This is a genomic window from Kumtagia ephedrae (assembly GCF_003012745.1).
Lineage (GTDB): Bacteria > Pseudomonadota > Alphaproteobacteria > Rhizobiales > Rhizobiaceae > Kumtagia > Kumtagia ephedrae.
In genome coordinates, this window is the sequence record NZ_PXYK01000026.1 from 1 (window position 1) to 54,741 (window position 54,741).

Annotated in this window: 54 protein-coding genes, 1 tRNA gene and 2 pseudogenes (1 of these 57 only partly in view); 27 read left to right on the forward strand and 30 right to left on the reverse strand. The window is 67.1% G+C overall.

What is annotated here, in order from left to right; genetic code table 11:
• Positions 1-220 precede the first annotated feature (220 nt).
• From C7I84_RS22585 to typA, 15 genes are all read left to right on the forward strand, one after another.
• Complete coding sequence (locus C7I84_RS22585) at positions 221-1,648, forward strand: aldehyde dehydrogenase family protein (protein WP_106774486.1); 1,428 nt, start codon at positions 221-223, stop codon at positions 1,646-1,648.
• Positions 1,649-1,791: 143 nt separating this feature from the next.
• Positions 1,792-2,748 carry a signal peptide peptidase SppA gene (sppA, locus tag C7I84_RS22590; RefSeq protein ID WP_106774487.1) on the forward strand — a complete coding sequence of 319 codons (957 nt, stop codon included), beginning with the start codon at positions 1,792-1,794 and terminating at the stop codon, positions 2,746-2,748.
• A 78-nt stretch (positions 2,749-2,826) separates the two neighbouring features.
• Positions 2,827-3,111, forward strand: a complete 285-nt coding sequence (locus C7I84_RS22595) for an integration host factor subunit beta (protein WP_106774488.1) — start codon at positions 2,827-2,829, stop codon at positions 3,109-3,111.
• Positions 3,112-3,143: 32 nt separating this feature from the next.
• On the forward strand, positions 3,144-3,479 hold the full coding sequence (locus C7I84_RS22600) for a LapA family protein (protein ID WP_106774489.1): 336 nt from the start codon (positions 3,144-3,146) through the stop codon (positions 3,477-3,479).
• Between the two features lie 135 nt (positions 3,480-3,614).
• Positions 3,615-4,583 (forward strand): bifunctional Delta(1)-pyrroline-2-carboxylate/Delta(1)-piperideine-2-carboxylate reductase, encoded by a 969-nt coding sequence (lhpI, locus tag C7I84_RS22605; protein WP_106774490.1) that lies wholly within the window; start codon positions 3,615-3,617, stop codon positions 4,581-4,583.
• A gap of 79 nt (positions 4,584-4,662) precedes the next feature.
• Complete coding sequence (locus tag C7I84_RS22610) at positions 4,663-5,151, forward strand: hypothetical protein (protein ID WP_106774491.1); 489 nt, start codon at positions 4,663-4,665, stop codon at positions 5,149-5,151.
• 66 nt (positions 5,152-5,217) lie between these two features.
• Positions 5,218-6,225 (forward strand): RsmD family RNA methyltransferase, encoded by a 1,008-nt coding sequence (locus C7I84_RS22615; RefSeq protein ID WP_425351383.1) that lies wholly within the window; start codon positions 5,218-5,220, stop codon positions 6,223-6,225.
• Between the two features lie 148 nt (positions 6,226-6,373).
• Positions 6,374-7,219: a TrmH family RNA methyltransferase gene (locus C7I84_RS22620; protein WP_106774492.1), complete on the forward strand. Its 846-nt coding sequence runs from the start codon at positions 6,374-6,376 to the stop codon at positions 7,217-7,219.
• Positions 7,219-7,734 carry a signal peptidase II gene (lspA, locus tag C7I84_RS22625; RefSeq protein WP_106774493.1) on the forward strand — a complete coding sequence of 172 codons (516 nt, stop codon included), beginning with the start codon at positions 7,219-7,221 and terminating at the stop codon, positions 7,732-7,734. The genes C7I84_RS22620 and lspA overlap by 1 nt, the downstream gene beginning before the upstream one ends.
• A 103-nt stretch (positions 7,735-7,837) precedes the next feature.
• Complete coding sequence (locus tag C7I84_RS22630) at positions 7,838-10,111, forward strand: response regulator (RefSeq protein WP_106774494.1); 2,274 nt, start codon at positions 7,838-7,840, stop codon at positions 10,109-10,111.
• A gap of 185 nt (positions 10,112-10,296) precedes the next feature.
• Positions 10,297-11,148: a l-ornithine N(alpha)-acyltransferase gene (olsB, locus tag C7I84_RS22635; protein WP_106774495.1), complete on the forward strand. Its 852-nt coding sequence runs from the start codon at positions 10,297-10,299 to the stop codon at positions 11,146-11,148.
• A gap of 34 nt (positions 11,149-11,182) precedes the next feature.
• Entirely contained in the window at positions 11,183-11,497 is a 315-nt protein-coding gene (locus C7I84_RS22640) for an MmcQ/YjbR family DNA-binding protein (RefSeq protein WP_245428570.1), read from the forward strand.
• Between the two features lie 118 nt (positions 11,498-11,615).
• A complete protein-coding gene (locus C7I84_RS22645; protein ID WP_106774497.1) occupies positions 11,616-13,196 on the forward strand; it encodes an alkaline phosphatase D family protein in 1,581 nt (526 codons plus the stop codon).
• 410 nt (positions 13,197-13,606) lie between these two features.
• The gene (locus C7I84_RS22650; RefSeq protein ID WP_106774498.1) at positions 13,607-16,087 is read left to right on the forward strand and encodes a beta strand repeat-containing protein; all 2,481 of its coding nucleotides are present in this window, start codon (positions 13,607-13,609) and stop codon (positions 16,085-16,087) included.
• Positions 16,088-16,292: 205 nt separating this feature from the next.
• Positions 16,293-18,119, forward strand: coding sequence for a translational GTPase TypA (typA, locus tag C7I84_RS22655; RefSeq protein WP_106774499.1), 1,827 nt, complete (start codon positions 16,293-16,295; stop codon positions 18,117-18,119).
• Positions 18,120-18,171: 52 nt separating this feature from the next.
• Here the strand turns inward: typA and C7I84_RS31080 are convergent.
• The 4 genes and pseudogenes from C7I84_RS31080 to C7I84_RS22675 all read right to left on the reverse strand — a co-directional run bounded on the left by C7I84_RS31080 (position 18,172) and on the right by C7I84_RS22675 (position 21,413).
• Positions 18,172-18,457, reverse strand: a pseudogene (locus C7I84_RS31080) (type II toxin-antitoxin system RelE/ParE family toxin).
• Positions 18,454-18,708 carry a type II toxin-antitoxin system ParD family antitoxin gene (locus C7I84_RS22665; protein ID WP_106774501.1) on the reverse strand — a complete coding sequence of 85 codons (255 nt, stop codon included), beginning with the start codon at positions 18,706-18,708 and terminating at the stop codon, positions 18,454-18,456. Before C7I84_RS22665 ends, C7I84_RS31080 begins: the two are co-directional and overlap by 4 nt.
• Before the next feature lie 78 nt (positions 18,709-18,786).
• Complete coding sequence (locus tag C7I84_RS22670; protein WP_106774559.1) at positions 18,787-19,923, reverse strand: DegT/DnrJ/EryC1/StrS family aminotransferase; 1,137 nt, start codon at positions 19,921-19,923, stop codon at positions 18,787-18,789.
• A 155-nt stretch (positions 19,924-20,078) separates the two neighbouring features.
• Positions 20,079-21,413, reverse strand: a complete 1,335-nt coding sequence (locus tag C7I84_RS22675) for a nucleotide sugar dehydrogenase (RefSeq protein WP_106774502.1) — start codon at positions 21,411-21,413, stop codon at positions 20,079-20,081.
• A 247-nt stretch (positions 21,414-21,660) separates the two neighbouring features.
• Between C7I84_RS22675 and denD the strand changes: the two genes are divergently transcribed.
• Both denD and C7I84_RS22685 read left to right on the forward strand, forming a co-directional pair.
• Positions 21,661-22,644: a D-erythronate dehydrogenase gene (gene denD, locus C7I84_RS22680; RefSeq protein ID WP_106774503.1), complete on the forward strand. Its 984-nt coding sequence runs from the start codon at positions 21,661-21,663 to the stop codon at positions 22,642-22,644.
• Between the two features lie 35 nt (positions 22,645-22,679).
• Positions 22,680-23,897 carry a Tm-1-like ATP-binding domain-containing protein gene (locus tag C7I84_RS22685; protein WP_106774504.1) on the forward strand — a complete coding sequence of 406 codons (1,218 nt, stop codon included), beginning with the start codon at positions 22,680-22,682 and terminating at the stop codon, positions 23,895-23,897.
• A 25-nt stretch (positions 23,898-23,922) separates the two neighbouring features.
• Here the strand turns inward: C7I84_RS22685 and C7I84_RS22690 are convergent, their stop codons facing one another.
• The 9 genes from C7I84_RS22690 to cysG all read right to left on the reverse strand — a co-directional run bounded on the left by C7I84_RS22690 (position 23,923) and on the right by cysG (position 31,398).
• Entirely contained in the window at positions 23,923-24,555 is a 633-nt protein-coding gene (locus C7I84_RS22690; RefSeq protein WP_106774505.1) for a trimeric intracellular cation channel family protein, read from the reverse strand.
• A 125-nt stretch (positions 24,556-24,680) separates the two neighbouring features.
• Positions 24,681-25,316: a nucleotide exchange factor GrpE gene (gene grpE / locus C7I84_RS22695; protein ID WP_106774506.1), complete on the reverse strand. Its 636-nt coding sequence runs from the start codon at positions 25,314-25,316 to the stop codon at positions 24,681-24,683.
• A gap of 283 nt (positions 25,317-25,599) precedes the next feature.
• Complete coding sequence (locus tag C7I84_RS30160; protein WP_165816179.1) at positions 25,600-25,797, reverse strand: hypothetical protein; 198 nt, start codon at positions 25,795-25,797, stop codon at positions 25,600-25,602.
• Positions 25,798-25,821: 24 nt separating this feature from the next.
• Complete coding sequence (locus tag C7I84_RS22705) at positions 25,822-26,442, reverse strand: DJ-1/PfpI family protein (RefSeq protein ID WP_106774507.1); 621 nt, start codon at positions 26,440-26,442, stop codon at positions 25,822-25,824.
• A gap of 155 nt (positions 26,443-26,597) precedes the next feature.
• Entirely contained in the window at positions 26,598-27,146 is a 549-nt protein-coding gene (locus C7I84_RS22710; protein WP_106774561.1) for a DUF934 domain-containing protein, read from the reverse strand.
• Positions 27,147-27,231: 85 nt separating this feature from the next.
• On the reverse strand, positions 27,232-27,981 hold the full coding sequence (locus C7I84_RS22715; protein ID WP_106774508.1) for a phosphoadenylyl-sulfate reductase: 750 nt from the start codon (positions 27,979-27,981) through the stop codon (positions 27,232-27,234).
• Positions 27,956-29,626, reverse strand: a complete 1,671-nt coding sequence (locus C7I84_RS22720; RefSeq protein ID WP_106774509.1) for a nitrite/sulfite reductase — start codon at positions 29,624-29,626, stop codon at positions 27,956-27,958. Before C7I84_RS22720 ends, C7I84_RS22715 begins: the two co-directional genes overlap by 26 nt.
• Positions 29,627-29,656: 30 nt before the next feature.
• Complete coding sequence (locus C7I84_RS22725; protein ID WP_106774510.1) at positions 29,657-29,953, reverse strand: DUF2849 domain-containing protein; 297 nt, start codon at positions 29,951-29,953, stop codon at positions 29,657-29,659.
• On the reverse strand, positions 29,950-31,398 hold the full coding sequence (gene cysG / locus C7I84_RS22730) for a siroheme synthase CysG (RefSeq protein ID WP_106774511.1): 1,449 nt from the start codon (positions 31,396-31,398) through the stop codon (positions 29,950-29,952). The genes C7I84_RS22725 and cysG overlap by 4 nt, the downstream gene beginning before the upstream one ends.
• Before the next feature lie 244 nt (positions 31,399-31,642).
• On the opposite strand from cysG, the gene C7I84_RS22735 reads away from it, so the two are divergent.
• The 4 genes and pseudogenes from C7I84_RS22735 to C7I84_RS22750 all read left to right on the forward strand — a co-directional run.
• Positions 31,643-32,092, forward strand: a complete 450-nt coding sequence (locus tag C7I84_RS22735; RefSeq protein WP_106774512.1) for a baeRF12 domain-containing protein — start codon at positions 31,643-31,645, stop codon at positions 32,090-32,092.
• A 126-nt stretch (positions 32,093-32,218) separates the two neighbouring features.
• The gene (locus C7I84_RS22740; protein ID WP_245428572.1) at positions 32,219-32,560 is read left to right on the forward strand and encodes a hypothetical protein; all 342 of its coding nucleotides are present in this window, start codon (positions 32,219-32,221) and stop codon (positions 32,558-32,560) included.
• Positions 32,561-32,909: 349 nt separating this feature from the next.
• Positions 32,910-34,787, forward strand: a complete 1,878-nt coding sequence (locus tag C7I84_RS22745; RefSeq protein WP_106774514.1) for a cation:proton antiporter domain-containing protein — start codon at positions 32,910-32,912, stop codon at positions 34,785-34,787.
• 168 nt (positions 34,788-34,955) lie between these two features.
• Positions 34,956-35,237, forward strand: a pseudogene (locus C7I84_RS22750) (GFA family protein); the annotation flags it as partial.
• Between the two features lie 135 nt (positions 35,238-35,372).
• Here C7I84_RS22750 and coaBC read toward each other — a convergent pair.
• The 5 genes from coaBC to ubiE form a co-directional block, all read right to left on the reverse strand.
• Positions 35,373-36,590 (reverse strand): bifunctional phosphopantothenoylcysteine decarboxylase/phosphopantothenate--cysteine ligase CoaBC, encoded by a 1,218-nt coding sequence (gene coaBC / locus C7I84_RS22755; RefSeq protein WP_106774562.1) that lies wholly within the window; start codon positions 36,588-36,590, stop codon positions 35,373-35,375.
• Positions 36,587-37,012 carry a type II toxin-antitoxin system VapC family toxin gene (locus C7I84_RS22760; RefSeq protein ID WP_106774515.1) on the reverse strand — a complete coding sequence of 142 codons (426 nt, stop codon included), beginning with the start codon at positions 37,010-37,012 and terminating at the stop codon, positions 36,587-36,589. The genes coaBC and C7I84_RS22760 overlap by 4 nt, the downstream gene beginning before the upstream one ends.
• A gap of 3 nt (positions 37,013-37,015) precedes the next feature.
• Positions 37,016-37,303: a FitA-like ribbon-helix-helix domain-containing protein gene (locus C7I84_RS30400; RefSeq protein ID WP_106774516.1), complete on the reverse strand. Its 288-nt coding sequence runs from the start codon at positions 37,301-37,303 to the stop codon at positions 37,016-37,018.
• A gap of 67 nt (positions 37,304-37,370) precedes the next feature.
• Entirely contained in the window at positions 37,371-38,945 is a 1,575-nt protein-coding gene (gene ubiB, locus C7I84_RS22770; RefSeq protein WP_106774517.1) for a 2-polyprenylphenol 6-hydroxylase, read from the reverse strand.
• Positions 38,946-38,958: 13 nt separating this feature from the next.
• A complete protein-coding gene (ubiE, locus tag C7I84_RS22775) occupies positions 38,959-39,735 on the reverse strand; it encodes a bifunctional demethylmenaquinone methyltransferase/2-methoxy-6-polyprenyl-1,4-benzoquinol methylase UbiE (protein ID WP_106774518.1) in 777 nt (258 codons plus the stop codon).
• A gap of 104 nt (positions 39,736-39,839) precedes the next feature.
• Here ubiE and C7I84_RS22780 point away from each other — a divergent pair, with 104 nt between their 5' ends.
• The 3 genes from C7I84_RS22780 (at position 39,840) to C7I84_RS22790 (ending at position 42,218) form a co-directional block, all read left to right on the forward strand.
• A complete protein-coding gene (locus C7I84_RS22780) occupies positions 39,840-40,814 on the forward strand; it encodes an adenosine deaminase (protein WP_106774519.1) in 975 nt (324 codons plus the stop codon).
• 93 nt (positions 40,815-40,907) lie between these two features.
• Complete coding sequence (upp, locus tag C7I84_RS22785) at positions 40,908-41,534, forward strand: uracil phosphoribosyltransferase (protein WP_106774520.1); 627 nt, start codon at positions 40,908-40,910, stop codon at positions 41,532-41,534.
• Between the two features lie 120 nt (positions 41,535-41,654).
• Positions 41,655-42,218, forward strand: a complete 564-nt coding sequence (locus tag C7I84_RS22790; RefSeq protein ID WP_106774521.1) for a retropepsin-like aspartic protease family protein — start codon at positions 41,655-41,657, stop codon at positions 42,216-42,218.
• 3 nt (positions 42,219-42,221) lie between these two features.
• Here C7I84_RS22790 and deoA read toward each other — a convergent pair whose 3' ends face one another.
• From deoA to C7I84_RS22820, 6 genes are all read right to left on the reverse strand, one after another.
• A complete protein-coding gene (deoA, locus tag C7I84_RS22795) occupies positions 42,222-43,544 on the reverse strand; it encodes a thymidine phosphorylase (RefSeq protein WP_106774522.1) in 1,323 nt (440 codons plus the stop codon).
• 166 nt (positions 43,545-43,710) lie between these two features.
• Complete coding sequence (locus C7I84_RS22800) at positions 43,711-44,511, reverse strand: purine-nucleoside phosphorylase (RefSeq protein ID WP_106774523.1); 801 nt, start codon at positions 44,509-44,511, stop codon at positions 43,711-43,713.
• Positions 44,508-44,900: a cytidine deaminase gene (cdd, locus tag C7I84_RS22805; RefSeq protein ID WP_106774524.1), complete on the reverse strand. Its 393-nt coding sequence runs from the start codon at positions 44,898-44,900 to the stop codon at positions 44,508-44,510. The genes C7I84_RS22800 and cdd overlap by 4 nt, the downstream gene beginning before the upstream one ends.
• A 165-nt stretch (positions 44,901-45,065) precedes the next feature.
• Complete coding sequence (locus C7I84_RS22810) at positions 45,066-46,031, reverse strand: ABC transporter permease (RefSeq protein WP_106774525.1); 966 nt, start codon at positions 46,029-46,031, stop codon at positions 45,066-45,068.
• A gap of 1 nt (position 46,032) precedes the next feature.
• On the reverse strand, positions 46,033-47,172 hold the full coding sequence (locus tag C7I84_RS22815; RefSeq protein ID WP_106774526.1) for an ABC transporter permease: 1,140 nt from the start codon (positions 47,170-47,172) through the stop codon (positions 46,033-46,035).
• Complete coding sequence (locus C7I84_RS22820) at positions 47,172-48,704, reverse strand: ABC transporter ATP-binding protein (RefSeq protein ID WP_106774527.1); 1,533 nt, start codon at positions 48,702-48,704, stop codon at positions 47,172-47,174. The genes C7I84_RS22815 and C7I84_RS22820 overlap by 1 nt, the downstream gene beginning before the upstream one ends.
• Before the next feature lie 184 nt (positions 48,705-48,888).
• Between C7I84_RS22820 and C7I84_RS22825 the strand changes: the two genes are divergently transcribed.
• On the forward strand, positions 48,889-49,098 hold the full coding sequence (locus C7I84_RS22825) for a SlyX family protein (RefSeq protein WP_106774528.1): 210 nt from the start codon (positions 48,889-48,891) through the stop codon (positions 49,096-49,098).
• Between the two features lie 54 nt (positions 49,099-49,152).
• Here C7I84_RS22825 and C7I84_RS22830 read toward each other — a convergent pair whose 3' ends face one another.
• The gene (locus tag C7I84_RS22830; protein WP_106774563.1) at positions 49,153-49,509 is read right to left on the reverse strand and encodes a VOC family protein; all 357 of its coding nucleotides are present in this window, start codon (positions 49,507-49,509) and stop codon (positions 49,153-49,155) included.
• A 177-nt stretch (positions 49,510-49,686) separates the two neighbouring features.
• Here C7I84_RS22830 and C7I84_RS22835 point away from each other — a divergent pair, with 177 nt between their 5' ends.
• Complete coding sequence (locus C7I84_RS22835; protein WP_106774529.1) at positions 49,687-50,970, forward strand: aminotransferase class V-fold PLP-dependent enzyme; 1,284 nt, start codon at positions 49,687-49,689, stop codon at positions 50,968-50,970.
• A gap of 39 nt (positions 50,971-51,009) precedes the next feature.
• On the opposite strand, the gene C7I84_RS22840 is transcribed toward C7I84_RS22835, so the two are convergent.
• From C7I84_RS22840 to C7I84_RS22855, 4 genes are all read right to left on the reverse strand, one after another.
• Positions 51,010-51,492: a GNAT family N-acetyltransferase gene (locus tag C7I84_RS22840; RefSeq protein ID WP_106774530.1), complete on the reverse strand. Its 483-nt coding sequence runs from the start codon at positions 51,490-51,492 to the stop codon at positions 51,010-51,012.
• Between the two features lie 76 nt (positions 51,493-51,568).
• Complete coding sequence (locus C7I84_RS22845; protein ID WP_106774531.1) at positions 51,569-52,558, reverse strand: BMP family lipoprotein; 990 nt, start codon at positions 52,556-52,558, stop codon at positions 51,569-51,571.
• A 185-nt stretch (positions 52,559-52,743) separates the two neighbouring features.
• A complete protein-coding gene (msrA, locus tag C7I84_RS22850; RefSeq protein ID WP_106774532.1) occupies positions 52,744-53,406 on the reverse strand; it encodes a peptide-methionine (S)-S-oxide reductase MsrA in 663 nt (220 codons plus the stop codon).
• Between the two features lie 25 nt (positions 53,407-53,431).
• Complete coding sequence (locus tag C7I84_RS22855; protein ID WP_106774533.1) at positions 53,432-53,752, reverse strand: hypothetical protein; 321 nt, start codon at positions 53,750-53,752, stop codon at positions 53,432-53,434.
• A 286-nt stretch (positions 53,753-54,038) separates the two neighbouring features.
• On the opposite strand from C7I84_RS22855, the gene C7I84_RS22860 reads away from it, so the two are divergent.
• Positions 54,039-54,128: transfer RNA gene (locus C7I84_RS22860), tRNA-Ser, on the forward strand.
• 36 nt (positions 54,129-54,164) lie between these two features.
• Here the strand turns inward: C7I84_RS22860 and C7I84_RS22865 are convergent.
• Positions 54,165-54,741: the 3' portion of a helix-turn-helix transcriptional regulator gene (locus C7I84_RS22865; protein WP_106774564.1), read on the reverse strand. The gene runs 269 nt beyond the window's last position; the window shows 577 of its 846 coding nt (coding positions 270-846); its start codon lies off the right edge, out of view; its stop codon occupies positions 54,165-54,167.

Sequence of the window (54,741 nt, forward strand, 5' to 3'; positions counted from 1 at the left end):
CCAGGATGGCGCGCGACGAAACGGCGGGACGGGTCATAAACGGCTCCGATCTAGCGAAGCCGCCCATGAATCACACATCACACCTGATCCGCTACCCCAACCGCGTTAACCTGAAGCGATTGCCCTGAAATCGCCGCCCTGTCCGCTTGCGTCAAATCCGCGCCTGCCCGATGCTGCGCGCCAACGACAAGCGACAATCAGGACAACGGGAGCCCCCTTCATGACCAACCACCTGCGCTTCTTCATCAATGGTGAATGGGTCGATCCGGTCGTGCCGGCGACGCTCGAGGTGATCGATCCGTCGACCGAAGAGGCCTATACAAAAATCTCCGTCGGCTCGAAGCCCGATGTCGACCGCGCGGTGGCGGCGGCCAAGGCGGCGTTCCCGTCCTTCTCGCAGACCAGCAAGGCGGAGCGGCTCGACCTGCTGAAACGCATCCTCCAGGCCTACAACGACCGCTACGAGGAGATCGCCCAGGCGGCGAGCCAGGAGATGGGCGCGCCGATCACCTGGGCGCGCGAGGCGCAGGCCTGGGCCGGCCGCGCCCACATGGAAGCCACCATCAAGGCCTTCGAGGACTACGATTTCACGGAGAAGCGCGGCACCACCATGGTGGTGAAGGAGCCGATCGGCGTGTGCGCACTGATCACGCCGTGGAACTGGCCGCTCAACCAGATCGTCTGCAAGGTCGCGCCGGCGATCGCCGCCGGCTGCACGGTGGTGTTGAAACCCAGCGAGATCGCGCCGATCAGCGGCATCGTCTTCGCCGAGGCGGTTGCCGCCGCCGGCACGCCGAAGGGCGTGTTCAACCTCGTCAACGGCACCGGCCCGGATGTCGGCCAGGTCATGGCCGGCCATCCGGACGTCGACATGGTCTCCTTCACCGGCTCGACGCGCGCCGGCATCATCGTCGCCAAGACCGCGGCCGATACGGTCAAGCGCGTCGCCCAGGAGCTCGGCGGCAAGTCGGCCAACATCATCCTGCCCGACGCCGATTTCGCGGTCGCCGTGCAAAAGGGCGTCGAGGGCTGCTTCGGCAATTCCGGCCAGTCCTGCGACGCGCCGACGCGCATGCTGGTGCCGGCCGGCCGCCACGACGAGGCGCTGGCGATCGCCAAGAAGGCGGCGGAAGGCTTCAAGGTCGGCGACCCGCGCGCCGAGGACACGCAGCTCGGTCCCGTCGTCAGCCAGCTGCAATTCGACAAGGTGCAGCGGCTGATCGACAGCGGCATCGAGGAGGGCGCGACGCTGGTGACCGGCGGCCCCGGCCGGCCAGAGCATCTCAACCGCGGCTATTACGTGCGCCCGACCGTGTTCGGCCATGTCCGTCCGGGCATGAGCATCGAGCGCGAGGAGATTTTCGGACCGGTGCTGTCGGTGATCTCCTACGAGGACGAGGACGACGCGGTGCGGATCGCCAACGACACGGTCTACGGGCTCGCCGCCTATGTGCAGTCGCAGGACATCGGCCATGCGCGAAAAGTCGCGGCGCGGCTGCGGGCCGGCCAGGTGTCGATCAACTATCCCGACTGGGACGTCTTCGCTCCCTTCGGCGGCTACAAGCAGTCCGGCAACGGCCGCGAATATGCCGACTGGGCGATCCACGACTTCCTGGAGATCAAGGGAATCGTCGGCTACGGCGAATGAGGCAGAGGACTCGCGCATCGTAAGGGAACAGTCAGCCCGTGTTGCGTTCCAGCCCTCTCGTGTCCAGCGCCCTCGCGCATGGCGGGTAGCGGGGACCGGCGGCTTGCGCTAGATACGGCGCTTTCCGTCTCGCGAGGAAAGACATGGCCGCCACCGCAGAGGACCTGATCGACCGCCGCAGACTGCGACGCAAGCTGACCTTCTGGCGCGTCGTGGCGCTGGCGATCGCGGCCATCGCGATCGTCGCCGCGGCGTCCGCCTATTACGGCGACGGCTTCGCCGGCAAGTCGGCCAGCCACATCGCCAAGGTCAAGATCGAAGGCACGATCCTCGAGGACGAGGACCTGATGGAGCGGCTGGACGACATCCGCAAGTCGTCGGCCGTCAAGGGCGTCATCCTGTCGATCGATTCACCCGGCGGCACGACCGCGGGCGGCGAGGCGATCTTCGACGCGGTCAGGGCGCTTGCGGCGGAGAAGCCGGTGGTGGCGCAGGTCGGCACGCTGGCGGCGTCGGCCGGCTACATGATCGCCAGCGCCTCCGACCATATCGTGGCGCGGCAATCCTCGATCGTCGGATCGATCGGCGTGCTGGCGCAGTTCCCGAACTTCAGCGGCCTTATGGACAAGCTCGGCATCACCCTCGACGAGGTGAAGTCGTCGCCGCTGAAGGCCGAGCCGTCGCCCTTCAACCACACCACCGAGGAGGAGAAGGCGATGATCCGCTCAATGATCCTCGACAGCTACGACTGGTTCGTCGGCCTCGTCTCGGATCGCCGCGGCATGTCGCGGGCCGAGGTGCTGACGCTCGCCGACGGCTCGGTCTTCACCGGCCGGCAGGCCCTGGAGAAGCGGCTGATCGACGGCCTCGGCGGCGAGAAGGAGGCGATCGCCTGGCTCGCCGGCAAGGGCGTTTCGGAGAACCTTCAGGTGATCGAGTGGGAGCCGACCGACAGCGGCAGCGGGTTTCTGTTCGGCCGGGCCCTGACCGACGCGGCCGGCAGGGCGATGGGTTTCCCAGGCGCCGGTGCCGACCTGCTCAAGGAGACCGGAGCGGACCGCTTGTTCCTTGACGGCCTCGTATCGGTCTGGCACCCTTGACTGGTTTCCGGCCAGCCTAAAACATCAGCAAAATCATTCGCATGCTTTTGGATTCATCTGTTTGAAGGGGGACAGCTCATGATCAAATCCGAACTCGTGCAGATCATCCACGCCCGCAATTCGCACCTCTTCCTGCGCGACGTGGAGAACATCGTCAGCGCCATATTCGACGAGATCACCGAGACGCTGGCCGAGGGCAATCGCGTCGAGCTGCGCGGCTTCGGCGCGTTCTCGGTCAAGAACCGGCCGGCGCGCACCGGGCGCAACCCGCGCACCGGCGACACGGTCGAGGTGGAGGAGAAGTGGGTGCCGTTCTTCAAGACCGGCAAGGAACTTCGCGAAAGGCTGAACTCCCAGAAATAAGGACGGGACCAGCCGAACGGCAGCGGAAGATCATGGTCAATCGCCTCATCCTCGTCGTGGTCCTCGTGCCACTCGCCATCGTCCTGATCGCGCTCGCCGTCGCCAACCGGGGCCTGACGCCGTTCACGCTGGACCCGTTCAATCCCGGCAATCCGGCGCTGACCGTCCAACTGCCGCTGTTCTTCCTGATGTTCGCCGCGCTGGCCGTCGGCCTCGTCATCGGCAGCTTCGCCACCTGGTTCAGGCAGGGCCGCTACCGCAAGCTGGCGCGGCAGCGCGGGCTGGAAGCGCAGGCGGCGCACGGCGCCGCAAGCCGCCAGGCACAGGCCGCCAGGGCCTCGGCGGCACTGCCCGGGCCCAGCCGCTAGAGCGAAATGCGATCCAGATGAAACGGCATTCTGCTCTATCTCTTTGTTTTGCCGCATGATCTTTGTCCGAAAAGTCTGCAACTTTTCGGGATCATGCTCCAGGATGGTGCGGTCCCAGGCGCAAGGAGACCGCGCATGCGCATGATTTCGGCCGAAGAGGTCGACCGCTCGCTCACCTTCCCGGGGCTCGTCGAGACGCTTCGGGACGCCTTCCGCGCCGGCGCGGTGCAGCCGGTGCGCCACCATCACACGGTCGAGCGGCCGGACGGCGCGGCCTCGACCCTGCTCCTGATGCCGGCCTGGACCGACTTCAACGCCGCAGGCACCTCGGACGGCGGCCATGTCGGTGTGAAGATCGTCACCGTCTCGCCCGACAACAACGCCATCGGCAAGCCGGCGGTGATGGGGCTCTACCTGCTGCTCGACGGCAGGACCGGCGAACCGCAGGCGCTGATCGACGGCCAGAGGCTGACGCAGTGGCGCACCGCCTGCGCCTCGGCACTCGCCGCCACCTACCTGGCGCGCGACGACGCCTCGAAGCTGCTGGTGGTCGGGGCCGGAGCGCTCAGCGCCTTCCTCGCCCGGGCGCATTCGGCCGTGCGGCCGATCCGCGACATCCGCATCTGGAACCGCACCCCGGCCAATGCCGGGAAGGCCGCGGAGGCGCTGCGGCGGGACGGTTTTGCCGCCGCCGCCGCCGCCGATCTCGACGCGGCGCTGGGCTGGGCCGACATCGTCACCTGCGCCACCATCTCGACCCGGCCGCTGGTCAAGGGCGCGCTTCTCAAGCCCGGCACGCATGTCGACCTCGTCGGCGGCTTCACGCCCTCGATGCGCGAGGCCGACGACGACGCCATCTCCCGCGCCAAGGTCTATGTCGATACCCGCGCCGGAGCGACCAAGGAGGCCGGTGACATCGTGCAGCCGCTGCAGTCGGGCGTTCTGAAGCCGAACGCCATCGTCGCCGACCTGCACGAGCTCGCCCGCGGCGAAAAACCCGGACGCAGCGGCGCTGATGAGATCACGCTGTTCAAGTCGGTTGGGGCGGCACTGGAGGATCTTGCGGCGGGCGTGGCGGTGTTCAGGGCAGCAAGCGCAGAATAGGCGGCGCCTAAGGTCAAGCCACCCTTGACGCATCAAAGGGTCGCGCGGGAACCTTGGCGCCGCACTGCGGTTCGGCATCATGACCCTCGGCTGGCCCCTGTTTCTCTGGTCCCTGCTGACAGCCCTGGTCGCGGCGCTGAGCTTCGGCCCGTCCTTCGCGCATGTGCTGGAGTCCGTGCCCCGCATCCAGCTCTGGTCGCCGGAGCTGTGGCGCGAAACCACGGTCTTCAACCAGCAGTACCGCTTGTTCGCAGTGGTCGGCGCGCCGGTCGACCTCCTGGCGATCATCACGCCCGCCGTGCTCACCTTGATGCTGCGCGGCCAGAGCCCGGCCTTCGGGCTGGCGCTCGCCGCGACCGTCCTGTTCGCGGCAGCGCTCATTGCCTGGATCGCAATCGTCCTGCCCGCCAACAACATCCTCGCCACCTGGAAGCCCGGCCCGATGCCGGAGAATTTCGAGACGATCCGGCGGCAGTGGGAGACGGGGCACATGGTCGTGGCGGCGGCAAAGTCGGCAGGACTGGTCGCCCTGTTCTCCGCCCTGCTCACCATCCAGAGCAGCCCGTAGCCGCCTTTGTTGCGCCGTCCTGCCGGCTGTGGCAGAAGCGACGGCATCTTCCAGCGAGGCGATCGTTTGAAACCAGCGCGTCACAATCGCGGCGACGACCGGCGCCAGCAGGGGCAGGCAGTTCGCCCGCCCGAGCGGCAAGCAGAGGCACAGCCGCGCCCACGCCGCGAAGGCATGCTGCCGGCCGAGCGCCTGCCGGTGATCCTCGAAGTCCTACCCAATGACGACTACGCGCTGCTCGATTCCGGCGATGGCGAGAAACTGGAACAGTACGGCGCCTACCGTATCGTCCGCCCCGAAGGCCAGGCGATCTGGCGCAAGGCCTTGCCGGAGGGCGAATGGCGCAAGGCCGACGCGATTTTCACCGGCGACACCGACGAGGAAGGGCTGGGCCGCTGGCGCTTCCCGAAACAGCCGCTCGGCGAGACCTGGCCGATGCGTCACGACGGCATCGACTATCTCGGCCGTTTCACCTCGTTCCGCCATGTCGGCGTGTTCCCGGAGCAGGCTACGCATTGGGATCACATGGCCGGGTTGATCGCCGGCGCGAAGCGGCCAGTGAAGGTGCTCAACCTGTTCGGCTATACCGGGCTGGCCTCGCTGATGGCGGCGAGGGACGGCGCGGAAGTGACGCATGTCGACGCCTCGAAGAAGGCGATCGGCTGGGCGCGCGAGAACCAGGAGATGGCACGGCTCGGCGACAAGCCGATCCGCTGGATCTGCGAGGACGCCATGAAATTCGCCGAGCGCGAGGAGCGCCGCGGCAGCCGCTACGACATCATCCTGTTCGACCCGCCCGCCTATGGTCGCGGCCCGAAAGGCGAGGTCTGGCAGCTCTTCGACGACCTGCCGAGGCTGGCCGACATCTGCCGGTCGATCCTGACGCCGAAGCCGCTCGCCGTCGTGCTCACCGCCTATTCGATCCGCGCCTCCTTCTTCGCCATCCACGCGCTGATGCGCGACACCTTCGCCGGCATGGGCGGCCGCGTCGAATCGGGCGAGCTGGTGATCCGCGAGAAGGGCGCCGGGCGGGCGCTTTCCACGTCATTGTTTTCCAGATGGGTTGCGGGATGAGTCGTTCACCCCTGAGCAGCGCCCCCTCCACCACGCTTCGCGTGGTCCCCCTCCCCCGCTTCGCAGGGGAGGAACCAGCTGCGCCGTTCGATCCTCCCCCGTTTACGGGGGAGGGGGACCACGCGAAGCGTGGTGGAGGGGGCGCATCATGACCGGCCAACTGCGTGTCGGGCGCGTCAAGGAAGTCACCAGCCTGTCCAACCCGCTGGTGAAAGACCTGAAGGCGCTGGCGCTGAAGAAGTTCCGCGACCAGCAGAACGCCTTCATGGCCGAGGGCCTGAAGCTCGTCATCGACGCGCTCGACCTCGGCTGGCGGGTGAAGACGCTGGTGTTCGCGAAATCCGCCCTCGGCAACCCGGCAGTGGAAAAGGTCGCGGCACGCACGGTGGCGGCCGGCGGCGACGTGCTGGAGGTCTCGGAAAAGATTCTCGCGGCGATCACCAGGCGCGACAATCCGCAGACGGTGGTCGGCGTGTTCGAGCAGCGCTTCCTGAAGCTGACCGACATCCGTCCGGCACCGGGCGACGTCTGGGTGGGGCTCGACCGGGTGCGCGATCCCGGCAATCTCGGCACCGTGCTGCGCACCGTCGATGCCGTCGGCGCCAAGGGCATCATCCTGGTCGGCGACACCACCGATCCGTTCGGGCTGGAGACGGTGCGGGCGACCATGGGCTCGATCTTCGCCGTGCCCGTCGCGCGGGCGACGCAGGAGGCCTTTCTCGCCTGGCGCATGGGCTTTGCCGGGCTGGTGGCCGGCACGCATCTCAAGGGCGCCGTCGACTACCGCAGCGTCGACTATGCGAAAAAGCCGGTGCTGCTGCTGATGGGCAACGAGCAGCAGGGCCTGCCGGACGCGCTCGCCGAGACCTGCGACAAGCTGGTGCGCATCCCGCAGGCGGGCCGCGCCGATTCGCTCAACCTCGCGGTGGCGACCGGAGTGATGCTGTTCGAGATCCGGCGCGCCGCGCTGACGCTTGCAACGGACGAGGCCTGATGCGCGCACCTTCATGGCACATCTATGCGGGGATCGCCGCCGCCGGCATCGCCCTCGACCAGTGGATCAAATGGCTGGTGGAAACGCGGCTGGCCATGCACGACCCGGTCGAGTTGCTGCCGTTCCTGGCGCTCTACCGCACCTACAACACCGGCGTCGCCTTCTCGATGTTCTCCTGGGTCGGCGACCGCGGGCTGGTTGCTATCTCCATTGCCGTCATCGCCTTCGTGCTCTATCTCGCCCTGCGCTCCGACCCGCGGCAGGTGCTGGCGCGGCTGGGCTTCGCCCTGATCGTCAGCGGCGCCATCGGCAATGTGATCGACCGCGCCATCCACGGCCACGTCATCGACTACATCTTCTTCCATACCCCGGTCTGGTCGTTCGCGGTCTTCAACCTGGCCGACGCCTTCATCTCGGTCGGCGCCGCCGCGGTGGTGCTGCAGGAGCTGCTCTCCTGGCGGCAGGCGCGAAAGGAAGCTTCGTCGGACGATGGATCAGGCGGGCGCCAGACGTAACCGGCCGGCGGAATGCTCGCGCCGCACCCTTAAAATGGCGGAACGCTAAAATGCGAGCGAATTGCAGAAAGCTTCGGGAACGACGCCGGAGTAGAATAACCGGATGACGGCCCCCATCGTCCACAGCACCCTCGAAGGCAAGAGCATGGACGGCGGCGTCGAAGCGCCGGTCCTGCCGCAGGCCGCGCCTGTCGACCCGCTGGCCGGCTCGCTGCCGACCAAACCGCAGCTCGTCGTGCTGCAGACCGCCATCGTCATCGCCGCCCCCCTGCTCGCGGCAGCCGCCTATTTCCTGAATGCCCAGGCCGTCCTGGTCATGGGTTTTCTGGCGCTCGGCGCCGTCGGCCTGGCAGTGCTGGTGCGCGGCCTCGGCACCCGTCGGCGGCCGCAGGCGGAAGCGGCGGAGACGGCAACGCCCGCCCGCATCGAAAGCCTCGCCGACCGCATGTGGGAGATGCATGAGAGCGAGGAGCATTTTCTCGGCCTCATCGATGCGCTCGGGGACCTCGTCATCCATCGCGACCGCGACGGACGCATCGTCTATGCCAATCGCGTCTTCGCCGACCTGGTCAGGCGGCCGCAGGACGAGCTGGTCGGGATGCGGCTCGCCGATCTCGGCATCGAGGTCGGCATGGTCCCCGACGCCGCCTTCGCCGAGGGCGAATGCCTGAGCTCGACCGACGTGTCGATCCATACGCCCGCCGGAACGCGCTGGTTCTCCTGGATCGAGCTGTCGGTGCGCGATCTTGCCAGCGCGGCTGTGTCGCACCGGGCGATCGCCCGCGACATCACCGGGCGCAAGCGGGCCGAGGCCGCGCTGATCGGGGCGCGCGAGCGCGCCGAATATGCGAGCCTCGCCAAGTCGCGTTTCCTGGCGACGGTGAGCCACGAGATCCGCACACCCATGAACGGCATCATGGGCATGGCCAAGCTGCTCGCCGACACCAATCTCTCGGCCGAGCAGAAGACCTATGTGAGCGCGGTGTCGACCTCCGCCAGCGCCCTGCTGGCGCTGATCGAGGACCTGCTCGACTTCTCCAAGATCGAGGCCGGACGCTTCGTGCCGGAGCCGCAGCCGATCTCGCCGCGCGAGACGGTCGAGGGCGTGGTCGAGCTGCTGGCCTCGCGCGCCTTCGCCAAGGGCATCGGCCTCGGCTGCCATGTCGCGCCGGACGTGCCGCATACCATCACCGCCGATCCCGGACGGGTGCGCCAGGTGCTGCTCAACCTCGTCGGCAACGCCATCAAGTTCACCGAAACCGGCGGCGTGCTGGTGACCGTGTCGCTGAAGCCCGGCCCTGACGGCATGGAGATGGTGCGCTTCGCGGTGGCAGACACCGGACCGGGGCTGCGCAAGGAGGACATGGACCGCATCTTCGAGGAGTTCGAGCAGGCCGACACCAGCTCGACGCGCGTCCATGGCGGCGCCGGGCTCGGCCTCGCCATATCGCGCCGCATCGTCGAGGCGGTGGGCGGCACGATCACGGTTTCCAGCGACTACGGGCTCGGCTCCGAATTCGCCTTCGAGCTCCCGGCGCTGGAGGCGACCGCCGGCCTGGCCCGCGGCCTGGTGCTGGAGGGCCACCGCTCGGTGATCCTGTCGAAGAACGAGGTGGAGTGCGACGCGATCGCCCGCACCATCCGCGCCTATGGCGGCACCGTCGACGTCGCCTATTCGATCGACCAGGCGCTGGAGCTGGCCGGACCCTGCGACGCGCTGCTGGTCGACGCGGCGCTGGAATCGCCGGACGGGCGCGTGCTGAAGCGGCTGAAGCAGGCGGGCTTCTCCTCGAGCCAGGCGATCACCCTGATCGCGCCGACCGACCGAGGCGCGCTGGGTGACTTCCGCGCCAGCGGCTACGTGACCTTCCTCGCCCGGCCGGTGCGCGGCGAGACGCTGCTGCGCGTTCTGCTGTCGGGCGCCGCCGTCGCCTCCAGCATCGCTCCCGCGTCCGTCGTCCGCAGGCCGGCCAAGGGCCGCAGCGCCCGGTTCTCAGGCCTGTCCGTCCTGCTCGCCGAGGATAACGAGATCAACGCGCTGCTCGCCCGCACCACGCTGCAGAAGGCCGGCCACCGGGTCGAGGTCGTCGGCAACGGCAAGGCGGCGGTCGAAGCCGTCACCAGCCCGCGCAAGGATCGGCACGACGTCGTGCTGATGGACCTGCACATGCCGATCATGGACGGGCTGGAGGCGATAGCCCTGATCCGCCGCCACGAGGAGGAGAACGACCTGCCGCCGGTGCCGATCATGGTGCTGTCGGCGGACAGCCAGGAAAAGACCCGCCACGACGTGCTCGCCCACGGCGCCAGCGGCTTCGTGACCAAGCCGATCGATCCCGACGCGCTCGTCCATGCCGTCGAGCAGCGCCTGGTCTGAAGCCGTCTCAACGACGGCCGAAGCCGGCGAAGATAACCTAAATGTCAGCGGCCATGAGCTTGAGCGCGTGCAGCCGTCACGGTACTTTCATACATCTGTTGCACAGCGCCAGTATCTCGAAGCCGTGCCGGCTGTTCGAAGGAGAATCACCCGTGCAAACAGCTGTTCCGTCGGTCGATGTCGCCATGGACGTGAAGGGGCTGGTTCCCGGCGTGGAGCCCGGGCCCGGCATTGCCGGCCGCACGCTCGGCCGCATCGGCCCGCTGGAGGCGCGGCTCGCCCGCGACGATGCCGAGATCGCCGCCGCCCAGGAGGTGCGCTACAGCGTCTTCTACGAGGAGCTCGGCGCCGGGAGCAACCGGCTGCAGGTGCTCGACCGCCGCGATGCCGACCGTTTCGACGCCGTGTGCGATCACATCCTGGTCTTCGACCAGTCATTGCCCGGCCCGGAGCACAGGCGCATCGTCGGCACCTACCGGATGCTCAGGGAGGAGGGCGCAGCGCTGGCGGGCGGCTTCTACTCCGAGGACGAGTTCGATCTCGGCGGATTGATTAGCCGGCATCCGGGCAAGCGTTTCCTCGAGCTCGGCCGCTCATGCGTGCTGCCGGCCTACCGTTCCAAGCGCACGATCGAGACGCTGTGGCAGGCGATCTGGGCCTATGTGCTGCACCACGACATCGACGTGATGGCGGGCTGCGCCTCCTTCCATGGCAGCCTTCCGGCCACCCATGCCGAAGCGCTGTCCTTCCTGGCGCGGAACTGCCGCGCGACGCCGGAGTTCGACGTCAGCGCCCTGCCCGGCCGCTACGTCGGCATGGACCTGATGCCGGCCGAGGCGATCAACGCCAAATCGGCATTCTCGCGCATGCCGCCCCTGATCAAAGGCTATCTGCGGCTCGGCGCGCGCATCGGCGACGGCTGCGTCGTCGACCGGGATTTCGAAACGGTCGACGTCTTCGTCGTGCTGCCGGTCAAGGAAATCCAGCAGCGTTATATCAGCTACTATACCCAGGAGCCCGGCCGTCTCGCAGCGTGACCCGATCGAGGAGGATACGCTCGCACCCGCGTTCGTGCGGCTGCGCAAGGCGGCGGCCGCGTTTCCCGGCGTCGTCGAAAGCACCTCCTACGGTACGCCCTCGCTTAAGGTCGGCAAGAAGTCGATCTGCCGCGTGAAGGACCCGCGGACGGTCGTCGTCATGTGCCCGCTGGAGGAGAAGCCGGCGCTGATGGAAGCGGCGCCCGACATCTATTTCGAGACGGACCACTACAAGGGCTGGCCGGCCATCCTGGTACGCCTGGACGCCATATCCGATCGAGAACTCACGCATCGGCTGGAATGCGCGGTCAGGTTCCAGACACGGAAAAAGCGGCCCGGGCGGGGCTGATGCCAGCCGCGTTTCCTCCGCCATCGAAGCGTCATAGAAGTTTCATCGGGGCGACACCCGCCTGTCACCCGCAAGCCCGAGTTTCCGCGCGCCTGTTCAAAGCCATCCGGAGACAGCCATGAACCCCGTCAGCAAGAAAATCACCCGTCGCGCATTGTTGGCGACCACCGGAGCGGCCGGCCTGGTCGGCCTGTCGGGTCTGGCCATGCCCTATTACTCGCGCGCCAACCAGCGGCCGAGCTTCACGCACGGCGTGCAGTCCGGCGACGTCGACGTCAATTCGGCCATGATCTGGACCCGCGTCGACCGTCCCGCCAGCGTCGCGTTCGAGGTGTCCACCACCGAAAGCTTCGCCAACGCCGTAAAGCTGCCGTCACTCGGCGCCCTGCCGGAAAGCGATTTCGCGGTGAAGCGCCTGCTGACCGACCTCGCCTCCGACCAGGAGATATTCTACCGCATGGTCGCGGCCGACCTTTCCGACATCAATACCGTGTCCGAGCCGATCGTCGGCCGCTTCCGCACGGCGCCGGCCTCCAAGCGCAACGTCCGCTTCGCCTGGTCCGGCGACACGGTCGGCCAGGGCTGGGGCATCGACGACAAGGGCATGTACAGCTACGCCACCATCCTCAAGCACCAGCCCGACTTCTTCCTGCACTCCGGCGACACGATCTATGCCGACGGCCCGCTGAAGGAGGAGGTGGAGCTGAAGGACGGCACGAAGTGGGTGAACAAGGTCGTCACCGACGAGAAGCGCAAGGTCGCCGAGACGCTGGACGAGTTCCGCGGCCAGTGGAAATACAATCTCATGGACGAGCATGTGCGCGCCATGAACGCCGCGCTCCCCACCTTCTTCCAGTGGGACGACCACGAGGTGACCAACAACTGGTCGGCCTCCAAGGACCTTTCCGCCGACGACCGCTACACGGAAAAGTCGGTGCCGCTGCTCAACGCGCGCGCCGCGCGCGCCTTCCACGAGATGACGCCGATCCGCTTCGAGCCGGCCGAACCCGGCCGCGTCTACCGCAAGGTAGCCTACGGCCCGCTGCTCGACGTGTTCTTCGTCGACCTGCGCTCCTATCGCGGTCCCAACGGTCCTGCCATGGAAGACGAGATGACGCCGGCCTCGCGCATCTTCGGCGAGGAGCAGATGCGCTGGCTGAAGCGCGAGCTCGCCAATTCGAAGGCCACCTGGAAGGTTATCGCCTCCGACATGCCGATCGGCATCATCGTGTGGGACAACGCCAAGGACAAGAAGGGCGCGGAAGCGATCGCCAACGGCGACAGCGGCGATCCCAAGGGCCGCGAGCTGGAGGTGGCCGACCTGCTGCGCTACGTCAAGAACGCCAGCATCGACAACGTCGTGTGGTTCACCGCCGACGTGCACTACACCGCCGCGCATCACTACACGCCAGAAAAGGCGAAGTTCCAGGACTTCACGCCGTTCTGGGAGTTCGTGTCGGGGCCGATCCATGCCGGCACCTTCGGGCCGGGCGAGCTCGACATGACCTTCGGCCCCGAGCTGAAGTTCGTGAAGGCGCCGACCGCCGAGCAGGGCCAGAACCTGCCGCCCTCGGCCGGCCTGCAGTTCTTCGGCCTGGCCGACATAGACGGCGCCAGCGGGCAGATGACGGTGCGGCTGATGGATCGCGACGACAACGAGCTTTACAAGGTGACGCTCGATCCGATGCGGTCGGCGTAACGTCGCAGGCATAGCGGTTGGGGGGTAGACCCCACTCCGTTTAGCCTTTGGGTTCGCCGCGGTCCAACCGACGCGCAGGCCGGCCACAGCGTCCTGGAGAAGACGCCGCAGGAGATCGTGCGACATAATCGATGCCGCCGCCGCAGGCGGCGTCGAGCGCCTGGATCGGCGGAACCGCCGCGCCTCTCAGGGACGCACTCCAGCACGGGTAGTTATTTGCACTCCGATCCGGAGGGCCAATTCTCGGCGGGGGCATCCAACAACTGGATTATTGCCGAGGCATAAGCACACGTATATCGTGCACAACGACGAGGTCAGCGCGCGAGCAGGCTCCCCGTTCAATGTCGCTTTTCTTTTAGGTTTTCCGGCTCGCGTCGCCATCAGCTTCGGTTTCCGGGGAGATTCCTGTCATGTCCGTCAACGTAAGCTCGCTCATCCGGGTCTCGGTCGACGGCAGCGGCACGAGCGCCAACAACATCGCCACCGGCGGCGTGATGTCGGGCGACGGCCGCTTCGTCGTGTTCCAGAGCACCGCTACCAATCTGGTGGGCGGCGACGTCAACGGTTTCTTCGACGTCTTCCTGCGCGATACGCTGACCGGCACCACGACGCTGATCTCGTCCGCGACCGGCGGCACGCAGGGCAACAACGTCTCCAGCGTAGCGGCCATCTCCGATGTCGGCCGCTACGTGTTCTATAACAGCATGGCGACCAACCTTGTCGGCGGCGACACCAACGCCGCATTGGACATCTTCATGCGGGATATGTGGACGGGCGTGACAAGCCGCGTCTCGACCGCGTCGGACGGCAGTCAGGCAAACGGGGCCAGCCAGAATGTCAGCGTCACCGGCGACGGCGCCGTCATCGGCTTCCAGAGCACCGCCGACAACCTGGTGGCCGGCGACAGCAACGGCTTCAGCGACGCCTTCGTCAAGAACCTGTCGACCGGCCTCGTCACCCGCATCTCGGTGGCGAACGACGAGTCGCAGGCCAACGGCAACTCCCTGGTCGCCCGCCTGTCCGACGACGGCAACCGCGCCTCCTTCGTCAGTTCCGCCAGCAACCTGACGACCAACGATAGCAACGGCGCCGTCACCGACGTCTTCGTCCGCGATATCGCCGGCGGAACCACCACCCTGGTCTCGGCCTCCACCGGCGGCGGTTCGGGCGACGGTCAGTCTTTCGCCGCCTCGATCTCCGGCAATGGCCGCTACGTCGTGTTCGAGAGCAACGCGACCAACCTGGTCGCCGGCGACACCAATGGCGCCACCGACATCTTCGTGCGCGACCTGCAGACCAACACCACCACCCGGGTCTCCACCGCCACCGACGGCAGCCAGGGCGACGACTTGTCCATCCAGGCTGTGATCTCCGGGGACGGCCGCTTCGTCGTCTTCATGAGCGCCGCCGACAACCTAGTGCAGGGCGACACCAACGGACTGCGCGACATCTTCCTGAAGGACATGGTGACCGGCTCGGTGACGCGCCTGTCCGTCGCCGCCGACGGGAGCGAGCTCAACGACATTTCGAACACGCCCTCGATCTCGGCCGACGGCCGTTACGTCACCTTCCAGACGCAGGCGACCGACACCGGCGTGGGCGTCGACGGCAACGGCACCGGTTTCGACGTGTTCCGGGTTTCGCTGGTCGCGTCGGCGGGCGCCGACCGCATGATCGGCTCCGACGGCAACGACAGCATCGACGGCCTGGCGGGCAACGACATAATCACCGGAGGGTTCGGCAACGACGTTCTCATCGGCGGCGCCGGCGCCGACGCCCTCACCGGCGGCGGCGGCACCGACACGGTCGACTACTCCAGTTCGTCCGCGGCCGTGAGCGCCGACCTTGCCGCCGGCACCGGCAGCGGCGGCGACGCCCAGGGCGACACGCTGTCGGGCATCGAGAACGCCATCGGCTCGGCGTTCGCCGACCGGTTGACCGGAACGGGGGCCGGCACGCTCGACGGCGGGGCCGGCAACGATGTCCTCAACGGCGCGGCGATCCTGAACGGCGGGGCCGGCAACGACACCTTGCTCGGCGGCGCCGCGGTCGAGACGCTGAACGGCGGGGCCGACGACGACACCGTCAGTTATGCCGCTTCCTCGGCGGGCGTGACGGTCGATCTCGGCCTGCCAGGGCCGCAGGTGTCGTCCGGCGATGCCAGCGGCGACACGCTCTCCGGCATCGAGAATCTGAGGGGTTCGCTGTTCAGCGATACGCTCATCGGCAACGACGGCGCCAACATCCTGCATGACGGCGGCACCGGGCCGCTCCCCAACGACGGCGTGCCCGACACGCTGATCGGCAATGGCGGCAACGACACCTACATCGTCTATGCCGCCGCCGCCCTGATCGTCGAGATCGCCGCCGAAGGCCACGACCGCCTCGCCGCCGGCGTCGATTTCGTGCTGGCCGCCGGCGTCAGCGTCGAATACCTCAACACCACCTCGCTCACCGCCACCTCCGCCATCGACTTGACCGGCAACGAAATCCGCCAGTGGGTGCGCGGCAACAATGGCGACAACACGCTCGATGGCGGCGGCGGCATCGACACGCTGTTCGGCATGGGCGGCGCCGACGCCTTCCGCTTCTCCACCGCGCTGGGAGCCGGCAATGTCGACCGCATCGCCGACTTCAGCGTTGCCGACGATTCCATCCATCTCGACGACGCCATCTTCACGGCGCTGACCACGCTGGGCACGCTCGACGCCTCGGCCTTCAAGGACATCGCGCTCGCAGCCCGGGACGCCGACGACCGCATCCTCTACAACTCGACCACCGGCTCGCTGTTCTACGACGCCGACGGCTCGGCCAGCGCCTTCGCCCCCGTGAAGTTCGCCGCGCTGTCGCCCGGTCTTGCGCTGTCGGCGGCCGATTTCGTGGTGGTCTGATGACGCATTGCCGTGAATCCGCCTCCGATGCGCAGGCGCAAGTCCCGCGTTGCAGCCACAACAGCCCCGGCACGGGCGCATAGGTTCCGCCACACCGCAGCATGGCAGGCCCCTTTCGCATTTGCGAAAAATCCGTTAAGAGCCGCGCCAATGAAGCACGGCGCCTGAACGAATTGCGGCGTGTCCCTTCCCGAGCAAGGTCTTTATGAAACTTCGCAACATCGCGATCATCGCGCACGTCGACCATGGCAAGACCACGCTGGTCGACGCGCTGCTGAAACAATCCGGCTCCGTGCGCGACAACCAGCGCGTCGCCGAGCGCGTCATGGATTCCAACGACCTGGAGAAGGAGCGCGGCATCACCATCCTTGCCAAGGCCACCTCGGTCGAGTGGAAGGACACGCGCATTAACATCGTCGACACGCCCGGCCACGCCGATTTCGGCGGCGAGGTGGAGCGCATCCTCAACATGGTGGACGGCGCCATCGTGCTGGTCGATGCCGCCGAAGGCCCGATGCCGCAGACCAAGTTCGTGGTCGGCAAGGCGCTGAAGGTCGGCCTGCGTCCGATCGTCGCCATCAACAAGATCGACCGGCCGGACGCGCGCCATGTCGAGGTGGTCAACGAGGTGTTCGACCTGTTCGCGGCGCTCGACGCCACCGACGAGCAGCTCGACTTCCCCATCCTTTACGGCTCCGGCCGCGACGGCTGGATGGCCGAGGCGCCCGAGGGGCCGAAGGACGACGGCCTCGCGCCGTTGTTCGAAATGGTGCTGCGCCACGTGCCCGCTCCCACCGTCCATGCCGGTCCGTTCCGGATGATCGGCACCATCCTGGAAGCCAATCCCTTCCTCGGCCGCATCATCACCGGCCGCATCGAGAGCGGCTCGATCAAGCCGAACCAGGCGGTGAAGGTGCTGCATCACGACGGCGGCCTGCTGGAGAATGGCCGCATCTCGAAGATCCTCGCCTTCCGCGGCATCGAGCGCCAGCCGATCGAGGACGCCCATGCCGGCGACATCATCGCGATCGCCGGCCTGTCGAAGGGCACGGTGGCCGACACCTTCTGCGATCCGGCCGTCACCGAGCCGCTGGCCGCCCAGCCGATCGACCCGCCGACCGTCACCATGTCGTTCATCGTCAACGATTCGCCGCTGGCCGGCACCGAGGGCGACAAGGTGACCAGCCGCGTCATCCGCGACCGCCTGCTGCGGGAGGCGGAAGGCAACGTCGCGCTGAAGATCGAGGAATCGGCCGACAAGGACTCCTTCTACGTCTCCGGCCGCGGCGAGCTGCAGCTTGCCGTGCTGATCGAGACCATGCGCCGCGAAGGTTTCGAGATCGCCGTGTCGCGCCCGCGCGTCGTCATGAAGAAGGACGACGACGGCCAGCTGCTCGAGCCGATCGAGGAAGTGGTCATCGACGTCGACGAGGAGCATTCCGGCGTCGTCGTGCAGAAAATGAGCGAGCGCAAGGGCGAGATGGTCGAGCTGCGCCCGTCCGGCGGCAACCGGCAGCGCCTGGTCTTCCACGCGCCTACGCGCGGCCTGATCGGCTACCAGTCGGAGCTTCTGACCGACACGCGCGGCACAGCCGTGATGAACCGCCTGTTCCATGCCTACGAGCCCTACAAGGGCGACATCGCCGGCCGCACCAACGGCGTGCTGATCTCCAACGAAGCCGGCGAGGCCGTCGCCTACGCGCTGTGGAACCTGGAGGATCGCGGCCCGATGGTCATCGACCCGGGCGTGAAGGTCTATCAGGGCATGATCATCGGCATCCACTCCCGGGACAACGACCTGGAAGTGAATGTGTTGAAGGGCAAGAAGCTCACCAACATCCGCGCCGCCGGCAAGGACGAGGCGGTCCGGCTCACCCCGCCGGTGCGCATGACGCTGGAACGGGCGCTGGCCTGGATCCAGGACGACGAGCTGGTCGAGGTGACCCCGAAGACCATCCGCCTGCGCAAGCTGCATCTCGATCCGAACGACCGCAAGCGCTTCGAGAAGCAGAAGATGAGCGGCGCGGCGTAAGGGGGCCGGTCGCCAACCGACCCACTTGGCTTCGGTCGTTTTGGGAACGCGGCTATTCGCGTTCCCCCAAAACCGTCTCGTAGTCCATGGCGCCATGCAGCACATGGATGATTTCGATCCTGTCCTCCGTGCCACGATAGAAAATCAGGTAGTTGCGGTGTACCTTTCGCCGGAGTTTTCGGCGCTCGTGGATACGCACGCGGCCGCTGCCTGATCTCGCGAAAGCTCCGCAAGAACTCCTTCACGAGACGAGCCGCGGCTCGCGGATTATCCGTCGAGATATGGTCGGAAATTCGCTCGATATCTTCTTTCGCATCGTCGGTGACGACGAGCTTCATTCGCCGGCCATGCGAAGATATTTCTGCTCAAGACGGTCCAGGAAGATCTCAGCATCCTCCACCCTCCCGGCATCGGCCGACGCAAGACCACGCTCTAGGGCGGCGTGAAGCGTATTGAGGCGCGCCTCGCGCTCCTGAACCAGCCGCACGCCTTCGCGCAGCACTTCGCTCTTGGAATTATAGCGCCCGGTAGCGACCAATTCAGTCACCACCTGTTCGAGCGTCTCACCCAGTTCAGCGCTGATCGCCATCAGGTTGCCTCCTGCTACCCAGACAGCCAATAACTATTATGGGTCGTTTTGGAGTTCAAGTGGGATCAACATCGGCTGCTAAGCCGCCAGCGCCTCGCGCACGCTGTCGATGATGTAGCCCTGGTCGTCGGCTTCCAGATAAGGGTGCATAGGCAGGCTGAAGACGTCCTCGGCCACCCGGTCGCTGACCGGCAGGCCGTTGCCGGCGACCGGGAAATGCTTGTAGGCCGTCTGCCGGTGCAGCGGCTTCGGATAATAGACCGCCGTCGGCACGCCCTTATCCTTCAGCCGCGCCAGCACGGCGCCGCGATCCTTGCCGCGGGCCCGGATCGTGTACTGCGCCCAGGTGGAGGTGCAGCCGTCGAGCACCGCCGGCACGACGGCGACGTCGCGCAGCCCGTCATTGTAGGCTGCGGCGATGCGATTGCGTGCGACGATCTCGTCGGGAAATATCTTCAGCTTCTCGATCAGGATGGCGGCCTGCAGCGTGTCCAGGCGACCGTTCATGCCGATGCGGACGTTGTCGTATTTGTCCGTGCCCTGGCCGTGGACCAGCAGCGAGCGCAGCACCGCATCCGTCTCGTCGTCGTCGGTGAAGATGGCGCCGCCGTCGCCATAGGCGCCGAGCGGCTTGGCCGGGAAGAAGCTGGTCGCCGTCATGGCGCCAATGGTGCCGACCTTGCGATCGCGATAGGTGCCGCCGAAACCCTGCGCGGCATCGCTGATCAGCCACATGCCCTCGTTCGCCACGATCGGCTCGATCTCGGCATAGTCGGCCGGCTGGCCGAACAGGTCGACGGAGATCACGCCGGCGAGCGACAGGCCGTCCTTCTTGGCCTGGGCAATCGCCGTCTTGAGGCTCGCGGGATCGAGGTTGAAGGTGTCCTCGTGGATGTCGACGAAGAACGGCGTGGCGCCGAGCATGGCGACGACCTCGGCAGTCGCGGCGAAGGTGAAGCTCGGACAGAACACAGCCTGTCCCGGCTTGATTCCCTTCGCCATCAGGCAAAGCGTGAGCGCATCTGTGCCGTTGGAGCAGCCGATAGAATGCTTCGCGCCGCAGAAGGCGCTGAGCGCCGCCTCGAATTCTCCGACCTCGGGGCCGAGGATGTAGGCGCCGTGGGCGAGCACGCGCTGGATCGCCGCGTCGACCTTCGTCTTGATCTTTTCCTGCTGGGCAACGAGGTCGATGAAGCGAAGCGGCTTTCTTGTCATGAAGAAGTTCCGGACCGTGTTCGAATCGCACTGGCGGCCACCGGCTGGAGACGGCGCGGCCGTCCTATCGCCGGTCTGCACCGCCAAGTCAAAACACGTGCATTTTCCGGCCGATACGTTGCGTGTAGGCAGTGACGGGTGGCTGCGGGCCGCCGTCAGGCCTTGACCACGTTGGCGGACGAGACGCCCTTGCGCTCGCAGACGTTGCGGGTGTCGACGACCAGCCGGCTCTCGGAGACCAGACGGGCATAGTCGACCGCGTCGTGATCGGTCGCGATCAGCGTGAGGTCGTAGCCTGCGAAGGAGGCATCGGCGGCGACCGAGCCGCGGCCGGCATATTCGGGATGCTCGCGCGTCATGGTGATCTGCGGCACGTGCGGGTCGAGGTAGTCGACTTTCGCGCCGCGCTCCTCCAGAAGCCGGATCAGGGTCAGGCCGGGGCTCTCGCGGATGTCGCCGACATTTTTCTTGTAGGCGAGCCCGACCAGCAGTACCCTGCCGCCCTTCAGCCCCTTGGCGAAGCGGGCGTTCAGCGCTTCCATGCAGACGGTCACGACGTGGCCCGGCATCGCCGTATTGATCTCGCCGGCGAGCTCCACCAGGCGGGTCGACATGTCGAACTCGCGCGCCTTCCAGGTAAGATAGAAGGGGTCAATCGGGATGCAGTGGCCGCCCAGCCCGGGACCGGGATAGAAGGGCATGAAGCCGAACGGCTTGGTCTTGGCCGCGTCGATGACCTCCCACACGTCGATGCCCATGGCGCCGTAGATCAGCTTCAGCTCATTGACCAGCGCGATGTTGACGGCGCGAAAGATGTTCTCGGTGATCTTCACCGCCTCGGCGGCGGCGGTGGAGGACACAGGCACCGTCTTCACCACGATCTGGTCGTAGAGCGCGACCGCCAGTTCCAGCGCGACGGGGTCGGCGCCGCCGACAACCTTGGGGATCGACTGCGTGCCGTAGTCGGGATTGCCGGGGTCTTCGCGCTCCGGGCTGAAGGCGACGAAGAAATCGGTGCCGCTCTTCAGCCCGCTCTGCTCCAGCGCCGGAACCAGCAGGTCCTGCGTGGTCCCTGGATAGGTCGTCGATTCCAGCACGACGAGCTGGTCCTTGCGCAGATGCGGCACGATCGACCGCGCCGTGTTCGCCACATAGGAGAGATCCGGCTCCCGGTGCTTCGTCAACGGGGTGGGCACGCAGATGACGATCGCGTCGGCGCCGGCGACGGCGGAGAAGTCGGTCGTGCAGGCGAGCCGGCCCTCCGCGATTCTCCCGGCGAAATAGGCCGGGTCGAAATGCCTGAGATAGGCGACGCCCTCATGCAGCATGCGGATTTTGTCGGGATCGATGTCGATGCCGATGCCGGTGAAGCCCGCCTCGACTACCGCCTTGACCAGCGGCAGGCCGACATAGCCCAGTCCGATGACGGCGACGGTCGCCTGCCGGTCGCGGAAGGCCGAGAGAAGTGCGTCTGCCCGTTGCCGTGCCAATCCTAAGCCCTCCTGGGAGCCTGCCGAAACGCGCCTTCATGCTCGACTCGGCCCTGCGAGGCAAGGCCGCCGCCATCGTATCGTCTTCAATCTCCGGCGAGCAGCCGCGTCGTTAGCGATGCCGGTCGCCACGACAGCCGCGGCAGGCGGCCGGAGGACCATGCCGAAACTTGCCCGTGCATGAGCCTTCGATCCAAGCTATGTGTCTGAAAAGATCAAAGATCGAAGTCCGGGAGAAATCAGCCAGATGCACGTCATGATCATCGGAGCGGCCGGTATGGTCGGCCGCAAGTTCGCCATGCGCCTTGCCCAGACGGGGCGGCTGGGCGGCACGGAGGTTGCGCGGATGACGCTGGTCGACGTGGTCGAGCCGGCGCTGCCCGGCGGCAACGTGCCGGCCGTCGCAGCCGTCACCGATCTTTCGGCTCCCGGCGCGAGCGAGAAGCTGGTCTCGACCCGGCCGGACGTGATCTTCCACCTCGCGGCCATCGTGTCGGGCGAAGCCGAGACCGATTTCGACAAAGGCTACCGCATCAATCTCGATGGCACGCGTTTCCTGTTCGAGGCGATCAGACAAGAGGGGATCAAGGCGCCTTACCGGCCGCGCGTCGTCTTCTCCTCGTCCATCGCGGTGTTCGGCGCGCCGTTCCCCGAGGCGATCGGCGACGAGTTCTTCACGACGCCGGCGACCAGCTACGGCACGCAGAAAGCGATCGGCGAGCTGCTGCTCGCCGACTACAGCCGGCGCGGTTTCCTGGACGGCATCGGCATCCGCCTGCCGACCATCTGCATCCGGCCAGGCAAGCCGAACAAGGCGGCCTCCGGCTTCTTCTCCAACATCCTGCGCGAGCCGCTGGTCGGCGAGGAGGCGGTGCTGCCGGTCGCGGAGACAGTGCGCCACTGGTTCGCCAGCCCGCGCGCGGCCATCGGCTTCCTCGAGCATGCGGCGACGATCGAGCTTGCACCGCTCGGCCAGCGCCGCAACCTCACAATGCCCGGCCTCTCCGCCACCGTGGGCGAGGAGATCGAGGCGCTGCGCCGCGTCGCCGGCGACAAGGCGGTGAGGCTGATCCGGCGCGAGCCGAATGAGGCCATTGCCCGCATGGTGGCCGGCTGGCCGGGCCGCTTCGACGCGCGGCGGGCGGAGGCGCTCGGCTTCCGCGCGGAAACCTCGTTCGACGAGATCGTGCGCGCCCATGTCGAGGACGAACTCGGCGGCAAGGTCGGCTAGCGGCGGCAGGGCCGTTCCGTTCAACGGGTGCTCGCATGAAGAAAGTCGTCGCCATACTCGGCACCTTCGACAGCAAGGGCGTCGAATACGCTTTTCTCAGGCAGCAGGTCGAAGCGCAGGGCGTGGAGACACTGACCATCGACGTCGGCGTGTTCAGGTCTTCCTTCACGCCGGATATCGCGGCCGCCGAAGTGGCGGCTGCCGGAGGCGGCGACCTCAAAACGCTGGCGGCGAAAAAGGATCGTGGCGAGGCGATGGCCGTGATGAGCAAGGGCGCCGCCGTCGTCGCGGCGCGGCTCGCCGCCGAGGGCCGTATCCACGGCATCGTCGCCATGGGCGGTGGCGGCGGGTCGTCCGTCGCGGCGGCGGCCATGCAGGCGTTGCCGGTCGGCTTCCCCAAGCTGCTGGTGTCGACGCTGGCGGCCGGCGACACGCGCCCGCTGGTCGGCGTCAAGGACGTCACCATCATGCCGGCGGTCGTCGACATATCCGGCATCAACCGGCTGTCGTCGCAGATCCTCGCCAATGCCGCGGGCGCCATTGCCGGCATGGTCAAGGCCTGGCGCACCGAGCCCGAGGAGCAGAGGCCGCTCATAGCCGCCACCATGTTCGGGGTGACGACGTCCTGCGTGACCAAGGCACGCGAGATGCTGGAGCAGGCCGGCTATGAGGTGCTGGTTTTCCACGCCACCGGCACGGGCGGGCGCACGATGGAGGAACTCATCCGCGCCGGCTTCATCGCCGGCGTGCTCGACATCACCACGACAGAACTGGCGGACGAGCTTGCCGGCGGCGTGCTCAGCGCCGGACCCGACCGGCTGGAAGCGGCCGGCGCGGCCGGTATCCCGCAGGTGGTGTCGGCCGGCGCGCTCGACATGGTGAATTTCGGCGCGCCCGAGACCGTTCCGACGAAATATGCCGGCCGCGCCTTCTATCGGCACAACCCGCTGGTGACGCTGATGCGCACGACCGCGGAGGAGAACGCAGAACTGGGCAGGAGAATCGCGGCAAAGCTCAACAAGGCCGAGGGCCCGACCGTCTTCATGATCCCGCGGCGCGGCGTGTCGTCCATCGACGTGGAGGGCAAGCCGTTCCACGACCCGGCCGCCGACGCCGCCCTGTTCGCCGCGCTGAAGGCCGGTCTGAGCGGCACGGTGCGAGTGGTCGATCTCGACACGGACATCAACGACGAAATTTTCGCGACCGAGGCGGCGCGGCTGCTGATCGAGGCGATCGAGGCTCCGAGATCATAGGAGCCGCAGGCTCGGCTCGACCGTCCTACGGAACATCCTCCGGACGCCGGCCGGGCCGATTGCGGTAGGCCGGAATGCGCCAGCCGAACCACAGCGCGCCGCCGCGCACGGCGAAAGCCGTGGCGAAGGCGAGCAGCGCCGAGGCAACGTCGGGGAGGCCGCCGAGATCGGCGAGCGTGAAGACGGCGGCGCCGGCCAGGGCGGCGGTGACGTAGATTTCCGGGCGCAGCAGCACCGAGGGCTCGCCTGCCAGAAGATCGCGCAGGATGCCGCCCAGCGTCGCCGTCAGCATGCCCATGACAATGGCCACGATGGGCGATCCGGTGGCCGCGAGCCCCTTGGCAGCGCCGAGCGCGGCATAGGCAGACATGCCAACTGCGTCCAGCCACAGCAGCAGCCTGTAGCGCGACTCGAGCCGGTGCGCAGCGAAGAAGACGAGCACGCCGATGCCGGCGCAGACGAGCACATAAGCGTGGTCGAGCACCCAGAAGACAGGGACGTCGAGGATGAGGTCGCGGACCGTGCCGCCGCCGATGCCGGTGACGCTGGCAAGGAACAGGAAACCGACGATGTCGAGCTGCTTGCGCGAGGCGGCCAGGGCCCCGGTCGCCGCGAACACGGCAACGCCGGCATAATCGAGGACCTGAAGCCAGTTCATGCGATCTTGCTAGCGCAGCGGTGGCAGCCGCGCCAGATCAAGGAACGAATAGCGAATAGCGACAGTCGTCGGTTGAAGCGAAGGGTCAATCTCTATTCGCTATTCCCTATTCGCTATTCGCTCGCTCACGCATCCTTCTCGGCCTGCTCGTTGATCGGCCCCGGCTCGGTCGCGCCCTCATTGGCGGCCGCGCGCGGGCCGCCCTTGGAGACGCCGACCATGGCAGGGCGCAGCACGCGCTCGCCGATCGAATAGCCGGGCTGCACCACCTGCACCACCGTGTTGGCGGCGATGTCGGGGTTCGGCACCTCGAACATTGCCTGGTGGAAATGCGGATCGAACTTCTCGCCCAGCGGCTCCAGCCTCTTCACGCCGTGACGCTCCAGCGTCGACAGCATCGAGCGCTCGGTCATCTCAACGCCCTCCACAAGCGCGGCGAGGCTGGGGTCGGCCGCCTTCGCCTCCGGCGCGACCGCCTGCAGGGCGCGGCTCAGATTGTCGGAGACCGAAAGCATGTCGCGCGCGAAATTGGCGGCGGCATAGGTCCGCGCGTCCTGAATCTCGCGCGCCGTGCGGCGGCGCAGATTCTCCATCTCGGCGGCGGCGCGCAGCGCGCGATCCTTCAGCTCCTCGTTCTCCTTCAGCAGCCGAACCAGCGCCTCGTAATCGCCATCCTGGCCAGGTGCCGGCGCCGCTTCGGCAGCCTGCTCGACCGCGACGCCTTCCTCGAGCACGCGTTCGTCTTTAGCCTGATCGCTCATTCTCTTTCCTATTCCTGCAAACCGTTCGGATTTGCGCCGGATATCGATGCTGCCCGGGCAAAAATCAAGGGCTTGTGAACGTGCCGGGGGCAACGGACCGGCATCCGAGAAGATGCGCAAGCCGCTTGCCGGCAATTCGACTCAAATTTTACGCAATTTTTACCATGCCGGGAACGCAATCCTACATTGCAGGAACCATTCGAGACTGCACGGGTTCCTTTGCCAACAACAGGTTAGCGACGTCATGTTTGGCAAACACGAAAAGAAACCCGGGGATGTGAAGTCAGAGTTCCGCCGCCAGATGCGGAGCGCCCAGCTGCGCCGCTTCGTCGGCACGCTCCCCACCTATGCCGTCGATCCCGAACTGCCAGAGCGCTTTGTAAAGCTCCTGCACCAGCTGGATCGAGCCGTCGAAGAGGCGGACGCCGGCCGGCCGACGCCGGCCGCCCAGCCTCAATGAGGAACGGCCGGCGGCCGTCATGCCGCCTTCGCGTCAGCCCCTGCTTCATGCGGCGCGGCGCGTCTCGGCCATCAGCACCTGCCCATGCGATATGTCCGTGCCGAGGACCTTCAGGCACTCGCGCATGAAGGCCGCGAGGCCCGTCCAGCCCTTGGCGGAGACGAGATTGCCATCGACATGGGCGCCGGTCGGCGTCACGTCGATGTATTTGCCGCCCGCCAGCGTCACTTCCGGCTCGCAATACTGAAGCGCGGCGACCTCCTTGCCGCGCACCACGCCGTCCACCGCGATCAGGATCTGGACGCCGTGGCAGATGGTGAAGATCGGCTTGCCCGTCTCGTGGAAGTGGCGGACGATCGCTTGCACTCTGCTGTCGATGCGGATGTATTCCGGGCCGCGGCCGCCGGCGCAATAGACGGCGTCATAGGCAGCCGGATCGACCTCGGCGAAGGTCTTGTTCAGATAGTAGTCGTGGCCGAGCTTTTCCGTATAGGTCTGGTGGCCCTCGAAATCATGCAGCGATGTTTTCAGCACCTCGCCCGCCTTCTTGTCGGGGCAGACGACGTGCACCGTATGTCCGACGGCGTGCATCGCCTGCTCGAACACGAAAATCTCGTACTCCTCGCTGAAGTCGCCAACGAGCATCAGTATCTTCTTGCCAGGCATCCTCATCCTCCCAGTCCGGCGCATTTACTTCGAGCATCGAAATAAACGGCATCATGGTATGTCGGGAAAATGCCGAATGCAATCTGGTCTGACCAGATTGCGACCATGAAGCTCGTCGACCTACAGAGATCGCTGCGGCGCCGACCCAGCCCGGATCAGCGCGACCGCCGCCAGGAGTACCCCGCACCCTTGGCGGGCGCCCCGGCCGGCGTGGCCGTCGGCTGGTAATAGAGGCCAAGACCGCCGACGCGGCCCTCTTCCAGCCGGCGGATCAGCACCGGGTGGCTGATCTCGAATTCGTCGAAGCCGAGACGCAGCATGTGCGGCAACTGGTCGACCAGAACCTGGCCGGTCGCCCGGACCGCACCGGCAAAACCGTGGCGGCTGCGCAGCAGCTCGGCCTTGGAAAAGCTGCGGCCGTCATTGAAGGCCGGGAAGGCCAGCGCCACCAGCGACAGGTCGTCCAGCAGCCCGGCGATCTTCTCCACCGGATCGGCCGGCATCAGCAATACGCCCAGCCGTTCCCTGGCCGATTTGCGCACCACCGGACCGAGGTCGAGGAACACTTGCAGCGGCAGGATGAAGCGGCCGTTGCCGGCAAGCGCCTCGGCGTTGTCCGCATGCTGCCACTCGTCCTCGCGGAACCCTTCGGGTGTCCACAGGCGCGGCGGCGCCGCGGCGGTCTCGTTCTTCGCTTCGGTCATCAGGGCGAGCATATGGCTTATTCTCGGCTTGGTTTCCAGTCTCGCCGAAGGACGAAACGGCCTGGCTGCAAGAGTTTCGGTTATCTTAGTGAGCCGCCGTCGTGAGCGCCTCGCCCAGGCCCGGCAGATGGATGCCGCACTCGGTCTTGGCCTGGCCGGCCCAGCGGCCGCTGCGCGCGTCCTCGCCCGGCTTCACCGGCTGAGTGCAGGGAAAGCAGCCAATGGAGAGATAGCCGTAGGCGACCAGCGGGTTCTCGCGCAGCGCATGCGCGCGCATGTAGTCGGCGAGGTCGCTCGTGCCCCATCTTGCCAGCGGATTGATGCGGACGCGCGGCCCGACCGCCTCGAACGCCGGCAAGGCGGCGCGGGTCGCCGCCTGGAAGCGTTTTCTGCCGGTGAACCAGGCGCGGAACGGCGCGACGCCGCGCGCCATGGGCTCGACCTTGCGGATTTCGCAGCAGCCGTCGGTGTCCGACTGGTGCAGCTTGCCGTCCGGATCGAGCCGGTCGAGCGCGGCCTGGTCCGGCGTGACGATGCGGATATCGGTGAGCCCGAGATCGGCGGCAAGCGCGTCGCGGTAATCCAGTGTCTCGCCGAAATGCTTTCCGGTGTCGAGGAACACGACCGGCAGCGAGGCATCCACCTCGGCGATCATGTGCAGCAGGACGGCGGAATCCGCGCCGAACGACGACACCGCCGCGATGGCGCCGGGAAAGCCGTCGCGCGCCGACCAGGCGATGATCTCCTGCGGCGACAGCCCGCCGAAACGGGCGTCGAGATCGGCCGCCTCGGCGGCCGCGATCTCGTCCTCAGGCTGCCTTGGCTTCGCCACCATAGAGCGCCTCCTTGAACGGCGCCGGGCCAAGGCGGCGGTAGGCGTCGAGGAAATTTTCCGAACGGTCGAGCCTGTGGGCGAGATAGGTCTCGACCACGGTCTCGATGGCGTCGGTGATCTCGTCCGGGCCGAAGCCGCGGCCGATGATCTCGCCGACAGCGGTGTGCTCGTCGGCCGAGCCGCCCAGCGTCACCTGGTAGAGCTCGGCGCCCTTCTTCTCGACGCCCAGGATGCCGATATGGCCGACATGGTGATGGCCGCAGGCGTTGATGCAGCCGGAGATCTTCAGCTTCAGCTCGCCGATGTCGCGCTGCCGCTCCAGCGACGCGAAGCGCCGCGAGATTTCCTGCGCCACCGAGATCGAGCGGGCGTTGGCCAGCGCGCAGTAGTCGAGGCCGGGGCAGGCGATGATGTCGGTGATTAGGCCGGAATTCGGCGTCGCCAGTTCGATCTCGACCAGCGCGTCGTAGACGGCCTTCAAATCGGCGCGCGCCACATGCGGCAGGATCAGGTTCTGCTCGTGGCTGACGCGGATTTCGCCGAAAGCGTATTGGTCGGCGATGTCGGCCACCGCCTCCATCTGGCTGTCGCTGGCATCGCCAGGCGCCTCGCCGATGCCCTTGAGCGAAATCGTCACGGCGGCATAGTCGGGGCGGCGGTGGGTGATCACGTTCTGGTCGACCCAGTCGGCGAAGCTCTTGGAATCGAGCCGGGCGAGCTTCACGACCTCGTCTCCTTCCGGCCTCGCGGCGAGTGCCGGCGGCGCGAAATAGGCGTTGATCGCGGCTATGTCCGCCTCGGGCAGCGTCAGCTCCTGGTCCTTCAGCGCCGCCCACTCGGCCTCGACCTGGCGGGCGAATTCTTCCGTGCCGGTTTCGTGCACCAGGATCTTGATGCGCGCCTTGTACTTGTTGTCGCGCCGTCCGTAGAGATTGTAGACGCGCAGGATCGCCGTCGCGTAGGAGAGCAGGTGCTTTTCGGGGAGGAAATCCCGGATCTTCTTGGCGACCATCGGGGTGCGGCCCTGGCCGCCGCCGACATAGACGGCAAAGCCCAATTCGCCCTCGGCGTTCTTCTTCAGATGCAGGCCGATGTCATGCGTCTGGATGGCGGCGCGGTCGCGCTCGGCGCCGGTCACCGCGATCTTGAATTTCCTGGGCAAATACGAAAATTCCGGATGCACCGACGACCACTGCCGGAGAATCTCGGCATAGGGGCGCGGATCGGCGACCTCGTCGGCGGCCGCACCCGCGAAATGGTCGGCCGTCACGTTGCGGATGCAGTTGCCTGATGTCTGGATGGCATGCATCTCGACCGAGGCGAGGTCGGCGAGGATCGCCGGGATGTCCGACAGCGCCGGCCAGTTGAACTGGATGTTCTGGCGCGTGGTGAAGTGGCCGTAGCCCTTGTCGTACCTGCGGGCGATGTGAGCCAGCATGCGCAACTGGCCGGTGTTCAGCGTGCCGTAGGGAATGGCGATGCGCAGCATGTAGGCGTGGAGCTGCAGGTAGACGCCGTTCATCAGCCGGAGCGGCCGAAACTGCTCCTCGGTGATCTCGCCGGCAAGACGCCGCTCCACCTGGTCGGTGAACTCGGCGACGCGCGCCTTCACGAAATCCTGGTCGAACTCATCGTAACGGTACATGGTCGTGCTTCCGTGGGCTCCTCGGCCCTGTCATGCGGCCGTTCTGGCCTGTTTTCCGAGGTCGAGGCGGTTGGTCGGGCCGGCGGCGCGGATGCGCTCGCGCAGGCGGACCGGGCGGATCAAGCCATCGACCAGCTCGACGTCGATCAACTCGACGTCGACAACCTCATTGTTGGCGAAGGCGGCCTTGCCGGCAGCCTCGAGTTCGGCTTCCCCGGCCTTGTCGCCAGCGACATCGGCCTCGGCAATGGTCTCGGCCCAGCCGCGGGCGCCGGCATACCAGATGGCCTCGCCGTCGGTCAGGCGGTTGGCGGTCAAGACCTTCATGACTGCGCCTCCTCGACCGCGGCACTAGACGGAACAGGCCGGTATGCCGCCAGCGGCTCGGAGCGCGAGAAATCGGCGCCGGCGACCGCGTCACCGATAATGGTCATCACCGGGCCGCCGAGATCGTCGCGGCTTTGCAGCGACGGCAGGTCGGCCAGCGTTCCATGGAACCGGCGGCGGTCGCGCAGGCTGGCGTTCTCGACCACGGCGACGGCGGTATCCGGCGACAGGCCAGCATCCATCAGCCTTCCGGCCACGTCCGCAGCGACGGAGCGGCCCATATAGACGGCGACGGTGGCGCCGGAGATCGCCAGCTTCGCCCAGTCCGGCAGCGAATTGCCCTTGAGATCGTGGCCGGTGGTGAACACCATCGAGGAGGTCACGCCGCGCAGCGTCAGCGGCAGCTGGAAATCGGCGGCGGCGGCGAAGGCCGAGGTGACGCCCGGCACCACCTCGAACGAGATGTCCGCATCGCGCAGCGCCTGCATTTCCTCGCCGGCGCGGCCGAACACCAGCGGATCGCCGGACTTCAGCCGCACCACGCGCTTGCCTTCGCGGCCGAGCCGCACCAGCAGCGCGTTGATCTCGGCTTGCGTCTTGGAGTGACAGCCCTTGCGCTTGCCGACCGGCAGCCGCTCGGCGTCGCGCCGACCCATGGCGATCACCGCCTCCGGCACCAGCGCGTCATGCACGATGACGTCGGCCACCATCAGCAGGCGATGCGCCCGCAAGGTCAGCAGATCCTCGGCACCCGGACCGGCGCCGACCAGCGCGACGTGGCCGCAATCAGCGCCGCGCGCGGCCAGGAGCCGGCCGGCGGCCGCGCGTGCCTCGTCCTCGCCGCCGGCTTCGAGCGCTTGGGCCGGCGCTCCGGAAAAGAAGGCATGCCAGAAGGAGCGGCGCGCCAGCCCCTTAGGGAACAGTTTTTCGGCCGCGTCGCGGAACGACGCGGCAAGCGTCGCCAGCACGCCGAGGGTCGGCGGCAGCATGGCATCGATGCGTGCCCGCACCATCTGGGCCAGCACCGGCCCGGCGCCTTCGGTGCCGACCGCCACCACCAGCGGTGCCCGGTTGACGATCGCCGGCGTGTAGAAATCGCAGAGATCGGGACGATCCACGGCGTTGACCGGGATGCCGAAGCGGCGTGCATCATCCGATATCCGGCGGTCCAGCGCCTCGTCGCCCGTGGCAGCAAAGACCAGTGCCGCGCCTTCGAGCCGCGCAGGATCATAGCCGGCTTCGACGAGCTCGGCGCCGTTTTCGACGACCCATTGCCTCAGGGCAGGCTGGACATCCTCCGCCACCACGACGAGCCGGGCATTCGACTGGCCGACGAGCCGGGCCTTGGCGAGCGCCTCGTCGCCGCCACCGAGGACGATCACGCTGCGCCCCTCGACCCGCAGGAAGACGGGAAAGGCGTTGAGCTTGGCGAACGGCTGCGACATGGGGCGCGAAGGTTTCCTGGCTGGAATTCAGACTTGTAGTCCCGGGCATCGGGTTTCTAAAGAAACACACTCGCGCGGCCATTTGCAGCAGGCAATCGCTTTTTCGCGACCGCGAAGAGAGGAAGAATATTTTTCCTCCACCGTGGTTTTCTGGCACGTTTTTGCGGAGAGGAACCTTGGTCGATGGGGTCGCGTTGCTCCGCAGGGCGCATTTCGGCGCCTCGACCTATCGAAGGAGAAGCAGATGGCCGCGTCCAGACTGAAGCATGGTGCATGGGTGGTCGTAGCCGACGGCGAGAAGGCCTTGTTCCTGGAAAACAAGGGAGACGGGCTGCATCCGAACCTGGAAGTCATCCGTGAGGTCGCCGAGGCAAATCCACCGACGCGCGAGCAGGGATCCGACAAGCCAGGGCGCTTCAACGACGGTCCCTCTCCCCACCGCAGCGCCGCCGAGGATACCGACTGGCACAGAATGGCCAAGGAACGCTTCGCCGACGAGATCGCGGAGAAGCTCTACAAGGCGGCGCATCGCGGCGATTTCAACGAAGTGATCCTTATCGCGCCGCCCTTCGTTCTGGGGGAATTACGCAAGAAGCTGCACAAGGAAGTGGAGACGATGGTGGTGGCGGAATATCCGAAGACGCTGACCAACCATCCGGTTCCGGAAATCGAAAAGATGCTGATGGCGGCGTGAGGACGAAGCTGGCCGGGCAGGATGCGCATTTTCTGAAACGAGGCGCAACATACAGTGAATGTTCGCGCAGGAACCGGGTTCCGGAGGGTTCGTTTCAGCCAATGACGCACCTACCAGGAGGCAATGATGAAAACGCTTCTATCCGGGTTGATGGCCACAGCCTTGGCTGCCTCATTCGCAGTAGCAGTGCCTGCGCCGACCAATGCCGCCACGGCATTCATTCCGATGGCGGAACAGGGGCGCACGGACGTGCACAAGGCGTCCCACACCTATCGTCACTGGCAGCGGCAGCAGCGTCGTGCAGAACGCCGTGCCTATCGACGGGCCGAGCGCCGCGCCTACCGGCGATACGCACGTGATCGTTGCTACTACTACGGCGACTGCTACCGCGGCCGGTACTACGGCCGCAGCTACGGATTCAGACCGCGCTACTATCGGCCGGGCATTTCGCTGCACTTTGACCTCTGACGGGCAGCGACTTGTCTAAACCGACCAGGAGGGAGGAGGCCAGAGTCGCGCAACGCGCGTTCCGCGGATCCCGTTGACAATCCCGGTTTCCGATACGGGACGTAGCCGCCAGGCCGTGCTTGGCGAGACACCGCATTCGTCGACACATGGCCGCGGTCGCAATTCGCGCATCGGCTCGGCGCCGTCGCGCAAAAGCGATTTCTCATACAGAATTAGCATTCCTCATGCGAAATTCGGCAAAAGCGACTCTCAAGGGTTGCACACCAGCCGATCTGCACACCATATTGGAAACGTGGCGCTTTCGGCGCTTCTCCCCCATTGATCTCGCCCAGAAAGGCCCACCTCGCCGATGCCACATGACACGCCCCTGATCGCCACCATCGTCGCAGGTCTGGGGCTTGCATTCGTCTTCGGCGCCATCGCCAACCGGTTCAGGGTTCCGCCGTTGGTGGGCTATCTCATCGCCGGCGTTCTGGTCGGGCCGCACACGCCGGGTTTCGTCGCCGATCGCGAGCTGGCGCTGGAACTCGCCGAGATCGGCGTGATCCTGCTGATGTTCGGCGTAGGCCTGCATTTCTCGCTGAAGGACCTGCTCTCGGTACGCGCGATCGCCGTGCCCGGCGCGGTGGTGCAGATCGGCTTCGCCACGGCGCTCGGCGCCGGGCTGGCGTGGATGATGGGGTGGACGCTGGGCGCCGGACTGGTCTTCGGCCTAGCACTCTCGGTGGCGAGCACCGTGGTCCTGCTCAAGGCGCTGCAGGACCGGCGCATGATCGAGACCGAGCGCGGGCGCATCGCCGTCGGCTGGCTGATCGTCGAGGACCTCGCCATGGTGCTCGCGCTGGTGATCCTGCCTGCCATCGCCGGCCTGCTCGGCGGCAACGGGCCGGAAACCGACCACAGCCTGCCGGCGGCGGCGCCGCTGTTTTCCGGGCTCGGCGTCTGGGGCACGCTCGGCATAACGCTCGCCAAGGTGGCCGCCTTCGTCATCGTCATGCTGGTGGTCGGGCGCCGGGTCATTCCCTGGCTCCTGCACTACGTCGCCCATACCGGCTCGCGCGAGCTGTTCCGGCTTGCGGTGCTGGCCATCGCGCTCGGCGTCGCCTTCGGCGCGGCCAAGCTGTTCGGGGTGTCGCTGGCGCTCGGCGCCTTCTTCGCCGGCATGGTGATGAGCGAATCCGAGCTGTCGCACCGCGCGGCGGAGGAATCGCTGCCGCTCAGGGACGCCTTCTCGGTGCTGTTCTTCGTCTCGGTCGGCATGCTGTTCGATCCGCTCAGCCTGCTGCGCGACACCTGGCCGATCCTCGGCACGCTGTTCATCATCGTCATCGGCAAGTCGATCGCCGCCTTCCTGATCGTCGTCGTCTTCCGCTATCCCATCGCCACCGCGCTGATTATCTCGGCCAGCTTGGCGCAGATCGGCGAATTCTCCTTTATCCTCGCCGAGCTCGGCGTCAGCCTCGACCTGCTGCCCGAGCAGGGCCGGGATCTGATCCTCGCCGGCGCGATCCTGTCTATCCTGCTCAATCCGCTGGTGTTCGCCGCCGTCGACTATCTGAAACCCTGGATCGAAAGCCGCTTCCCGCCCCGAACCGGCGCGACAGAGGCAAAGGCGGCGGGACCTGCCACCGAGGCAGGCCAGCTTGCGACCCCTTCGGCCAAGGAAGATGACGGTCCGCCGCCGCAGACGCAGCTCACCGACCATACGATCCTCATCGGCTACGGCCGCGTCGGCAGCCTGGTCGGGCAGTCGCTGCGCCAGGCTGGCCTGCCCTTCCTGGTCGTCGAGGACGGTGACAAGACCATCGCCCGGCTGCATGCCGACGGCGTCGAGGTGGTGGAAGGCAACGCCGCCAATGCCGAGGTCTTCGCCGCCGCCAACCCGGCCGGCGCCAAGCGACTGGTGCTCGCCATCCCGAACGCCTTCGAGGCCGGCCAGATCATCCTGAGGGCGCGTGCCGCCAATGCCGGCATCGTGGTGATCGCCCGCGCTCATTCCGACGCCGAGGTCGAGCACCTGAAGGGCCTCGGGGCCGACACCGTGATCATGGGCGAACGTGAGATCGCCCGCGGCATCGTCGAGCTCATCGTCGAGGGCAGCGCGCCGCGACCGCCCCTGCCGGGCGACGAGACCGGCGCGGACTCGCCGGTGCCGGATGCAGCCGACCAAAAGACGGACGACGATCCGGCGCCGGGGAAGAAAGGCGAGGGCCCGATCACATCTTAGGCATCCTAGGGCGGAATGAACGGGACGGACCATCCATCCCGGCCCAGTTCTATCGGGCATGATCCTGTCTCAAAGACCACCATTTTCGGATCGCGGTTCAAGCATGGCGGCGGGTTGTTCGATCGAGACCCCTCACTACGACAGCAATCGGGGGCCGCCGTGTCCGAAATGAAACAGGACCACTATGACGGCGGTTGCCTGTGCGGATCGGTGCGCTTTCGCGCCTACGGTCGCGCGGGCAAGCCGCACACCTGCTCGTGCAGGATATGCCAGCGGCACACCGGGGCGCCGACCGCCGCCTGGGTGGAGTTTCCGCGCGATGCGGTAACGTGGACGGGCCCCGGCGGCGCGCCGGCCACCTTCCGCTCCTCCGCCTATTCCAGCCGCGCCTTCTGCGCCCGGTGCGGCAGCACGATCGGCGCAATCGACGACGAGCCGGTGGTCGCGCTGCTGATCGGCGTATTCGACGAACCGGGGAACCCGGACCTCATGCCGACGTCGCACAGCTATCCCGAAAGCCAGCCAGGATGGTGGCACGTCGAGGCCAAGCTGCGGGGAAGACCGCTGAACCGGCCCGGATCGGGATCAGACCTCGACGGTCGCCAGGCGTCCAGCGATTACCGCGGCCAGCCGCCGCGCCACCTCCTGCTTGCTCATCTCCGGCCAGTCGTCGACGCCGGATTTCGAGACGATGCGCACGCGGTTACGGTCGCCGCCCATGGCACCGCCTTCCGCGCTGACGTCGTTGGCGACGATGAAATCGGCGCCCTTGCGCTTCAGCTTGGCCTTGGCGTTGGCGACGAGATCCTGGGTCTCGGCGGCGAAGCCGACGACCAGATAGGGCCGACGCGCGTGGTGGCCGATGGTGGCGAGGATATCCGGGTTCTCCACCATGCGCAGCACCGGCGGACCCTCGCCGGCGACCTTCTTGATCTTCTCCCCGGCGGCCGCGTCGCTGCGCCAGTCGGCGACGGCGGCGACGAACACGGCCGCATCGGCCGGCAGGGCGGCCTCAACCGCCTGCATCATCGCGCGCGCGGTCTCCACATGGATGGTCCGCACACCAGCCGGATCCGGCACGTTGACCGGGCCGGACACCAGCAGGACCTCGGCGCCTAGTCCGGCGAGCGCCTCGGCAATGGCGTGCCCCTGCTTGCCGGACGAGCGGTTGGCGATGTAGCGCACCGGATCGATCGGCTCGTGCGTCGGACCCGAGGTGACGATGATCTTTCTCCCGGAAAGCGGGGCTGGCGCCGACGCCAGTTCAGCCTCGATGGCAGCCACGATCTCCAGCGGCTCGGCCATGCGGCCCTCGCCCGCTTCGCCGCTCTCGGCCATCTCGCCGCGATTGGGGCCGACGAAGGCGACGCCGTCCTTCGCCAGCGTGGCGCGGTTGCGCCGCGTCGCCGGATGATCCCACATCCTCGGATTCATCGCCGGCGCCATCAGCACCTTCTTGTCGGTGGCGAGCAGCACGGCGGAGGCGAGGTCGCTGGCAAGACCGGTCGCCAGCTTCGCCATCAGGTCGGCGCTGGCTGGGGCGACGATGATCAGGTCGGCCTCGCGCGACAGGCGGATATGGCCGACGTCGTGCTCGTCGTCGCGGTCGAACAGGTCGGTGAAGACGCGGTCGGCCGTCAGGGTGCCGACCGAAAGCGGCGTGACGAATTGCTGTGCCGCCGCCGTCATCACCGCCCGCACCGCGGCTCCGCGCTCGCGCAGGCGGCGGATCAGCTCGAGCGTCTTGTAGGCGGCGATGCCGCCGCCGACGATCAGCAGGATGCGCTTGCCGGAAAGGGTCATGAAACCGCCCATGGATTGATGATGTCCACGCCGCAATTCTCGAAATCCCGAACGTTGCGCGTAACGACGGCGAAGCCGTTCGCCGCTGCGATTGCGGCGATCTGGGCGTCGAGCAGCTTCATCTCGCGGCCGATCCTGCGTCGGGAGGCAACAATCTCGGCATAGTGAACGGCCTCACGCAACCCGAAAGCCAGTACATGGTGCGATGGCGCCTGAGCCACGAAATCCGAGACGAATTTTGCCAGAGAGTCGCGCCGTTTGCCTTGCGGCATGATTTCGATGCCGGCGTACAGTTCGGCGATCACGACCGACGGCAGGAAAAGCGAGGATCTCGGCGTTCTCTCCAACCAGCCTACAACGCCGCTGTCCGGCGTGGGGCGCGTCATTTCCGACACGACATTGGTGTCGAGCGCGAATGCCATGGCTCAATCGTCAGCGAAAACGCCGCGCGATCCGGCCAGATCGGTCCGCTCCGGAAGCTCCAGATCGAACGTCCCGTATTTGTCCCGCAGCGTCTGGATAGCGTGCCATGCACTGGCGTGAGAGCCGGCTTCCCTCTTCGCCGCGAGGTCGTCGAGAGAAAGACCGGCCTCAACGACGAGGCGCAGGATCGAACGTACCTCGTCCTCCATGGATGCTCCGCGCTGGGCAGCGCGCAGGCGCAGTCCCTGCTTCGTGCTGTCGGTCAGGTTTCGAATGGTAAGGGCCGCCATTTCGTCGCTCCGGTGATTGCAATGTATGCATTGCTGGCATTGCAGTCAACGTGAGGCCTCAGCCGCCTCAACCAAGCTCCCAGGCGATGACCACCAGCGCCGCCGCGATCACCCACAGCGCCACGCGGCCCCAGCGGCTGTAGCGCGCCTCGGCCTTGCCTATGGCGCGCGCGGTCTCGGCATCGAAACGCAGGCCGTTCTCCGCCATCGCATCGATCTCGCGGGTGAGGCGTTCGGCCCGCTCGGCGAGGTCGGGGGCCTGCCTGGCCAGCGACAGCAGGGCGGAAGCGCCCTCGCGGGCGTCGTCGAGCAGGCCGCGCGGCCCGAGATTCTGGCGGATCCAGTCGCCGACGACGGGCTCGGACGTCTTCCACATGTTGAAGGCAGGATCGAGCTTGCGCGCCACGCCCTCGACCACCACCATGGTCTTCTGCAAGAGGACCAGTTCCGGCCGGGTCTCCATGTCGAAAAGCTCGGTGACCTCGAAGAGCAGGGTCAGGAGCTTCGCCATGGAAATCGTCTCGGCCGACTGGCCGTGGATCGGCTCGCCGATCGCCCGGATAGCCTGGGCGAACGCCGAGACGTTGTGCTTGCGCGGCACATAGCCGGCCTCGAAATGCACCTCGGCGACGCGGCCGTAGTCGCGTGTGATGAAGCCGTAGAGGATTTCCGCGAGGAACCGCCGCTGCTTCTTGCCGAGACGGCCGGTGATACCGAAATCGACGGCGACGATGGTCCCGGACGCATCGACGAACATGTTGCCCGGGTGCATGTCGGCATGGAAGAAACCGTCGCGCAGCGTGTGGCGCAGGAAGGACTGGACGAGGTTCGCCGCTATCGCCTGGAGGTCGTGCCCGGCGGCACGCAGGCTGTCGATGTCGCTGAGCTTGATCCCGTCGATCCACTCCGTGGTCAGCACGTCGCGGCCGGTGCGCTCCCAGTCGACGGCGGGCACGCGAAAGCCGGGATCGTCCTTGGTGTTCTCGCCAAGCTCGGAATAGGCGGCCGCCTCCAGCCGGAAATCCATTTCGACCTTGGTGGTCTGGGCGAGCGTCTCGGTGACTTCGACCGGGCGCAGCCGGCGCGCTGAGGGGATGTAGCGTTCCTGCAGCCGCGCGGCGAGGAAATAGCTCTCGAGATCGCGGAAGAAGGCGCGCCGCACCCCCGGCCGTATGACCTTCACCGCCACCTTGACCGGTTCGCCGCCGCGCATGACCTCGGCGGGATGGACCTGGGCGATCGACGCCGCCGCCACCGGCTCGCCGAAGGAGACGAACAGGTCGTCCACCTTCCGCCCCAGCGAGCCTTCTATGGCCGCTCTCGCCTGGTCGGCCGGAAAGGTCGCCATGCGATCCTGCAGCTTGGCGAGATCGAGCGCGATGTCGTCGCCGACGACGTCCGGCCGCGTCGCCAGGAACTGGCCGAGCTTCACGTAGGAGGGGCCGAGCCGCGATACCGCCTCCGACAGCCGCTCCGTGCGGCCGCGCTTGCGGGCGCCGCGGCGGGTGAAAAAGGTCGTCAGCCGCCAGGCGAGCCTCGGCGTGCCCGAAAGCTCGTCGCCCGGCAGCGCGGCGAACACGCCCTCGCGCGTCATCACCCAGCCTGCCCGGACCAGCCGGAAACCCGCTCCGATCGAACTCATGCGGGGAGGACCGTCAAAGCTTCCAGCCGGAATGCAGGGCGGCGATGCCGCCGGAATAGTCGCGCCAGGCGACCCGGTCGAACCCGGCGCGCCGGATCATGTCGGCGAAATTCGCCTGGTTGGGGAATTTGCGGATCGATTCGATCAGATAGGCATAGGGTTCGGCCTCGCCGGTCACCATCCTGCCGATCTGCGGGATCGCCCGGAACGACCACGCCTCATAGACGCGATCCAGCAGCGGCATGTCGACCTCGGAGAATTCGAGGCAGAGGAACCGGCCGCCCGGCTTCAGAACGCGATAGGCCTCGGCAAGGGCGGCGTCGATATGCGGCACGTTGCGGATGCCGAAGGCGATGGTGTAGGCGTCGAAACTCTCGCCCGGAAAGGGCAACTCCTCGGCATTCGCCTCGACGAAGTCGACGCTCTCCTCGAGGCCGCGCTTCTTCGCCCGTTCGCGGCCGACCGCCAGCATCGAGCCGTTGATGTCGAGCACGGTCGCCGCCGCCTGGTTGTGGGACGCCTCGACGATGCGGAAGGCGACGTCGCCGGTGCCGCCGGCGACGTCGAGCACCGCCCAGCCGGGGCGGCGCGGCGGGTTGAGCCAGGCGACCATGGCGTCCTTCCACAGCCGGTGCAGGCCGCCCGACATCAGGTCGTTCATCACGTCGTAGCGGTTGGCGACGCGGTGGAAAACGGCGTCCACCAGCGGCTGCTTCTCGTCTTCGCCGACCTCGCGGAAGCCGTAGGAGCTTTCCATGCCCCCGGCGGCGGTTGTGCGCTGCTGTGCCATAAACTTGAACCGTTCTGCGGTTTAGGAACCATACCCGATGCACGTTGGGGGCGCTATTGTCCAGCCTGCGTGAAGACGCCGCGATTCGTTCGAAGGACCGGAGCATGCCGCTCACTGCCGAAATCCACTGCCACGTCGAGGGCGCCGCGGACCCGGGCCTGGTCATCCTGCAGGCGCGCAAATACGGCAAGGACGCCTCTCCCTACATCCGCGACGGCTCTTTCGTCTGGTATGATTTCACCTCGTTCCTGCAAGCCTACGATTTCGCCGCGGACCTGTTCCGCACCGAGGAGGACTACGCCCGCCTCACCGAGCACTACCTGACGAGCCTGGCGCGCGACGGCGCCATCTATTCGGAAGTCTTCACCTCGCCCGACCATGCGCGGCGCGCCGGCCTATCGCCGGAGGCATATACCAACGCGCTCGGAGAAGGGATTTCGCGGGCGCGCGACAAGACCGGCATCGAAGGCCGCATGATCGTCACCGGGGTGCGGCATTTCGGCGTGGATGCCATCGAGGCGGCGGCGCGCTTCGCCGCCAAGTGCGGCCATCCGCTGGTGACCGGCTTCGGCATGGGCGGCGACGAGCGGATCGGCGACCTCGAGGATTTCGTGCGCGCCTTCGAGATCGCCCGCGAGGCGGGGCTCGGCATCACCGTCCATGCCGGCGAGTTCGGCGGCTGGGAAAGCGTGGCTGCGGCGCTCGACCACATCAGGCCCGCCCGCATCGGCCACGGCGTGCGCGCCATCGAGAACCCGGACCTGGTGCGGCGGATCGCAGCCGAGGGCGTGGTGCTCGAATGCTGCCCGGGCTCCAACATCGCGCTGAAGGTGTTCGAGGGCTTCGCCGCGCACCCCTTCCCCGCCCTGCTCGCCGCCGGCTGCAAGGTGACGCTCAACTCCGACGACCCGCCCTATTTCTGGACGTCGCTGAGGAACGAGTACGACCTCGCCGCCCGACATTTCCGCATGACGGAAAAGCAGCTTTCGGCGGTGACCCGCACCGCGATCGAGGCGGCTTTCGTCGACCGCAAGACGAGGTCGGCGCTGCTGGCGAGGCTGGACGGCAGGGCAAGATAAGCACCCGGCCGGGGAAATCGCGCTCTCCGGCATTTCTTCGGCCGGCGAGCCCCGTTAGTATTCCGCCCAGGCAAGCGCGGAAGGTTTTTTGTCATGGGCGTCACGGTCGTCGATCACCCGCTGGTGCAGCACAAGCTCACCATCATGCGCAACAAGGAGACGTCCACGGCGAGCTTTCGCCGGCTGCTGCGCGAGATATCGCTGCTACTCGGCTACGAGGTCACCCGCGATCTCGAACTCACCACCATGACCATCGAGACGCCGATCGAGACCATGGAGGCGCCGATCCTGGAGGGCAAGAAGCTGGTGTTCGCCTCGGTGCTGCGCGCCGGCAACGGCCTGCTGGAAGGGCTGCTCGACCTCGTGCCGGCGGCGCGCGTCGCCCATATCGGCCTCTACCGCGACCACGAGACGCTGGAGGCGGTCGAATATTTCTTCAAGGCGCCGAGCGACCTCGGCGACCGGCTCGTCATCGTCGTCGACCCGATGCTGGCCACCGCCAATTCGGCGATCGCCGCGATCGACAAGCTCAAGGCGCGCGGCGCCACCAATCTGCGCTATCTCTGCCTGCTCGCCGCACCGGAAGGTGTCGAGCGCTTCACCAAGGCGCATCCCGACGTGCCGGTGTTCACCGCCTCGATCGACCGCCAGCTCAACGAGAAGGGCTATATCGTGCCGGGGCTCGGCGACGCCGGCGACCGGCTCTACGGGACCAAGTAGGCCCCGGCGCAAATTAACCCCCGGTTCACGCAAGCGACAGGTTCATCGGGGCGAAGGCGCGGCAATTAAGGACGTCCTTCGGTTGTCGGCGTAAGCAGGCAGCGTCAACCGGACCTTCCGATGCTGCGCAGGACCCTCATCTTCGCCGCCCTCTGCGTCGGGACTTCGGCCTCCGTGCCGCTGTTCCTTCAGGGCGGTTCCGAATCCATCCAGACGCTGCTTCCATCGAACGCCGAAGCGCCGATGGCGGAGAGCGCTGTGGCGCGGATCGAAACTAGGCCGGCAGCCGTCGCGACGGCTGCGTCGCCCGGCGGGCGCAAGGTCGAGATCGCCGCGGACGCCCGCGGCCACTATCTCGCGGATTTCCGGATCAATGGCCGCAAGGTCGAGGCGCTGATCGACACCGGCGCAACGGCGGTCGCCATGAACCTGACCACCGCACGGAGGCTGGGCGTCGCCCTGCGCCCGTCCGACCTGACAGGCGCCGTGAACACCGCCAACGGCAAGGCGCGCGCCGCCGCCGCCATGCTGGAGCGCGTCGAGATCGGCCGCATCTCGGTGGAGAACGTCCAGGCGGTCGTGCTGGAGGACCGCGCCCTGGACACGGTGCTGATCGGCATGACCTTCCTCAACCGGCTGAAGACTTTTCGGGTCGACCAGGGCAGGCTGACGCTGGCGCAGTAGCGATCACCCCTCCGTCGGCGGAACCCGCCGGACCACCGGGTCCTTCATCGCCGGCTTGCCCGGACCGACGTCGTAGGCAGCGAGGATGGCCGCCGCCGCCGCCTCGGCCGCCGCCTCGGTGCGGGCATGCACGAGCGCGAGCGGATCGCCCGCGTCGACCTGCGCCCCGACCGGCAGCAGCCGCGTAACCCCGACGGCGTGGTCGATGCCGTCCTCCGGCCGGGTGCGGCCGCCACCCAGCGCCACCACCGCCAGGCCGATGTCGCGCGTCGCGACATGCGCGACATGGCCGGCCTGCCTGGCGGCGACGACCTTCTCCACGGGCGCGCGCGGCAGGTGGTCCGCGGACTTCGACACGAAATCGGCCGGGCCGCCCAGCGCATGCACCATGCGGGCGAAGCGCTCGGCGGCGCTGCCGTCGCCGAGCGCGGCACGCGCGCGGGCGAGGCCGTCGGCCTGCGACGATGCCAGCCCGGCCAGCACCAGCATCTCGGCCGCCAGCGCCAGCGTGACCTTCTCCAGGCGCGCATCGCGCACGCGCCCGGTGAGGAAATCCACCGCGTTCGCCACTTCCACGGCATTGCCGGCGGCCGAGGCCAGCGGCTCGTTCATGCCGGTGATCAGCGCCGAGGCCTTCAGGCCGGCGCCGTTCGCCACCTCGACGAGGCTTTTCGCCAGCGCGGTGGCGTCGCGCGATCTTTCCATGAAGGCGCCGTTGCCGACCTTCACGTCGAGCACCAGCGAGGACAGCCCGGCGGCGAGCTTCTTCGACAGGATGGAGGCGGTGATCAGCGGGATCGACTCCACCGTCGCCGTGACGTCGCGGATGGCGTAGAGGCGCTTGTCGGCCGGCGCCAGCGCCGCCGTCTGGCCGATGATGGCGCAGCCGGTGTTTCGCACCGTCTTGCGGAAAAGTTCGATATCCGGCTGGCTGACATAGCCGGGAATGGCGTCCATCTTGTCGAGCGTGCCGCCGGTATGGCCGAGGCCGCGCCCGGAGATCATCGGCACATAGGCGCCGCAGGCGGCGACGATCGGTGCCAGCATCAGCGAGACGTTGTCGCCGATGCCGCCGGTGGAATGCTTGTCGGCGACCGGGCCGGGCAGGTCCGACCAGTCGAGCACCTCGCCGGAATCGCGCATGGCGAGCGTGAGGGCTACCGCCTCATCGCGGCGCATGCCGTTGAAGAACACCGCCATGGCGAAGGCCGCCACCTGGCCCTCCGAGACCGCGCCGGAGGTGAGACCGGCGATGAAGTCGGCGATCTCGGCCGGCGCCAGCGCCTTGCCGTCGCGTTTGTGCCGGATGATTTCCTGCGGCAGCATCAGCGTCTCCCTCCCCCTCGAGGGGAGGGTGGCCGCGAAGCGGCCGGGTGGGGTCGGTGCGGCAGCGCGCCAACGTTGCTTTGCGCCGGAGCACGGCCGCTTGTACCCCACCCGCCTCGCTTCGCTCGGCACCCTCCCCTCGAGGGGGAGGGAGACGCTGCGGCCATCACGGCAGCCCCTCCTCGAACATCTTCCGCAGGATCGTAGCCAGCCGCCTGCCGCCGAGCGGCGCCATCTCCTTGGTCTCCTCGTGCGACAGTTCGGCACCGGTCATGCCGGCAGCGAGGTTGGTGACGACCGAGCAGGCGGCGACCCGCAGGCCCAGGAAGCGCGCAAGAATCACCTCGGGCACGGTCGACATGCCGACGGCGGTGGCGCCCATGACGCGGGCCATGCGGATCTCCGCGGGCGTCTCGAAGGACGGACCGGAGAACCACATGTAGACGCCCTTCTCCAGCGGCGTGCCGGTCGCCGCGGCGGCGCGCACCAGGGCCGCCCGCAGGTCGGCGTCATAGGCTTCGGTCAGGCCGACGAAGCGGCGGTCGGTCGGCTCGCCGATCAGCGGATTGGCGCCGGCGAAATTGATGTGGTCCTCGATCAGCATGACCGAGCCGGGCGCAATGCGCGGATCGAGCGAGCCGGCGGCGTTGGTGAGGATGAGCGTATCGATGCCGATGGCGGCGAGCGTCTCCAGCGCCGGGCGCATGACGGCGGCGTCGCCATGCTCGTAGTAATGGGCGCGGCCAGCAAGCAGCAGCACCTCGGCGCCGCCGAAGCGGCCGGAGACCAGCATGCCGGCATGGCCGGTGACGCCGCCCTTGGGGAAACCCGGCAGATCGCCATAGGGAATCTTCAGGGCATCCTCGACCTCGTCGACGAGATCGCCGAGGCCGGAGCCGAGCACCAGCGCGACCTTCGGCATGCGGCCGGCGAGCCGCTCGACCAGCGTGGCGACCGCGTCCGTCATTTCAGGATTTTTCCTTCGAAGCCATAGGGGAGCATCTGGCCGATCGTGACGGTCTCGACCACGCCGGCATCGTCGCAGAGATAGAGTTTTGCCTCTGCCCCGGCGAACTCGGCGAGGCGCTGGCGGCAGCCGCCGCAGGGCGTGACGCGGGCCATGCGCTCCGCAACCACGGCGATCTCGGCGATCTCGCCACCGCCGCCCATGATGTAGTGGCCGAGCGCGGTGGTCTCGGCGCACCAGCCTTCCGGATAGGACGCGACCTCGATATTGGCGCCGGCAAAGACGCGTCCGTCGGTCGTGCGAACCGCCGCGCCGACGGGGAATTTCGAATAGGGCGCGTAGGCCTTCGCCATCGCTTCGCGCGCGGCGAGGAAGAGGTCATGAGACATGGCGCGCGCCCGGCAAAAATGTCCGCAAGGCGCCCCCTCCACCACGCTTCGCGTGGTCCCCCTCCCCCGTAAACGGGGGAGGATCAAGCGGCACCGCCGGATCCTCCCCTGCGAAGCGGGGGAGGGGGACCACGCGAAGCGTGGTGGAGGGGGCAAAGAACAGCATCACCGCTCCTTCACATAAGGCACGCCGCCGGCGCGCGGCGGGATCGCCTTGCCGATGAAGCCGGCGAGCAGGATCACGGTGAGGATGAAGGGCAGCGCGTTGATGAGCTGCACCGGCACCCTGCCGACCAGCGGCCATTCGGCGCCCTGGAAACGGATCGACGCGGCGTCGAGGAAGCCGAACAGCAGGCAGGCATACATGGCCGGCACCGGCTTCCACTTGGCGAAGATCAGCGCGGCCAGCGCGATGTAGCCCTTGCCGGCCGTCATGTCCTTCACGAAGCCGGCATTCTGCGCCACCGCCAGATAGGCGCCGGCGGCACCGGTGAGCACGCCGGTGAGGATCACGGCGCGATAGCGCAGCCAGGTCACCGAGATGCCGGCCGTGTCGACCGCCGCGGGGTTTTCGCCGACGGCGCGCAGGCGCAGCCCGAAGCGGGTCCGGAACAGCACCCACCAGGTGACCGGAACCATCAGGAAGGCAACATAGACCAGAAGAGAATGGCCGGACAGGAGCTCGGAATAGATGATGCCGAGCACCGGCACGTCGCGCAGCGCGTCGGCGCCGGGCAGGATGATCGGCTCGAAGCGCGCCGGCCCGGAGAGTGGCGGCGTCCGCCCGCCCTGCTGGAACCAGGCCTGGCCGAGGATGATGGTGGAGCCGGCGGCGATAAAGTTGATGGCGACGCCGGAGACGATCTGGTTGCCGCGATGGGTGATCGAGGCGAAGCCGTGAACCAGCGCCAGGAAGACCGCCGTGAGGATCGCCACAAGCAGCCCCACCCAGGCCGAGCCGGACACTGCGGCGGCGGAAGCGCCGGCGAAGGCGCCGGCGAGCATCTTGCCCTCCAGTCCGATGTCGAAAATGCCGGCGCGCTCCGAATAGAGGCCGGCAAGACAGGCGAGCAGCAGCGGCACCGAGACGCGGATGGTGGCGTCGAGAAGCTGGACGAGCGCGTCGACCATCTCAGGCACCCTTCCCCTTCGGCGCCGGAACGCCCATGCTGCGCGGGCTGATCGAGGCAAAGATGGTCTGGATGGCCGGGCGGAACATGTGCTCGAGCGCGCCGGCGAACAGGATGACCAGGCCCTGGATGATGACGATCATGTCGCGGCTGATGTTGGGCATCTCGAAAGCGAGCTCGGCACCGCCCTGGTAGAGCATGCCGAACAGGATGGCCGCCGGCACGATGCCGGCGGGATGAGAGCGGCCCATCAGCGCCACGGCGATGCCGACGAAGCCGGCGCCGGCGACGAAATCCAGCGTCATGTGATGCTGGTCGCCCATGATCGGGTTGAGCGCCATCATGCCGGCGAGCGCGCCGGAGATCAGCATGGCGACGACGATGATGCGGGCCTCCGATATGCCGGCATAACGCGCCGCCTTGGGCGAGAAGCCGAAGGTGCGCATCTCGTAGCCGAGCTTGGTGCGCCAGATCAGCACCCAGACGACCCAGGCCATCAGCAGCGCCAGCAGGAACGAGACGTTGAGCGGCGCGGAGCGCACCGACAGCCCCACGGCCTCGAGCAGCCAGCCGAGCTTCGGCAGCTGCGCACCGTCCAGGAAGTCGCGCGTCTGCGGCGCCATCGAGCTGGCCGGCTTCAGCGGTCCGACCAGCAGGTAGACCATCACGCTGGCGGCGATGAAGTTGAACATGATGGTGGTGATGACGATGTGCGAGCCGCGCTTGGCCTGCAGGTAGGCGGGAATGAAGGCCCAGGCAGCCCCCATGGCGGCCGCGGTGAGGATCGCCAACGGGAAGGTCAGCCACCAGGGGAGCACGCTGTCGAAGCCGAGCGAGACCAGAGCGACGCCAAGGCCGGCGATATAGGCCTGGCCCTCGCCGCCGATGTTGAACAGGCCGCAGTGGAAGGCGACCGCCACGGCAAGGCCGGTGAAGATGAAGTTGGTGGCGTAATAAAGCGTGTAGGCGATGTTCTGGCCGGAACCGAAGGCGCCCTTGACCAGGATGCCGGCCGCTTCCAGCGGATTCTCGCCGACCAGGAGCACGACCACGCCGGCGACGAGGAAGGCGACGAACAGGTTGATGACCGGGACAAGCCCGTAGTCGGCCCAGCGCGGCAGTCTTGCGAAGGGTGCGCTCATTACTCAGCCGCCTCCCGCTTCTCCACCCCGGCCATCAACAGGCCGAGCTCGCCTTCGCTGGCGTCCGGCCCGCGCTCGCCGACGACGCGTCCGGCGAACATCACCAGGATGCGGTCGGACAGCGAGCGGATCTCGTCGAGCTCGACAGAGATCAGCAGCACCGCCTTGCCCTGGTCGCGCATGGCGATCAGCCGCTTGTGGATGAATTCGATGGCGCCGACGTCGACGCCGCGGGTCGGCTGGCCGACGATCAGCACGTCCGGATCCTGCTCGATTTCGCGCGCGAGCACGATTTTTTGCTGGTTTCCGCCGGAAAAATTGGCGGTTTTAAGCCGATCATTGGCCGGACGGATGTCATATTTGGCGATTTTTTCGCGTGCGTCGGCGTGGATCGCGTCGATATCGAGGAACGGCCCGCGCAGATAGTGCGGCTTGTCGTGATAGCCGAGGATCGAGTTCTCCGCCTCCTCGAAGGCGAGCACCAGGCCGACATGGTGGCGGTCCTCCGGCACATGCGCCAGGCCGCGGTCGCGCAATTCGCCGGGGTCGGCATGGCCGGTCACGTCGATCGGCCTGCCGTCGAGCAGCACGGTGCCCGATTGAGCCCGGCGCGTGCCGGCGATCGCCTCGATCAGCTCGGACTGGCCGTTGCCGGCCACCCCGGCGATGCCGACGATCTCGCCGGCGCGCACGTCGAGGGAGACGCCGTCGACCATGACCACGCCGCGCGAATCCTTCACCGTCAGGTTCTTCACCGACAGTTTTACGCCTGCCGGCTTGGCCTCGCCCTTCTCGACCCGCAGCAGCACGCGACGGCCGACCATCAGCTCGGCCAGTTCCTCCACCGTCGTCTCGGCGGTCCTGCGGGTTGCGACCATCGTCCCCTGGCGCATGACGGAAACCGTGTCGGTGATCGCCATGATCTCGCGCAGCTTGTGGGTGATCAGCACGATGGTCTTGCCCTCGTCCTTCAGCATTTTCAGGATGCGGAAGAGATGGTCGGCCTCGGCCGGCGTCAAAACGCCGGTCGGCTCGTCGAGGATGAGGATGTCGCAGCCGCGGAACAGCGCCTTGAGGATCTCGACGCGCTGCTGGAGGCCTACCGGCAGCTCCTCGATCACCGCGTCGGGATCGACCTCCAGGCCATAGTCGCGCTCCAGCCGCTGCAATTCGGAGCGCGCCTTGGCGATCGACTTGTTGAGCAGCGGCTCGCCCTCGGCGCCGAGGATGACGTTCTCGATGACGGTGAAATTCTCGACCAGCATGAAATGCTGGTGAACCATGCCGATGCCGGCGGCGATGGCGTCGTTGGGGGTGCGGATGGCGGTCGGCTGGCCGCCGACCCGGATCTCGCCGCTGTCGGCGTGATAGAAGCCGTAGAGGATCGACATCAGCGTCGACTTGCCGGCGCCGTTCTCGCCGATGATGCCGTGGATGGTGCCGCGTTCGACCTCGAGGTTGATGTCGCGGTTGGCCCGAACGGCGCCAAAGCTTTTGTTTATGCCGATGAGCTGGATTGCCGGCTCAGCCATCCACCTGTCCCGCCTCTTGATTTTTTATCGTTTGGTCAAATCGCTAGCACGCCCGTCGTCCCGTGCCAATCGCCCACCGTCCGCCTACTCTCGACAAATCGGCGGGGGGTTGTCAATTTCGGACGGAACTGGAGGGCCGGCCTGCATCGGCCATGCCTCCACTGAACCCCGCGGAGAGACCATCATGACAGGACGGGACGACCGCCTCACGGCGCTGGAAATCCGCGCCGCCGAGCAGGAACGGACGATCGAGGAACTGTCCGGCCAGATCGCCGGACAGTGGAAGGTCATCGATCGCATGCAGAAGACGCTCGACCGGCTGGCGGAGCGTTTCCTGGCGCTGGAGGAGCAGGTCCAGCCCGACGTGCCGGTGACCAAGCCGCCGCATTGGTAGGCGGTGGCTTGGCTTCCCAGTCCCTCGGCGGCCGAGTGGACATCAACCACCCGCTCATCCCGCCACCGGCTCCCACAATTCGATCGGGTTGCCCTCCGGATCGTGGATGCGGCAGAAGCGGCCGACCTCGGAGTCCCATTCCGCCCGTGTTTCGACAGCAATGCCGGCAGCCTTCAGATCGGCCATCATGGTGTCGAGGTCGTCGACCCGGAAGTTGATCAACCACTGTTTCTCGCGGCCGAAATAGCCGGTGTCCTCGGCAAAGGGCGCAAAGATCGTATGGCCGGCCTGCTGCGTCCATACGGTTTTGGCGATGTCGTCAACGCCGAGATGCGTCTCGTACCAGGCGGCGAGCGCCTTCGGGTCGCGCGACCGGAAGAAGAAGCCGCCGATGCCGGTCACTTTCGTCATGCGTCCGCCTCCTATGGCGCGGCCGGCCGCCGGGCGCGCGCCGCCCATGGAACCGCCGGGCCGGCTCGTTGTAAAGGGCATGGCCGGGCCGGCGCTTTTGCCGGCGCCTTCAACGGCCTGTCACAGAGCCTCCGTAGACACGCGGTCAACGCGGACGAGCGATCACAGGAGAGGCATATGCAACGGCGTGACTTCCTCATCGGCAGCGTGATCGCCGCGGCGGGCGCGGCAACCATGCAGAGCGCGTCCGCGGAGACAGCCGCCCTGCCCGCGGCGGACCCGGCGACGCCGGCGACCGACGGCGCCTACTGGACCGCGGTGCGGGACCTCTACGAGGTCGACCGGTCGATCGCCAATCTGGAGAACGGCTATTGGGGCATCATGGCGCGGCCGGTGCTGGAGGCCTATCTGGAGAACACGCGGCGCGTTAACCGGGAAAACTCCTTCTATGCCCGCAGCGCCTTCGGCGCCGATTTCGAGACTGTGCGCCTGCGGGTCGCCGCCGCGGTGGGCGCCCAGCCGGAAGAGGTCGCGCTGACGCGCGGCGCGACGGAAGCCCTGCAGACGCTGATCGCCGGCTACAACAAGCTGCAGCCCGGCGACACGGTCCTCTACGCGGACCTCGACTACGACTCCATGCAGTATGCCATGAACGCGCTCCGGGACAGGCGCGGCGTCGAGGTGAAGAATTTTGCCATTCCGGAGCCGGCGACCAGGGAGGCCGTGCTCGAAACGTATCGGACCGTGCTCGAGCAGACGCCGAAGGCCAAGCTGCTGCTGCTCACCCATCTGTCGCACCGCACCGGCCTGGTGATGCCGATCCGCGAGATCGCCGACATGGCGCGGGCAAAGGGCATCGCCACGATCGTCGACGCGGCCCATTCCTGGGGGCAGATACCGTTCGACGTTGCCGATCTCGGTGCCGATTTCGTCGGCTTCAACCTGCACAAATGGATCGGCGCGCCGGTCGGCATGGGCTTCTTCCACATCCGCAAGGACCGGTTGGCCGACATCGACATCCATCTGGCCGACCAGGACTGGCCGGCCGACGACATCCGCTCGCGCATCCATACCGGCACGATCGATTTCGCCGCGGCGCTGACCGTGCCGGCGGCGCTCGACCTGCACGAGAGGATCGGCGCGGCGGCCAAGAACGCGCGGCTCGTGCATCTGCGCAACTACTGGGTCGAGCGCATCCGGCCGATCGACGCCTTCGATATCCTCACACCGGACGAGGCGGGCATGCATGCCGGCATCACCTCGTTCCGCGTCAGGGGCAAGACCTCAAAGGAAGACAACACCGCCCTGGTGGCGAAGCTGCGCGACGAATTCAAGGTGCTGACCGTGCGCCGCGCCGGCGTGGCCGCCGGCCAGTGCATCCGCGTGTCGCCGGCCCTCTACACGACCGAGGCCGAGGTCGACCGGCTGGTGGAGGCGCTGACGACGATCGGCGCTTCCTGAGGAACGGCTCCCCCGATCGCAAGGGACTTGGGCGGCCCGTCACGGCGTGGGCTGCCCGACCACCTTGTCCATCAAGACCAGCGCTTCGCCGTCCACGCTCATGCGCTCGGCCACCCGCCATCCCAGGGCGCGATAGAACGGCTCGGCCTGGTCCGTATAGAGATGCAGCGTGCGGCAGCCGACCTCCGCCGCATGGAACTCGACCGACTCGACCAGCGACCGACCGAGGCCAAGCCCCCAAAAGGGCCGCGCGACCACGAGTCCCGCGAGCCAGGGCCTCAGGTCGTGGAGGGAGCCGATCTCCTCGCGCACGAAAAGGCACGTGCCGACCGGCCGTCCGCCGACATCCGCGACGAACGCCGCCTCGTAGCCGTCGCCGCCGAGCAGATCGAAGAGCCCGGCGACGTCCTCGCCCAGCGAGCGCTTGCCGTCGGCGAAGAAAGCTGCGTGCCTCAGCGCCGCGGCGGCCGGCACATCGGCGGCGGCGAGCCGGCGCACAAAGGGCCGGGAATCGAGATTCATGTGGAAGCCTCGACGGATCAAAAGCAAACCGCCGGGTTTTCACCCGGCGGCTGTTGTCGGTCGAAACGATGGCCGATCAATACGGACAGGCGTTGTCCGACATGTAGTCGTGCACCTTGATGGTGCCGGCGATGATGTCGGCCTTGGCCTTCTCGGCGGCCGCCTTCATCTCGGCGGTCACGAGGTCCTTGTTGTTGTCGTCCATGGCATAGTCGACGCCGCCTTCCTTGAGGCCGAGATCGTTGAGGCCGGCGGTGAACTTGCCGTCCTTGGCGTCGGTGAAGGCGTTGTAGACCGCGACGTCGACGCGCTTGACCATGGAGGTGAGGATTTTTCCGGGCTGCAGGCCGTTCTGGTTGGAATCGACGCCGATGCCGAGCTTGCCGGCATCCGCCGCCGCCTGCAGCACGCCGACGCCGGTGCCGCCGGCCGCGGCGTAGATCACGTCGGCGCCCTGGTCCATCTGCGACTTGGCGATCTCGCCGCCCTTGGTCGGGTCGTTCCAGGCCGCCGGCGTGTCGCCGGTCATGTTCTGGATGACGTCGGTCGCGCCGGCCGCCTTGGCGCCGCCGACATAACCGCAGCCGAAGCGGCGGATCAGCGGGATGTCCATGCCGCCGACGAAGCCGACCTTCTTCGACTGGGAGGCGAGCGCCGCGAGCACGCCGACCACATAGGAGCCCTCCTGCTCCTTGTAGACGACGGAGCGGACGTTCGGCTTGTCGACCACCATGTCGATGATGGCGAACTTGGTGTCGGGGAAGTCGGCCGCGACCTTCTCCAGCGCCGCCGCCCAGGAGAAGCCGGCCATGACGATCGGGTTGTTGCCGTCCTCGGCGAACTTGCGCAGAGCCTGCTCGCGCTGGGCGTCGTTCTGGATCTCGAAATCGCGGTACTCGATGCCGGTCTCGGTCTTGAACTTCTCGGCGCCGTTATAGGCCGACTCGTTGAAGGATTTGTCGAACTTGCCGCCGAGGTCGTAGATGATCGCCGGCTTGATGTCCTGCGCGAATGCCGGGACGGCATAGGCGGCTGCGGCCAGGAGGCCTATGAGAATACGCTTCATGTGGTCCACACCCTGTCGGTTTTTCTTTGGTTGACGCCGCCGAGGCCCTCCCGAACCCGGACGCCCGCGGCGTGCGGCAGACGGAACCCCGTCCGCTTGGCGGCCACTCTGGCATGGCGCCGGGCAAAATTCACGAAGAATCTTGACCGTTTGGAAAACGTTGCGTCAGGGCCGCCGGGGCCGGTTCAGGCGGTCGTCCGCGGCATCGGGCAGGACACGCCGGTACCGCGCAGGTTGCAGTAGCCGTAGGGGTTCTTCGCCAGATATTGCTGGTGCTCCTCCTCGGCGAAATAGAACGCCGGGGCCGGCGCGATCTCGGTGGTGATCCTGCCGCCGCCGCCGGCGGCGAGCGCGGCCTGGTAGGCATCGCGCGATGCGGTCGCGGCGGCATGCTGCGCCTCGCCGAAGCTGTAGATCGCCGAGCGGTAGGTGGTGCCGACGTCGTTGCCCTGGCGCATGCCCTGGGTCGGATCGTGGTTCTCCCAGAACGCCTTGAGCAGGTCGGCATAGGAGACGATCTTGGGATCGAAGACGACCAGCACCACCTCCGTATGGCCGGTCAGCCCGGTGCAGGTCTCCTGATAGGTCGGGTTGGGCGTGATGCCGCCGGCATAGCCGACCGCCGTCACCCAGACGCCGTCCATCTGCCAGAACATGCGCTCCGCACCCCAGAAGCAGCCGAGGCCGAACAGCGCCGTCTCCAGCCCGTCGGGATAGGGACCCTTGAGCGGACGTTTCGAGACGTAGTGCCGGGTCGCTGTCGGTATCGGCTTCATCCGCCCCGGCAGCGCTTCGCCGGGTTTCGGCAGCGTCAGCTTCTTGTTCAGCATGTCGCTCAGGAAGAACATTCGGATCGTTTCCTTCAGGATGTGGTCAGACGGCCCAATCGGCCGTTGGTCGCCGCGGGCGGCGGCCGACGGCGTAAAGCAGCAGGGCGAGGACGGCGAAGACGACGAAGCCCGGCAGGCTGAGGATCGGCACGACCAGCACGTCCCAGACCAGCGGATGCAGGGTTTCGGCCACCCTCGCCTCGGCGGCGGCGAGGCTCGCCGGTGCGGCGGCGGCCCAGCTGGCCGCAAGCGGCGTCAGCACGAGCGCCGAGGCGGCAATGGAGCGCGTGGCGTCGAGCACTGCCAGGATCACCGCCACCGACAGCGCGAACATGGAAAACAGGCGGAACAAAAACCGTATCATGCTGGCCCGGGCATCGCTTGCACCGCAGAGATATTCCTCATCTCCCATGGCTTCAATGCGGCGCGACGGATTCACGCTGCCGGCATCGCAAAGAGGCGGCAGGGCCGACCGCGCCGGCGAATGCTCCTCGGCTCCCGGCCCGAACGATCGGCCGCCGCGGTGCCCGGGAACCCGCCGGCTCGCCGGCCGCGCCGCCGCGTCATCGTGGCGGCACAACACGGCTTGGCATCGGCCGCGAGATCGACTAGATGAGCCCGGCGTCCGACCGGCTCAGCCGGCACGGCGCGGAGAGGTGGCCGAGTGGTTTAAGGCGCACGCCTGGAACGCGTGTATAGGGGAAACTCTATCGGGGGTTCGAATCCCCCTCTCTCCGCCAGGGCACCGTGGGCCACCATAGCCAGATATGTCGCGGCTATGCCGCTCCGTCCGGACTGCACAGCTGACGCATCTTTTTCAAGTCGACCTCGCCCGCCGGATTATAGACCATCAGCTTGAGGTCGGGCCGGCCATCGATCGCGAAGGAAGAGAACTCGAAGGTGATCTCCCCCACCGCCGCGTGGCGGATCGTCTTCGCCCCTTCCCCGGTGGCCTGCACGTCGTTCTCTATCCACATGCGGGTGAATTCGTCGCTCTTGCCTGAAAGTTCGCCGACGAGCTCCGCGGCCCGCTCGGCCTCGCCCACGCGAGCGGTTTCCGCGCGGAAGGTTGCGACCAGAAACCGCGCCACAGGCTCCCAGTCGAGCTGGGCGGCGCGGGTCGCTGGATCGAGAAACATCCGCCGCAAGATGTTCCGCTCGCCGGGAGGCAGCGCTTCGTAGTCCGTGAGAGCGAGTTGCGCTGCGCGATTCCAGCCTATGATGTCCCAGGTCGAGGTCGCGACGGTCGCCGGGATCATCGGCATGGCGTCGAGGAATCGTTGCAGCCGCCACGAGATGCCCTCGCGCGCAGAGGCGTGGGACTTCGGTGGACGACCGATGCCGACCAGGAAC

What these genes read in the sequence shown, in the direction of transcription:
- C7I84_RS22705 (WP_106774507.1), bottom strand. Translation starts at nt 26,442, where the DNA reads ATGCCTGGCAAGAAGATACTGATGCTCGTTGGCGACTTCAGCGAGGAG.
- C7I84_RS22690 (WP_106774505.1), bottom strand. Translation starts at nt 24,555, where the DNA reads ATGAACTGGCTTCAGGTCCTCGATTATGCCGGCGTTGCCGTGTTCGCG.
- C7I84_RS22600 (WP_106774489.1), top strand. Translation starts at nt 3,144, where the DNA reads ATGGTCAATCGCCTCATCCTCGTCGTGGTCCTCGTGCCACTCGCCATC.
- C7I84_RS22610 (WP_106774491.1), top strand. Translation starts at nt 4,663, where the DNA reads ATGACCCTCGGCTGGCCCCTGTTTCTCTGGTCCCTGCTGACAGCCCTG.
- ubiE (WP_106774518.1), bottom strand. Translation starts at nt 39,735, where the DNA reads ATGGCACAGCAGCGCACAACCGCCGCCGGGGGCATGGAAAGCTCCTAC.
- C7I84_RS22820 (WP_106774527.1), bottom strand. Translation starts at nt 48,704, where the DNA reads ATGGCTGAGCCGGCAATCCAGCTCATCGGCATAAACAAAAGCTTTGGC.
- C7I84_RS22740 (WP_245428572.1), top strand. Translation starts at nt 32,219, where the DNA reads ATGAAAACGCTTCTATCCGGGTTGATGGCCACAGCCTTGGCTGCCTCA.
- C7I84_RS22670 (WP_106774559.1), bottom strand. Translation starts at nt 19,923, where the DNA reads ATGACAAGAAAGCCGCTTCGCTTCATCGACCTCGTTGCCCAGCAGGAA.
- deoA (WP_106774522.1), bottom strand. Translation starts at nt 43,544, where the DNA reads ATGCTGCCGCAGGAAATCATCCGGCACAAACGCGACGGCAAGGCGCTG.
- C7I84_RS22840 (WP_106774530.1), bottom strand. Translation starts at nt 51,492, where the DNA reads ATGAATCTCGATTCCCGGCCCTTTGTGCGCCGGCTCGCCGCCGCCGAT.
- coaBC (WP_106774562.1), bottom strand. Translation starts at nt 36,590, where the DNA reads ATGACCCTTTCCGGCAAGCGCATCCTGCTGATCGTCGGCGGCGGCATC.
- C7I84_RS22620 (WP_106774492.1), top strand. Translation starts at nt 6,374, where the DNA reads ATGACCGGCCAACTGCGTGTCGGGCGCGTCAAGGAAGTCACCAGCCTG.
- C7I84_RS22715 (WP_106774508.1), bottom strand. Translation starts at nt 27,981, where the DNA reads ATGGTGGCGAAGCCAAGGCAGCCTGAGGACGAGATCGCGGCCGCCGAG.
- C7I84_RS22665 (WP_106774501.1), bottom strand. Translation starts at nt 18,708, where the DNA reads ATGGCGATCAGCGCTGAACTGGGTGAGACGCTCGAACAGGTGGTGACT.
- C7I84_RS22710 (WP_106774561.1), bottom strand. Translation starts at nt 27,146, where the DNA reads ATGACCGAAGCGAAGAACGAGACCGCCGCGGCGCCGCCGCGCCTGTGG.
- cdd (WP_106774524.1), bottom strand. Translation starts at nt 44,900, where the DNA reads ATGTCTCATGACCTCTTCCTCGCCGCGCGCGAAGCGATGGCGAAGGCC.
- C7I84_RS22780 (WP_106774519.1), top strand. Translation starts at nt 39,840, where the DNA reads ATGCCGCTCACTGCCGAAATCCACTGCCACGTCGAGGGCGCCGCGGAC.
- C7I84_RS22760 (WP_106774515.1), bottom strand. Translation starts at nt 37,012, where the DNA reads ATGGCATTCGCGCTCGACACCAATGTCGTGTCGGAAATGACGCGCCCC.
- C7I84_RS22810 (WP_106774525.1), bottom strand. Translation starts at nt 46,031, where the DNA reads ATGGTCGACGCGCTCGTCCAGCTTCTCGACGCCACCATCCGCGTCTCG.
- C7I84_RS30400 (WP_106774516.1), bottom strand. Translation starts at nt 37,303, where the DNA reads ATGGCGGCCCTTACCATTCGAAACCTGACCGACAGCACGAAGCAGGGA.
- grpE (WP_106774506.1), bottom strand. Translation starts at nt 25,316, where the DNA reads ATGAGCGATCAGGCTAAAGACGAACGCGTGCTCGAGGAAGGCGTCGCG.
- C7I84_RS22830 (WP_106774563.1), bottom strand. Translation starts at nt 49,509, where the DNA reads ATGACGAAAGTGACCGGCATCGGCGGCTTCTTCTTCCGGTCGCGCGAC.
- C7I84_RS22815 (WP_106774526.1), bottom strand. Translation starts at nt 47,172, where the DNA reads ATGAGCGCACCCTTCGCAAGACTGCCGCGCTGGGCCGACTACGGGCTT.
- C7I84_RS22685 (WP_106774504.1), top strand. Translation starts at nt 22,680, where the DNA reads ATGAAGAAAGTCGTCGCCATACTCGGCACCTTCGACAGCAAGGGCGTC.
- sppA (WP_106774487.1), top strand. Translation starts at nt 1,792, where the DNA reads ATGGCCGCCACCGCAGAGGACCTGATCGACCGCCGCAGACTGCGACGC.
- lspA (WP_106774493.1), top strand. Translation starts at nt 7,219, where the DNA reads ATGCGCGCACCTTCATGGCACATCTATGCGGGGATCGCCGCCGCCGGC.
- C7I84_RS22745 (WP_106774514.1), top strand. Translation starts at nt 32,910, where the DNA reads ATGCCACATGACACGCCCCTGATCGCCACCATCGTCGCAGGTCTGGGG.
- msrA (WP_106774532.1), bottom strand. Translation starts at nt 53,406, where the DNA reads ATGTTCTTCCTGAGCGACATGCTGAACAAGAAGCTGACGCTGCCGAAA.
- ubiB (WP_106774517.1), bottom strand. Translation starts at nt 38,945, where the DNA reads ATGAGTTCGATCGGAGCGGGTTTCCGGCTGGTCCGGGCAGGCTGGGTG.
- upp (WP_106774520.1), top strand. Translation starts at nt 40,908, where the DNA reads ATGGGCGTCACGGTCGTCGATCACCCGCTGGTGCAGCACAAGCTCACC.
- C7I84_RS22855 (WP_106774533.1), bottom strand. Translation starts at nt 53,752, where the DNA reads ATGATACGGTTTTTGTTCCGCCTGTTTTCCATGTTCGCGCTGTCGGTG.
- C7I84_RS22835 (WP_106774529.1), top strand. Translation starts at nt 49,687, where the DNA reads ATGCAACGGCGTGACTTCCTCATCGGCAGCGTGATCGCCGCGGCGGGC.
- C7I84_RS22645 (WP_106774497.1), top strand. Translation starts at nt 11,616, where the DNA reads ATGAACCCCGTCAGCAAGAAAATCACCCGTCGCGCATTGTTGGCGACC.
- C7I84_RS22725 (WP_106774510.1), bottom strand. Translation starts at nt 29,953, where the DNA reads ATGAAGGTCTTGACCGCCAACCGCCTGACCGACGGCGAGGCCATCTGG.
- denD (WP_106774503.1), top strand. Translation starts at nt 21,661, where the DNA reads ATGCACGTCATGATCATCGGAGCGGCCGGTATGGTCGGCCGCAAGTTC.
- C7I84_RS22845 (WP_106774531.1), bottom strand. Translation starts at nt 52,558, where the DNA reads ATGAAGCGTATTCTCATAGGCCTCCTGGCCGCAGCCGCCTATGCCGTC.
- C7I84_RS22735 (WP_106774512.1), top strand. Translation starts at nt 31,643, where the DNA reads ATGGCCGCGTCCAGACTGAAGCATGGTGCATGGGTGGTCGTAGCCGAC.
- C7I84_RS22585 (WP_106774486.1), top strand. Translation starts at nt 221, where the DNA reads ATGACCAACCACCTGCGCTTCTTCATCAATGGTGAATGGGTCGATCCG.
- C7I84_RS22720 (WP_106774509.1), bottom strand. Translation starts at nt 29,626, where the DNA reads ATGTACCGTTACGATGAGTTCGACCAGGATTTCGTGAAGGCGCGCGTC.
- C7I84_RS22825 (WP_106774528.1), top strand. Translation starts at nt 48,889, where the DNA reads ATGACAGGACGGGACGACCGCCTCACGGCGCTGGAAATCCGCGCCGCC.
- lhpI (WP_106774490.1), top strand. Translation starts at nt 3,615, where the DNA reads ATGCGCATGATTTCGGCCGAAGAGGTCGACCGCTCGCTCACCTTCCCG.
- olsB (WP_106774495.1), top strand. Translation starts at nt 10,297, where the DNA reads ATGGACGTGAAGGGGCTGGTTCCCGGCGTGGAGCCCGGGCCCGGCATT.
- C7I84_RS22630 (WP_106774494.1), top strand. Translation starts at nt 7,838, where the DNA reads ATGACGGCCCCCATCGTCCACAGCACCCTCGAAGGCAAGAGCATGGAC.
- C7I84_RS22595 (WP_106774488.1), top strand. Translation starts at nt 2,827, where the DNA reads ATGATCAAATCCGAACTCGTGCAGATCATCCACGCCCGCAATTCGCAC.
- C7I84_RS30160 (WP_165816179.1), bottom strand. Translation starts at nt 25,797, where the DNA reads ATGACGGCCGCCGGCCGTTCCTCATTGAGGCTGGGCGGCCGGCGTCGG.
- cysG (WP_106774511.1), bottom strand. Translation starts at nt 31,398, where the DNA reads ATGTCGCAGCCGTTCGCCAAGCTCAACGCCTTTCCCGTCTTCCTGCGG.
- typA (WP_106774499.1), top strand. Translation starts at nt 16,293, where the DNA reads ATGAAACTTCGCAACATCGCGATCATCGCGCACGTCGACCATGGCAAG.
- C7I84_RS22790 (WP_106774521.1), top strand. Translation starts at nt 41,655, where the DNA reads ATGCTGCGCAGGACCCTCATCTTCGCCGCCCTCTGCGTCGGGACTTCG.
- C7I84_RS22800 (WP_106774523.1), bottom strand. Translation starts at nt 44,511, where the DNA reads ATGACGGACGCGGTCGCCACGCTGGTCGAGCGGCTCGCCGGCCGCATG.
- C7I84_RS22650 (WP_106774498.1), top strand. Translation starts at nt 13,607, where the DNA reads ATGTCCGTCAACGTAAGCTCGCTCATCCGGGTCTCGGTCGACGGCAGC.